We start from the raw sequence: 57,671 nt of genomic DNA, 5'->3' as shown, positions 1-57,671 counted from the left end.
TCAGCAGCTGAGTTAAATGTCTTTGAAAAAGAAGTTACTCCAAATTCTCCAAATAATTTAAGAGAAATAGAAAAACTAGAGGATGCTGTTAAAATAGCTTGGGATAAACCAGAAGATGATTATGGAATAACAGGATATGTCTTATTTAAAGATGGAAAAGTTTTAGATGAAGTAGGTAAGGATGTTTTAGAGTATGAGTTAGATAGCTTGGATAAAAACAAAGTTTATAATATTCAAGTAACATCTAAAAATAGACAAGGAAAACTTTCAGAAAAGGTTAGTTTAGAGGTTTTAATAGAAGAAAAGATAATTGGTGATTTAAATAAGGATGGAGTAGTAGATGTAGGTGATTTAGCTGTAGCATCTAAGTACTACAATCAAGAAAAATCAGAGTATGATATGAATGGTGATAATATAATTGATGATTATGAGATAAATACTATTATTAAAATTATATTTGAAAAATAAGTATAATTAAAGGAATTCCTAAATATTATATTATATATTTAAATGTGTAATATAAATTTAATTAAGTTTAAGGAGTACGGTTCTTATGAAAAATATAATAAGTTATATAAAATTAGGAGTTGTGTCTTTAGGAACTTTATTCACTTGGATATTTGGAGCATGGGATGTTCCACTAATCACTTTAGTAGTATTTATTTTTTTAGATTATCTAACAGGTGTAATTAAAGGGTGTATAAATAAAGAGCTATGTTCAAATATAGGATTAAAAGGAATAGCTAAGAAGGGATCAATACTAATAGTTCTTTTAGTTGCTGTTATGTTAGATAGACTTTTAAGTAATGAAGTTTGGATGTTTAGAACACTGATATGTTATTTTTATATATCAAACGAGGGGATAAGTATATTAGAAAATTGTGCAGCATTAGGAGTGCCTATACCTGAAGTCTTGAGAAATGCTTTGAAACAGTTAAATGATAAGAATGACATTAAATAAACTATTTTTTAAAGGGCTGTATCAAAATGATACAGCCTATTTTATTTTTTAGTTGGAATAATACCTATGCTTTGTAGTCCACTTTTTAGAACTATCTTACGTAAAAATTTGTTGTACATAAAAGGACATTTAAATAGCTTTGAAAATATTTTAAGTCTAATTTTAAAAGTTTTAAATCTATATTTTTTATTAGGATTCTTGCTATGTGAATTTAATATTTCACTTAAGTATTGAGCACTAGTTATAGCAGAGCTTATACCTTCTAAGGAACTTGGACTAATGAATCCAGCAGACTCACCTATTAAAAAGGCATTATCTTTTCCACAACAAAAATCAGAATACTTAGATGGTCTTAAAACTAGACATGCTTCAGTTTTAAGAGGTTGTCCAAATTTAAATCCAAGGTTTTCTAACTTACTTTTTTGTTTTTCAAACCTTTCTCTTGAATTATCTAAAGGATAAGCACCACCAAAAATAAATTGATTATCCTTAGAAATAGACCAGGAACAACAATCAGTATTTTCTTCATCAAATATGCAAGAGTAAAATGGATTTTCATGCTCTTCAGAAAACCATTGTTGAATAGACATATAGGTTCTTATTTTTTTATTTGGGTAAATAGTACGACGTACTAAGGAGTTAGCACCATCAGCTCCAACTAGATATTTAGCTGTTATTACCTTTTCAAATCCATTTTCAAAGAATGTTACTTTATAACCTTCCTCAATCTTTTCAATTTTAGAACAAGCTGAATTACTGTGAATTTCAACATTGTTAGGAATTAATGATTCTAGCCATAAATCAAACTTATGACGGTCAAGATTTAAATAGAATCTCTGATAATGACGAGTCAAGCTGCTATCTAAATCTATAGTTTTAACAGCAAAAATTTGTGGATCAACTAGAATATCCTTAGGCAAAGTCATATCAAACTTTGCAAATACTTCTTGAGCATCAGAGGAAAGTAATCCTCCACAAGGTTTTTGAAATCCTTTCTCAAGAGAGTCTTTTTTATCTATAGCAATAATTTTAAATTCTTTAGAGAGTAATCTTGCTAAGGTAGAACCGGCGGGGCCAAGGCCTATAATAGCAACATCATACATGATATCCATAAAATTTTCCTTCCTTTTTAATCATATATATAATTTAATATTTAAAAAGTATTTTAATTAAGAAAAATACTATTTCAAATAACTTACTTCTTAAATTTACGCCTAGTATACCATCGATTTTGAGAATAATCAACAATTATTTATTGATATTCAATATGTAAAGATTGCTAAAGATTAAAAATATTTATATATTTTATGTTGGCTTTAAAGAAAAGATGTAATGTTAGAGTAATATTTTTAAAAATAAAAAGGGCATGTATCAAAACTTTAAATAATAAAACTTATAAATTAGTTTTGATACAACCCTTTATTTTTTTATTTTCCTGTTAATTTATTTTCAAATTCCTTTAATGAATCATTGCCGTTAACATAAATTCTATCCATGTTAAAATTATGATCTTTTCTATCAGCAAAGTTGCCATTTAAATTAAAGCCTAACTTATATCCAGCCTTTTCAGCTGCTATTCTTGTGCTAGGATTATGTCTACCAAAAGGATAAGCAACGAAATTTACTGGCTTTTCAATAATTTTTTCTAGACTAGTTTTAGAGTTTTTTAAGGTTTCAACTTGTTCAGTTTCATTTAATTTTGATAAATCGTCATGTTTGGATGTGTGACTTTCTATTTGAATTCCATTGTTAGACATTTCTTTTATTTGCTCAGTTGTCATGAAATCAGATCCGCCAACATAGTTTGAGATTACAAACATTGTTGCTGGAAATTTAAATTCTTTTAATATAGGATAAGCGTATTCATAATTTCCTTTATATCCATCATCAAAAGTTATAACAACTGGTTTCTCTGGAATCTCTTTATTATTTCTTAAATAATCATAAAGCTCGTCTAAAGTTATTGGAGTATAGTTATTATCCTTTAAATATTGAAGCTGTTCCTTAAACTTTTCTGGACTTATTAAAAGACCATTGTTATTTGGATTATTTGCAGTTACATCATGATAACACAATATAGGAATATTCATATCCTGCGAAGTAGTTTTTATTCCTTCAAATCTATTTTCAACTTTTGATTCAGTATTTGATTCGATATTTTTAGTGTTATTTACTGTACTCTTAGAATCTTCTTTAGAATCATTTTCTTTTTTAGTTTTAGCTTCAACTTTAACTGAATTTTCTTTTAAATTGTTTTTTGAAAAATTTGTTTTATAAACAACAAATGCAGACACTATAATAACTGCTAAAATTAAAGTAACTATAAATCCTTTGTTCTTAAAATTTTTCATGGTATTTTCTCCTAATCAATTAAATTCTAGACCGTATTTAAATACAAGTTTTATTTTATTCTTAAAATTTTAGCTTAAGTTAATTTATTAAATTTTTCTTTTGTAGTTTTTAAATAAGTCTAACATATTAGATAAAATTTTACAATTTATGATATAAATTGTACTTGAATTATCTTTTTTAGTATTCTCATAATAAATGAAAATAATTAAATTTAAATAACAAATTTATTTTTATATAGTGAAAATAGAGATACAAATTTTATAATAAAGGTGTATCTAAGAAGCAAAATAGATTAAATTTAGATTTTTCAATATACCTAAGGTTGTAGTATTTGACTTGGAAATTTAGTATATTTTTTTGATTATTATAAATTTTTTTTGCCAAATTAATATAGAGAAATTTTATACTAATATTCATTAGGAAAAGAAATATAAAGTACAAGCTATGTTTATTATTTACTAGGAGGCAAATATTATTTAAAAATCAGTTGGTTGATAGAAAAATAAGGTTAAAAAAGTATGTTGACATAAGTTCTTAAGGGGGATATAGTACTTTATAACATAAAGCGCTTTAAGGGAAAATATTTATGGGGAGGTGAGTTATTATTAGAGATTACAGTTAATGTTTAAATCTTTAATAATAGAAAGATGAGTGAAATAATTTCAGGAAGATTCAAAGATAAAGTTATCATTGTTACAGGTGCAGCAGGCGGAATAGGAAAGGCCGTGGCCTTAAGAGCTGCCAAAGAAGGTGCTAAATTAGTTTTAGCAGATAGAAAAGAAGATATGAGTAAAGAAACTTTAGACGAAATAAGAGAAATAACTCCGAATGTTGAATTCATAATATGTGATTTAAGAGAAGGTGAAAATTGTAAGAAGATTGTTGATACAGCTATAAATAGATTTGGAGGCATTGATATACTAGTAAATAATGCAGGAATAACAGGAACGCCTGCACCAGTACATGAGATGACTGAAGAGATGTTTAGAAATGTTATAGATTGTAATATAATTACAGCATTCCATTGTTCTCATTATGGTATTCAAGAGATGATAAAGCAAAATAAAGGTGGGGCTGTTATTAATGTTTCCTCTGTTGCGGGATTAACAGGCTTTCCAGGACATTCAGCTTACGTAACATCTAAACATGGATTAAATGGACTTACTAGAAATATGGCATTAGATTATGCTAAATACGGTATAAGAGTAAATGCAGTTAACCCAGGAACTACAGATACACCAATGTATCATGAGGCTTTAGATTTCTTAAAAAGAAAAAGAGAGGCTGCGGCTAAAGCTGGAGTTAAAGTTGAGGGGGGAATAGTATCAGGAAAAGTTAATTCTCCTCAAAACAGAGTTGCAAAAGCAGAGGAGGTTGCTGATGTAATATTATTTTTAGCTTCACCAGAAGCAAGCAATGTCACTGGAATATTTATGCCAGTTGATGGTGGTTTTACAGCATTTTAATTTAAAAATAATCGCAAATATTTAGGTTTTACAAATAAAAGGGCTATATAAAGATAACTCAGAAAATTATGCTTCAATAGTTAATAAGATTTACTAAGAAGTTAAAAGATTATTATTGAGTTACCATATAGTCCTTTTTATTTTATTATTTATTAGGATTTATTTTTAACGTACTATGCTTCATTGGAAGATAGTGTTTGTTAAATATAATTGGGAATTTTGAGTCTGAATATATAGCCTCATCAATAAGATAAAATTGTGTTTCATTTGGAATAGGATGATTTTTAGTTACAAAGTTACCCGCTGTAGTAAATTTAATAGTGCTTTTTATTTTTGAACACTCTTTGTAACTTTCTTCTTCAACAAATTGCAAAATACTATTTTTATCTGATAAATCTATATTAAATTTTGATATAGCTTCTATGGCTATTATTGTGTAAGTATAAGCTAAGGTTGAATTATCATTTAAATACCATCTATCAACACAAACAGTTGCCACAGATTTATCTCCCAATATTTTCTTATAATAATCTGATGGGGGTTCTATTTTAAAATCTAATTCAACATCATTTGTTTCTAAATCTAAACACTTATAAACAGGATGTCCTATTTTTTCTAAACCCGTCGTATCAGTTTTACTTTCTTTAAGTATGTAATTTCCTTTGCCTCTAATGTTTCTTATTAATCCATCATCTTGAAGTAGGGCTAAAGCTTGTCTAAGTGTGCTTCTACTAACACCTAGGCTTTTAGCAAGTTCTGGTTCAGAAGGAAGTCTACTATTTTCAGGAAAAGTTCCTTCATTAATCATTTTAAAAAGTTTATCATATACCGTAACATATAATAATTCTTTAGGTTTATTTACAGTTAATATCTCCATTTATAATCACCTTCCTAAAAAATAGACAAGTTACAAACAAGTTGTACTAGGATAAAGTGTTATTTATTTAAATTATAAAAGATTTTGCCTTAATAACCAATAAATAATTAAAAAAACTTCTGTAAACGTTTGATAATTTTTAAGATGTGTAGTATTATATAAATATAAAATAGACAACTAATTAGACAAGTTTAAAATTGTTATAAGAAACAAGTAATTAGGAGGAAATATAAATGATTTATTCACAAGGTTCAGAAAAACAATTTCATATAGATGTGGCACCAGGAGAAGTTGGAAGATATGTAATCATGCCAGGAGATCCAAAAAGATGTGCTAAAATAGCAAAATACTTAGACAATGCACAATTAGTAGCAGATAAAAGAGAATATGTTACATATACAGGATATTTAGATGGGGTTAAAGTAAGTGTTACTTCAACAGGTATTGGAGGTCCATCAGCTGCAATCGCATTAGAAGAATTAGTTAAATGTGGAGCAGATACTTTCATTAGAGTAGGAACTTGTGGTGGAATAGATTTAAATGTTAAAGGTGGAGACCTTATAATAGCAACAGGATCTATAAGAGCAGAAGGTACTTCAAGAGAGTATGCTCCAATTGAATTCCCAGCAGTAGCAAACTTAGATGTAATAAATGCATTAGTTAAAGGAGCTAAAGAATTAAAGGTTCCATATCATACTGGAGTAGTTCAATCAAAAGATTCATTTTATGGACAGCATTCACCAGAAACTAAACCTGTAAGCTATGACTTATTAAATAAATGGGAAGCATGGAAAAGATGTGGATGCTTAGGTTCAGAAATGGAAGGAGCAGCATTATTTATAGTAGGAAGTTACTTAAGAGTAAGAGTAGGAGCTGTTTTTCTAACTATAGCTAACCAAGAAAGACAAAAAGAAGGTCTTGATAATCCTCAAGTACATGATACAGAGCTTGCAATCAAAGCTGGAATAGAAGGAATAAGAAACTTAATTAAAGAAGACCAAATGAGAGAAAACGCATAGAATTTTTAAAGAATTATAAGTTTTAAATATTTAATTTTTATGTGATAACTCTTAGCTTCAGTTTTATGAGGCTAGAGTCTTAGAGTTTCTAATTATTAGAATAAAATATAGGTAGTATAAATATAAAATCTTAAAAATCATTATAGGTAACAGAAAGACAAATAGGGGGTCTAAAGATGAGCAAGTATAAAAGAATTTTTACAATAGTAATAGATTCATTAGGAATAGGTGCAATGGATGATTCAAAACAATATGGAGATGTAAATGTAGATACATTAGGTCATATTGCCGAATCAGTAGACACATTTAAAATACCTAATCTTCAAAAAATGGGTATAGGAAACTTACATCCAATAAAACATGTAGCTCCAGTGGCAAATCCATTAGGATACCAAGCTAAAATGGCTGAAGCAAGTGTTGGTAAAGATACAATGACAGGGCACTGGGAAATGATGGGATTGCATATAACTAAGCCATTTAAAACTTTCACAGATACTGGATTCCCTAAGGAATTATTAGATGAATTAAGCGAAAAAACTGGTCATAAAATAGTTGGAAATAAGAGTGCTAGTGGAACTGAAATCCTAGATGAATTAGGAGAACATCAAATAGCAACTGGAGATATGATAGTTTATACATCAGCAGATTCAGTTTTACAAATCTGTGGTCAAGAAGAAACTTTCGGATTAGAAGAATTATATAGATGTTGTGAAATAGCAAGAGAATTAACTCTTAAAGATGAATGGAAAGTTGGAAGAATTATAGCAAGACCTTACTTAGGAACTAAAAAAGGTGAATTTAAGCGTACTAGTAACAGACATGACTATGCTCTTAAACCATACGGAAGAACAGTTCTTAATGAACTAAAGGATAATAACTTTGATGTTATATCAGTTGGTAAAATAAAAGATATATTCGATGGAGAAGGAATAACTGAAGGAAATAAATCTAAGAGTTCAGTTCATGGAATGGAACAAACATTAGAAATAATGGATAGAGATTTCACAGGATTCTGCTTCGTTAACCTAGTTGACTTTGATGCTTTATGGGGACATAGAAGAAATCCTCAAGGTTATGCAGAAGAATTAGAAAAATTCGATGTTAACTTAGGAAAAGTATTAGAAAACTTAAAAGAAGATGATTTATTAATCATAACTGCTGACCATGGTAACGACCCAACATATACAGGAACAGACCATACTCGTGAGTATGTACCATTCTTAGCATATTCACCATCAATGAAAAATCATGGACAATTAGAAACTCCAAAAACATTTGCTACTATTGGAGCAACAATTGCTGATAACTTTGGATTAAAAATGCCAGAAGGAACAATCGGTGAATCAGTTTTAGATAAATTAGTTTAATACTCTTTATAAAAATTTAGACTGTATCAAATTATTTAATAAATAACTTGATACAGTCTTATTTTTGTGTTTTTAACCTTTTGTTGCAAAATTGTAAGATTAATGAAATGTATTTCGATTGTTTGTATTAGATGATTTTTATAAAATTAAGATGTGATATAAAGTTAAAACAAGCTTTGATTCAAAATAATTTTATAATAATCAGAACTTTTATTGATTAAATTTAAAAAGTTCATTATTAGAGAAATAAGGAATGAATCAATTTACAAGGTGGTGATCACTTAAATTAAATTTTAATATTTTTGATTATAGAGAATTTCATGGAGGTTTTTTATATATGAAAAAAGCAATAGTTCTTCTTATAGCTGGATTTATATTAGGGTCTATTTTTATAGGATGTGATTGGAATAAGGATAAATTAGAATCAAATAGCAATGTTGTCTCTAACGTTGAAATCCTAGGAAATAAAAAATATGATGATAAGAACAACGTAAAAGTTGTTGATCAGGATAATTTTAAAATATATATAGTCGGAACATTTAGTGATTTTTCGCATAAAAGAGGACTTTTACTTAAAGTTGATAATGGAATTGATAGAGGAATAACAGTAAAACTTAAAAATGTAACTACCGATGGGAAAGATCAAGAGGCTGTATATTCAAAGGAGAAAATAGGACCACATGGCGATGAGATTGGAACTATAGTTTTTAAGGATGATATAAATTTTAAAACATCCAGTGGTGATATAGTAATTTTAGATTATAAAAGTGGAAAAGAATTGGGAGAATATAATTATAATATAAGAATAATAAAAGATGAGTAATATTGAGTTTAAAGAATTTAATTTTGCTAAAGATATATAGTAAGTATTGCTTTAAAAGGCTTTGGTAAGTTTTGAAACTTGACTTAATGCAAGGAATTCAAAAATCACCAAAGCCTTAATATTTTTAGGGTAGGAATCAAATTATTTAATTTTACATAAATTTAAATAGATATACTAGTCCAATTACGGCTAGTATTATTAAACCTATAGCGAAATAACGTTCAATTTTAGTAAATTCTTTTTCATTAGGACTAGTTTCTTTTCTAGCTTTCATAAATACAGGAATTCCTAAAGCATATATAACTAGAGCAATAAGCATATATTTTATTCCAGCAGCATATATAAGCCAAACTCCGAAAAGTGATCCTAAAATTCCTGTGATCATAGCATATTTTCTTTTTGCAAATATATCAGTTGGGTAATTATGTTTATATGTTATCTTAAATAGGTATAAGGTACATATAAGGTAACAAGGAAGTGCCATAACACTTGTTATACTAAGCATCATGTTCCATGCATTTCCTGCAAAGTGAACAAAGATTAATATAATTTGCATAACTATTGTTGAAGCTAATAAAGAAAATGATGGAGATTCATTTTTATTTTCCTTAGCAAATATTTTAGGGAATGTTCCGCCTTTAGCTGCTGCAAAAGGAAGCTCAGAAAGCATTACTGTCCATATAAGCCAAGAACTTAATATGGCTATAATTACACCAAGGTTCATAATTATGCTACCCCATTTTCCCATTACGCCCATTAAAACTGCGGCTGTTGATGGGGGAGCCATTTTAGAAACTTCTCCTTGAGGAAATACACCTAATGGTAATAAAGAAAGTAGTGTATATAATAAAAGACAGCCAATAAATCCTAAAAGTGTAGCTTTACTAACATCTTTTTGTGATTTAGCTCTGCCAGAAACAACAACAGCACCTTCAATACCAGTAAATACCCATAGTGTTACAAGCATTGTACTTTTAACTTGAGGTAATAGACCTCCTAGGGCAGTATCATGAACTTTTGCTACTGTTTTTAATCCCCAAAAGTCAGTAAAGAAAGTAGAAAATTTAAAGCAAAATAATAAAACTAGCAAGAAGATTGCTAGAGGTAATAATTTACCTACTGTACCAATTAAATTTAAAGCACTAGCTTGTTTAACTCCAGCTAATACTATAAAGAATATAATCCAAAGAACTATAGAACCGCATGCAATTGAAAGCCAGTTATTACCGCCTTTGAAATAAGGAGGGAAAAAGTAGTTTAGTGAATCCATTAAAAGTACAGCATATCCAACATTGGCAAATGAGTTACATATCCAATATCCCCATGCCATTAAGAAGCCTGTGAATTTACCAAATCCAAGTTCCCCATAAGTATAGATACCGGTTGTAGCATCAGGTCTTGCAGCAGCAAGAATCCTAAATGTATTAGCTATGAACCACATACCTATACCTGTTATTATCCAAGCTATTAATATTGCACCAGCAGAGGCAGATTGAGCCATGTTTTGGGGAAGGTTGTAAACACCTCCACCTAACATAGCACTTATTACTACCCCAGCAAGAGCAATTACGCCTAATTTTTTACTATCATTATTATTACTCTTACTTTTACTCATAATAACTCCTCCTATAATAAATTTATTAAGAAATTATTATGGATTATTTTTTACTCGGGTTAACTAGAGAATCGAAATTCATATCATCTAACCATTCAGAAAGAGAAATTCTATTTAAGCTTGAGAATCCTTCTGAAGGAACAGCATCTCTTGCTAATGTTACATAAGGAGCACAAGTTAAAGCATTTCCAATTTCGCCTGGTTTCATTATTACATAAGCAAAACCTACATAAGTTCTTTCAAAAAGAACATGAGAGTCTCTACCACATTCAACTACAGACCAAGTTACAGCTTTTCTATGTTCTTCTAAGAATTTCTTTAAGTCATCTGGGTTATCATTTTTTGTCCAAAGACCAGCATCTTCTATAAATAAGTCCGCACAATGATCTCTATCATTTGATAATGATATGGCTATAAATGACCATACACCATAAGCTTCTCCTTCTTTTAAAGGTCTATCTTCTTTTGGTCTATAGGCAGTAGTACTCTTATTTGCACATATAACGTGAGCACCTGGAGCAGTTGTAAAACGTCTATCTTTTTCTGTACCAAAAAGTTCTATACCAGATTCTAATAATGGTTTAGCATCATAAACTTTTAATGGTGTTCCATCAAATTGTTCTATTTCATATAATGGGGTTATTTCATCATTAATTATTGAGTCATGTGTTGCTAAATCATGTCCCCAAACTTGACCTGCAACCCCACAGAAAGATGATGCTGTAAGCATGTTTATTTGTCCAACATAGGCATCATTTATTTCAGCTCTATCATAAGAAACAATACCGTCTAATAATATATCATTAGTTTTCTTAACAGTACCAACTGAAACTTTAAGAACTGATACATACCCATTACCATAAGCACCTGGAGCTCCGTATCCATCGCAATAACGATCATATGGGCTTATAGCTGTTTTATCAATTTTAGGTGCTCTAACCTTTATAACTTTCTTTTCTCCCATTGCAAGTGTTCTGTTTCTCTTTTCTTCAAGGTTTTTATTCATTTTTAAATCACTCCTAAATAATATAAATTTAATTATTAATTTTTAAGAATTAAAATATATTACTTGGCCAAATAATTTATTTAAATATCTTTATGTAAAATTATATCATTTTAAACATTTACAGCAAATTTGAGATTTGAAAGATTAGGAAAATTTTCTTATTAAATTTTGTTTATTGCACATTGAATGATACAGAAAGGTAAATTATTAACAAATAATGAACTAAATGTATACAATGTTAATAAAAATTAGTGGAAAAAACTTGTTATTTTATGAATTTTTTTATTCACATTATGAATTTATAGATTCATAGTTATCATCAAGATTTTTAAATAATATGTTTTTATATTGGTATAGAGCAAGTTTTATATTTATTTTAGTTAATTATATTTAAAGACTTAAGTAGTTATTTATGATAGAATAAGAGTATTTTATATAATTATAAGTATATATATGAGAATACTTTTAGAATTTTAAAAATAATAAATGGTTAAATTAGATAAAAATGAATTATGTAAATATAAAAAAATATTATTTGAAATTAATCAAGAGGGTAGGTGTGATATTATGGAGATTTTACTAAGTATGTTAGGAATAACAGCCATAGCCGGATTTTTTTATTATGAGAACAATGGAATAAGCACAACAAATTATGAAGTTAATTGTGGAATTGGCAAAGATATAAGAGTGGTTCACTTGTCAGATCTTCATGGCAAGGAGTATGGAAAAAATAATAAAAATCTTAAAAAGTTAATATTAAGAGAGAACCCAGATCTAGTTGTTGCAACTGGAGATATGATAGATTCAAATCTTAAAAATATGGAAGGAATAATAAACTTTTTAAGCGATTTAAATAAGAGTACGAAAGTGATTTTTATCTCAGGAAATAATGAGCAAAGGTGTAAAAAAGCTAAATTTATATTTGAAAAATTAAAATCAAAGGGAGTTATAGTTTTAAAAAATGAAATTATAACTTTAGATTTAAATGGAATTAAAGTTAATATATTAGGTATGTTTGAAGTGCCAAATGGGCAGTTACATTCTCCATTTAAAAAGATCAATGGAAGCTATATATATTGGTGTGCTGATAAGCTTTTTAAAAGATTAGAAAGTTTAGAAGGATTAAAGATTGTTTTAAGTCATTATCCAGAAAAGTTTGAAGATGAATATTCAAAATATAATTTTGATGTAATGTTTTCTGGTCATGCACATGGAGGTCAATTTAGAATTCCTATAGTTAAAAGAGGATTAATTGCACCAGGGCAAGGTTTTTTTCCTAAATATACTGAGGGAATTCATGGAAATAAAAATAAACTTATTATTAGTAGAGGCCTTGGAAATAGTGCTAGAATAACAAGATTATTCAATAGACCTGAAATTGTAAAAGTAAAAATAAAATAATAGTTAATAGCTACCTTAATTACAATATAAGAAAATAAAGTGCATATCTGAAAAGTTAATGTCAATGTAAAGAATAAAAATAGAAAGGCTGTATTCTAATTTTATTCAACCTTTCTATTAATTCTTATTGAAATCTAGTTATTACCTGAATATATTTATAATTAAGTTTTTATACAACTTATATTATTTAAAATCAACATAATTTTTCGATAAAGTAATTAAGAAAATTAGTATTATCAGTTAGTTCTGGATGAAAAGACGTTACTAGCATATTTCTTTCTCTTGCAGCCACTATTTTATTATCTACTGTGCATAGAATTTCTACATCATTTCCATACTCAGAAATATATGGAGCTCTTATGAAAATTAATTCTATAGGTTCATCTAATCCCTTAACTTTTTCAAAAGTTTCAAAACTATCAATTTGTCTTCCAAAGGCATTTCTTTTAACACTTATATCCATTAATGCTAGGTGGGGAATCTCTTCTCCTTCGATTTCTTTTGCGAGAAGAATCATTCCAGCACAGGTTCCCCATACAGGTAACCCCTCTTTAATTCTTTCTTTTAATGGTTCCATTAGCCCTGTTATTCTTAAGAGTTTTCCAATGGTTGTGCTTTCACCACCAGGAAGTATTAAGGCATCTAATTTATTAAGCTGGTAAGCCTCTTTGACTTCTATGGCTTCATGGCCTATAGATTCTATTGATTTAATATGCTCTATAAATCCTCCTTGTAAAGATAATACACCTATTTTCATATTACCAGCCTCTTTCTTCATATTTTATCTCTAGTTCATCACAAGCTGTTCCTTTCATAGCATCACCTAATCCCTCTGAAATTTCAGCTAGTTTTATTGGATCATTATAAAAAGTAGTTGCTAAAACTATTGCTCTAGCTCTTTTTTCTGGATTTTCAGACTTAAATATTCCAGAGCCGACAAAGACACCTTCACTTCCTAATTTCATCATAAGGGCTGTATCGGCAGGGGTTGCTATTCCTCCAGCTGCAAAATTTACCACAGGCAATTTACCATATTCATGAACATATTGTATTAATTCATAAGGAGCATTGAACTTTTTAGCCATATTCATAAGTTCTTCTGATGAAGCCATTTTTACTTGGTTTATTTCATTCATAATTTGTCTCATATGAGTTACTGCTTGTACAATATCACCGGTTCCAGCTTCGCCTTTAGTCCTAATCATAGAAGCTCCTTCACCGATTCTTCTTAGAGCTTCTCCAAGGTTTCTAGCACCACATACAAATGGAACTTTGAATCTCTTTTTATCAATATGATATTTATTATCTGCTGGAGTTAGGACTTCACTTTCATCTATAAAATCAACAGATAAAGCCTCTAGTATTTCTGCTTCAACAAAATGTCCGATTCTAACTTTGGCCATAACAGGAATAGAAACAGCCTCCTGAATTTCTTTAATCATTTTAGGATCAGACATTCTAGCAACTCCACCTTCTTTTCTTATATCAGATGGAACTCTTTCAAGAGCCATAACGGCACAGGCACCAGCTTTCTCGGCAATTATAGCTTCTTCTTTGTTGGTTACATCCATAATTACGCCACCTTTTAACATTTGGGCTAAGTTTTTATTAATTTCCTCTCTACTCATTCTCAAAGACCTCCTAGTTTAAAATTGTGGTAATAAAATTTTTTGTTTTAATCAACAATGAATTTAGGATATTATAAATATAAATAATATAATTGACTATAAAATTTATAACCATTATCTGTTAGATAAAATATTAAGCGTAAGAAATTTAAATGGCAAATATACCGATACAATAAGGGGTGTTTATAAATAATTATTGAAAAGTGAGTGGGTAGAATGATTTATGAGTTAAGTATTGAAGAAAGACATAAAGTTTCAAAGATGTTTGGTAAAATGGAAGATACAATGATTCAGTCTTATATTGAAGGATACATGGGAAGAGCTTGGGTAGATAATGTTGAAAATCCAACAGTTGCACAAATTTTAGTGGGAGTTTTTATTTTCTTTGCAGGAGATTATAATAAAGAGGAAGCTTATGAATTAATAAAAAATATACCAAATGAAGCATTAATTATAGTAGAGGATTATAGATGGAGGAATCTCATAGAAAATATTCATAAGTGATATGTGTGTAAAGTAAAGAGGTTTGCTTTTGAAAGAAATTTAAAAAATTTAAAGTTGGAAGAGTTAAGAAAGAATATAGAAAAACTTCCAGAGGGTTATGAAATTAGAAAAATAGATGAAGAAATTGCATATAGTCAATCTTTACAAGAGTTAACTGTTGATTTTACAAGTCAATTTGATTCTATTAAGGATTATTTACAAAAGGGCATAGGATATTGTATTATTCACAATGAAAAGATTGTTTCGGGAGCATCATCTTATAATGTTTACAACAATGGAATTGAAATAGAAATTGATACTTTACCAGGTTATAGAAGAAGAGGATTAGCCAAAAGTGTGGCATCAGCATTAATTTTATATTGTATAGAAAATAATATCTATCCTAACTGGGATGCTGCAAATCTTGAATCTGTAGCTTTAGCAGAGAAACTAGGATATGTAATGAAAAAGGTATATGATGCTTATTATGTAGAGTATATTATTTAGTATTAAGATAAAATTAGTTTTAAAATAAGAATTTGATATTTTAATTATATAAAAGGAGAAATGACAAATGAATAAGAATATGGAAATGATGAAAAAACTTATAGAAGAAAAGAAAAATAAAGGTAAAAATACAAAATCTAATATGAAAGCTCAAAAAACTATTGGTTTTGTTCAAGCTGGAAGAAAGAAAAATAATGGTGGAGGATTATTTGATAAATAATCTGTTAATTTAAGAGGTATTAATCTTAATTTATAAATAATTATAAGACTAAATTTAAAAGTAAAGATTTTAAGAATTAAATGTATAGATAGAATTTATATTTAGAGAGGAGAGTTTTTATGAAGAAAATTGGTTTTATTGGTGTAGGTATAATGGGAAAATCAATGGTTCGTAATCTTATGAAAAATGGATTTGAGGTTTCTATTTTTGCTAGAAATAAAGGGAAAGTTTTAGATGTTATTTCAGAAGGAGCAGAATTTCATTCAACTATATCAGAATGTGTTAAAAATTGTGATGCTACAATAACTATAGTAGGATTTCCAAAGGATGTTGAGGAAGTTTATTTTGGAAAGAATGGAATACTTGAAAATGTTAAAAAGGGAAGTTATGTTATTGATATGACTACATCTAGTCCAGAGCTTGCGGTTAGAATATATGAAGAGGCAAAGTCAAAAGGCATAAAAGCTTTAGATGCTCCTGTCACAGGAGGAGATATTGGAGCTAAAAATGGAACTTTAACTATTTTAGTTGGCGGAGATGAAGAGGATTATAAGGTTTGTATGCCTATCTTTAATGCAATGGGAACTAATATTCATTATGAGGGGAAAGCAGGTTTTGGACAACATACTAAATTAGCAAATCAAATAATGATAGCAGGAGCTATATCAGGAGTTTGTGAGGCTATGGCTTATGCTGAGGAAAAAGGGTTAGATGTTAAAAAGATGTTAGATTCAGTGTCTACGGGTGCCGCAGGAAGTAAGCAATTAGAATTAGTTTCTCCTAAAATCTTAGACAATGATTTTGCACCAGGATTTTTCATAAAGCACTTTATAAAAGATATGAAATTGGCTAGAGATGAGGCTTTAGCTAATGGATTAGAATTAGAGGTTTTAAGTAAAGCATTAGAAAATTATGAAGCCTTAGAAAAAGAAGGATTTGGGGACTTAGGAACTCAAGCCTTAATAAAACATTATAAAAAATAATATTTAAAAGTCTGTATTAAAACTTTAAGTTAGAAAATTTTTAGTTGTTTTAATACAGACTTTTTATTTTATATAAATATAAGAAGTCTATTTTACTATTTAATAACTAAATTTTTTAGAATAATATGATTAATTATAAATTCCAATAAAATCTATATATTGAAATACATTTCTAATGATGCTATTATATATAGTAAAAAATTACATAAAAGTACGTTTGTGTATAAAATGGGGGATTAAATATGTGCATAAGGGATGAAATATTGAAGTTAAAAAGGGAAAAGGGAGCTATTATATTGGCTCATTATTATCAAATTCCTGAGGTTCAGGATATAGCCGATGCTGTAGGAGATTCATATTACTTAAGCAAAATAGCGAAAAATTGTGGGGAAAATACTATAGTTTTTTGTGGAGTAAAGTTTATGGCTGAAAGTGCAAAAATTCTTTCTCCAGAGAAAAAAGTTATATTACCGGTTATGGAAGCTGGATGTACAATGGCAGACATGGCAAGCGTTGAAGGAGTTTCTGAACTTAAGAAGAAACATCCAAAGGCAAAAGTAGTTTGTTATATAAATTCTTCTGCAGAGGTTAAGGCTGTATCAGATGTTTGTTGTACTTCATCTAATGCTTTAAATATTATAAAAAATATAAAAGAAGATGAAATTATATTTTTACCTGATAAAAATTTAGGATCATATATTCAAGAACAAATACCAGAGAAGAAAATTATATTATGGGATGGTTTTTGTATAATTCATGAGAGGATAAAGAAAGAGGAAATCTCAAAATTTAGAAAAGAACATGAAGAAATTATAATTGTTGTCCATCCAGAATGTAATAAAGAAATAAGAGAGGAAGCAGACTTTATAGGAAGTACTGGTGAAATAATAAATTTTGTTAATAACTCACAAGGTAAAAAATTTCTTATAGTAACAGAAGAAGGCGTAATTCATCAGCTTAAGAAGCATAATCCAGAAAAAGAGTTTTACACTCCTTATGGAAGCATGATTTGTCCAAGCATGAAAATAACTACTTTAGAACAACTTTATGAAAGTCTTTTGAATATGAAAAATGTAGTTGAAATAGATGAAGATTTAAGAATAAAAGCATATAATTCCTTAGAAAATATGCATAAGCTTGGAGAGTAAGCTATGGAGATTTTAACTGATGTTTTAATAGTAGGAACAGGGGTTGCTGGTTTATATGCAGCCCTTAACTTAAGAGAAGATTTAAATATAGTTATGGTTTCTAAGGGGAGAGCTAATGAATGCAACTCTTCTCTAGCTCAAGGAGGAATTGCTGTGGCTAGAGGAGAAGAAGATTTTAACCTATTTATTGAAGATACTTTAAGAGCAGGAAGATATGAAAATAAAATGAGTTCTCTTAAGATTTTAGTTGAGGAATCAATGGAGAATGTAGAAGAATTAATTAAATTAGGTGTTGATTTTGAAGTAGATGAAAATGGATTATGTTTTACTAAAGAGGGTGCTCATGCAATAAACAGAATTGTTTACCACAAGGATATAACAGGAAAACGAGTTGAAGAAGTTCTTTTAGAAAATATACGTAGAAAAAGCAATGTTAAAATAATAGAAAACTGTGAAATGGTTGATATATTTGAAAGTAATAATAAGTGCAATGGAGCAATTTTTATTAAAGAAGGTAAAGGAATAAATATATATGCTAAAGTAGTTATTTTAGCTACTGGAGGAATTGGAGGATTGTTTAAGAATTCAACAAATGAAAGAATTTTAACTGGAGATAGTCTTGGAATAGCTTTAAGAAAAGACATAGCTGTTAAGGATATAGGATATATTCAATTTCATCCAACTGCCTTTTTAAGTGGAAAGCGAAATCGGAAGAAGTTTCTTATATCTGAATCTGTTAGAGGAGAAGGAGGCAAATTAATTAATTGTCATGGAGAAAGATTTGTAGATGAACTATTACCTAGGGATGTAGTAACTAAGCGTATATATGAAGAGATGAGAAAAACAAACTCTAGAAATGTATTTTTAGATGTTTCTTTTATGAAAAAAAGTTTTTTAAAACATAGATTTCCTAATATATATAATGAATGTTTAAAAGAAGGAATTGATATTAGTAAAGAACCAATACCTGTAGCCCCAGCTCAACACTATTTTATGGGAGGAATTGAGGTGGATTTATATGGTAAGACATCTATGAAAAATTTATATGCCTTTGGAGAGGTAAGCTGTACTGGGGTTCATGGAGCAAATAGACTTGCTAGTAATTCTTTGTTAGAAGCCTTAGTATTTTCAAGAAGAGGTTCTTTTGAGATTAATAAAAATATAGATTATTGTATGATTAGCAAAGCAAAGCGGATTTATAGCAATTTAGAATATTATAGAAAATTAAATAGAAAAGTTTTACTTGATGAGATTGAAAATTTGAGAGGAGATATTATTGATGAATTGGTTACTTATGGAGGAGAATGTAAGAAAAGCTCTTAATGAAGATTTACAGTATGGAGATGTAACAACAGAAGCCCTAGTATTAAATAATAAAGTGGCCAAGGTCGATGTAATAGCTAAGGAAGATGGGGTAATAGCTGGTACGGAAGTTTTTAAGATGGTCTTTAAAATTTTAGGTGGTGTGGAAGTTAAATTTTCAGTAAAAGATGGAGATGAAATTAAAAAAGGAGAATGTTTTGGGGAAGTTTCTGGCGATGCTAAAAATATTCTTATGGGAGAAAGAGTAGCTTTAAATTACATGCAAAGGATGTGCGGAATAGCAACACTTACAAGAGAATTCACTAAGAAATTAGAGGGAACAAATGTAAGACTTTTAGATACAAGAAAAACAACTCCTAATATGAGATTATTTGAAAAATATGCTGTTAAGGTTGGGGGAGGAACTAACCATAGATTTGGATTAAATGATGGAGTTATGATAAAAGATAATCACATAGAAGCTGCAGGTGGAATAAAAAATGCAATTTTTCTAGCAAGAAAAAATTCTCCCTTTGTTAGAAAAATAGAAGTTGAAGTTGAAAATATTGAACAATTATATGAAGCTTTGGAAGCAAAAGCAGACATAATCATGTTAGATAATATGGATATAGAAACTCTTAAAAAAGCTGTAATTTTAATAGATGGAAATGCTGAGGTTGAAGCTTCTGGTAATGTAACTTTAGATACTATATCAGAAATAGCTAAGACAGGAGTTGATTTTATTTCTACAGGAGCAGTCACACATTCTTTTAAGGTATTAGATATAAGTATGAAAAATTTTAGGTATGTAGATTAATAAGAACACATTCTAGTTAAATGCTAGAATGTGTTTTTTTATTATTTGAATAATTCAAGCTTTACATAAATATATATATATCAAATAAATGAAGGTTAATTTATATTTTAGGAGGAAATTTAAGTGAAAAGTAAGACTAAAAAGGTAATTGGGATATCACTTGTAATAACTATTTTGCTTGGAGTATGTTTATTGGGGATTTCAAGAAATGAAAAGAGATTGGTAAATATAGAGTATTATTTTTATAATCCTTGTAAATCATGTACTGATGGCGAAGAATTTAAAGGGAATTTAGAGATGATGATTAATGAGAAAAAGATAGTTAATCCTGAAAGTTATAAAATTTCTGCAAAAAATATTGCAGAGGATGATGTAAATGATGAGTTCAAAAAAATAACTAAAAATATAAAAATGCCAGATGGATTAGAAGCTAGTGTACCATTACTAAAAGTAAACGATATATTTATTTTTGGAACTGAAGCTATAGAGAAGGAGGGAATGGAAGTTATAGAAAAAGAGAGTAAAAAATAGTTTCATAAGTAAATTAAAGTTAATTATATAAAATATTAGTGGGGGGGAGAATTTAGTGAAGTTCAAAAAAATGGCCATGATTATAAGTGGGTTAATGGTAACTCAAAGTTTAGCAGGAACATTAGTTTTTGCTAAAGATAACAACGAGAATACTATTATAACTGAACAAAAAAGAAGTAAAGAATGGTTAAGAAAAGATAATGATGATATTTATGACAATGGGGTGGGATTAACTCCTCAAATGGGGTGGTCTAGCTGGAATTTTTTTAAGGAAAAAATAAATGAACAGGATATATTAGCTATGGCTGATGCTATGGAAAAGTCAGGGTTAGTAGGTTTAGGGTATGAATATTTAAACTTAGATGATTGTTGGCAATCTTCAATGAGAGATGAAAATGGAAAGTTACAGGCTGATTTAACTAATTTTCCAAGTGGTATGAAAGAATTAGTTAATAAAGTTAATGAAAAGGGAATGAAATTAGGACTCTATACATCAAATGGTACATTTACATGTGAGGATTTACCAGCAAGTTTAGGTAATGAAAAAATTGATGCTGAAACTTTTGCAGAATGGGGAATTGAATATTTTAAATATGATTTCTGCCACAACATACCATTACCAACTGAGGCACCAGAAATTGACAGATTATACATTGGAAAGAAAGGAGAAAGGGATTCTATAATAATAGAAGCTGAAGATGCTAACTTATATGGAAATGCAAGAATTATAAATGCAAGTAATTCTTATGGTGGGAAATATGTTACAGGTTTAAATGCTAATGGGGGGTATATTGAGTTTGAAAATATAAATGTAGAAGAAGATGGAGAATATGTTTTAACTATAGGGCTTAAAAAGAGTGGTAATTTTGAAAAATATGCACAGGTTTTAGTTAATGATGAAAATATGTATGAAGCAATGGTACCACCAACTTCAGCTTGGAATCCAACAGGGAGACATCAACTTATAGTAGATTTAAAGGCTGGAAGCAATAAAGTTAAAATTTCTAATCCCATAGCAACAGGTAAGGATAGTGCGATAGCTTTATATGATAGAATGGGACAAGAACTTAAAAAAGCAACAAAGGTCCAATCAGAGAAAACTGGAGAGGATGAAAAACCTATATTTTTCTCAATATGTGAATGGGGAAATAATAATCCATGGGAATGGGGAAAAGGTATAGGAAACTCTTGGAGAACTACTCCTGATATATCTGCAAATTGGGGAAGAATAATGGATATATATAATAAAAATATTCAGCTTTATGATTATGCAGGTCCAGGACATTTTAATGATCCTGATATGTTAGAAGTAGGAAATGGAAATTTAACTTATGAAGAAAATAAATCGCACTTTACATTATGGTGTATGATGGCTGCTCCTTTAATATTAGGAAATGATATTAGAACATTTATTAATGAGGATGGAACTGTAGATACAGACAATCAAACTTATCAAATAATAACTAATAAAGACTTAATAGATATAGATCAAGATGTAAGAGGTATTCAAGGAAGAAAATATAAAACTGATGGGAATGTTGATATTATAGTTAAACCTTTAGAAAATAATGAGTTAGCAATTTGCTTTTTTAATAAATCAAATTCAGAGGTTTCATCAAGTGTTTCTATAAATGAATTAACAAATCAAGATTATATAGATTTACCTAAGTCAAGCGCATATAAGATTTATGATTTATGGGATAAAACAACTGAAAGAATTACTGATCAGATAAATGTTACAATTCCGGCACATGGTGTTGAAGTATTTAGAGTATCAGAAGCTGCTATAGGTGAAGTTGATAAGGAACAAAGTATAATTTTGAATTTCCAAAATATATTACCTACTGATGATCAAGTTATAATTTCAACTGAAATTCAAAACACTGGTAAGGAAACTATGAAAAATATTAAAGCTTTTTTAGAAGTTCCAGAGGGATTTACTGTGGAAGAGATTGAAGTAAAAAATGAAAGCTTAGCAACTGGAGAAACTTTTGTTAGTAAATGGAGAGTTTCGACACCTAAAGAAAAAGGTGATTTTGTAATTAAATCAAATGCCTTATTTGAATATGATTCAGAGGAGACTAAATTTGAAATAGAGACGACTAAGAGTTTTAAAACAATGAATAAGCCAGCAGATGGTGAAAAGCTAGGTGATATTGATTGGATTACTTCAACTGTAGGTTGGGGAGGAGAAGCTAAGCGTAATAAAAATATTAAAAATGGCCCAATAGTTATTAATGAAAAAACTTATACTTCAGGATTAGGTACTCATGCTAATGGTGAAACACAAATATTCTTAGGAGGAGATTCTTATAATTTTACATCAATTATAGGTATTGATGATGAAACTGAAGGGGGATCAGATCAATGGGGACGCCCATCAGCGACTTTTGAGATTTGGGCTGATAATGAAAAAATATATGATAGTGGAAGAATGGGATATAAAGATGAGAAGACTGTAAACCTAGATATACATGGAACTCAAATATTAACATTGAAGGTCACAGATTATGGTGATGGAAATGCTTATGATGAATGTAATTGGGCAAATGGAGTATTTTCCATTATAGATGAACAGGAAGTTGATAAATCAGTTCTTAAGAAGAAAATAGAAGAGGCAAGAGAGATTTTAAATGCTGCTATAGAAGGAATTGAAAATGGACAGTATCATTTAGGTGCTAAAGGAATTCTAGAAGAAGAAATAAAGAATGCAGAAGTGGTATCAGAGAATAAACTTTCTACTAAAGATGATGTGGAGCTTGCTTTAATTAATTTAGAAAAATCCATTGATAAATTTAATTCTTTAATAATAACAGTAGAAACTGATGATCTAAATAAGAATGGAAAAATAGATTCAGGTGATTTAGCAATTGTATCTAAAAATTATGGAAAAAGTTTAGGTGATGAATCTTTTAATGAATCTGCTGATGTAAATAAGGATGGTAAGGTCGATTTATTAGATTTAGATTTTGTTACAAAACGTATTTTGAAGTAGCTTATAAAATAAAAAAAGGATACATGAAGTTTTTATTTCATGTATCCTTTTTATCTATTATTAATACTTTAGCTTGCTTTTATTTCTTCATCATCGTACATATTTTCAAATTCCATAGATTTAGGACTTTCTTTTAACACAGCATTTAATATTAAGGCTGCTATTGTTCCAGTTGATATTCCAGAAGAGAAAATCATTCTTATTGCTTCAGGAAGATTTTGAATTACATCAGGTCTAAATGTAACACCAAGACCAAGACCCATAGAAATTGCTATTATTAAAAGATTACGTTCTGTAAGATCTATATTACTTAAGGTTCTTATACCAGCAGCGGCCACAGTTCCGAACATCATTATTCCAACGCCACCTAAAACTGGGTTTGGTATTCCTGTTATTATAGCAGCTACCTTAGGTAAAAAGCCAAGTATAACTAATAGTATTCCTGCCATAACAGCCACATGACGGCTAGCTACTTTTGTAAGAGAAATAATACCTATATTTTGGCTAAAAGAAGTATTAGGACAAGAACCTACTAATCCACCTAAGGCACTTCCTACACCATCAGATAATACTCCAGCAGCCACTCTTTTATCATCAATATCAATGTTAGATGTTTCTCCAATAGCTTTTAAACAACCAACAGTTCCGATTGTAGCAACAAAGTAAGCAGGGATAAATGCCATTACAGCTTTAGCATCAAAAGTTACTCCGAATTCAAGTATCTTAGGGAATGATAACCAACTAGCTTCTTTCACAGGAGTAAAATCAACTAATCCAAGAGGAATACAAATTATATATCCAACAACTATACCTATAAGTATTGAGGCACTACTAATCATTCCTTTTCCATAATTATTAAGTAAAAGAGTTATTACCAATACAAACATTGCTACAGCTAAGTTTTCTAAGCTAGCATAATTAGATGAACCAGCACCGCCAGCAGCCCAATCTATTGATACAGGAAGTAGAGTTAATCCTATTAATGCAACTACAGTTCCAGTAACAAGAGGAGGAAAGAATTTCATTAAAGGTTTTATAAAGAAGCTTAAAATAACTTCAAATAAAGATCCAAGTATTGTAGCCCCAATGATCCCCGGTAAGCCAAGAACTGAACCTACTGAAATTGCTGGTGATACAAAGGTGAAATCAGTCCCCATAATACATGCAACTCTTGCACCAACCTTTCCAACTCCCTTAGCTTGTATAACTGTAGCAAGTCCAGAAGCTAAAATTGAAGCACTTATTAATGCCGTTGTAGTCTTATTATCGAAGCCAAGAGAGGTAGCTATAACTAAAGGAACAACGATAATTCCTCCAAAGGCAGCGAATATATGTTGAAGTCCAAATAAAACTTTTTTAGGTAAATCTAAATCATCATCTACTCCATAAATTAAGTTAACTTCCGTATTTTTCACTTTTTGCTTTTCCATCTTTTCATCTCCTTATAATTTTCATTAGAATAATTAAATCTAAGATTTTTAATATATTTCTTAAATAAAAATTCTCTATAAGTCTAGAAAGAATACAAGATATTAGTTCAAACTTGAAAACAATCTTAAAAGAACTATTTATTTAAAAGGATATATTTTTAAATCTTAAAACTCATATAAAGAAAGTTTTCTTAGAACTTTTAGGAAGTTATACTTAATAAAAAAAGCAACACCTTTTTAGAGGTGTTGCTTTTATACACTAGTATTTCTAGATATATCGTACAACTCCTCGTAGTCTGCTGTTTTACGGTTAGCAGGTAGAAACTTTCGGACCATATTACCGATTATATACGAGTTAAAATTATTATATATTATATCACGAAAAATTTAAATATCAAGTGTTTGTATTGTTCGTTGTCTAAAATTTATTTATTTTTATAAAAAATTTAATGATATGATTCTTCATAATTATTTAACATAATTCTAATAAAATTAAAAGGAGTATGAAAAAAACGAAAAATATATAGTTATAATAAAAATATATTCGAAAATGGTATATTTTAAAAGTTATATAGATGAATTAATGTATAGACAACCTTGCAATAAATAGTGCATATACTATGATAATTGAGGTTAAATAATGAATAATGAAGGATTAAAAATAATTCTTGCATTTTATTTATTTGTAGTGTAGAATTAATAAAAAGTTAAATTTGTGTTTTACGGAGGATGAAGGGATGGAATTGTTAAATCAAATAATTTCAAATGTTAATAATGTATTATGGAGTTATATCTTAATTGCGTTACTTATAGTTTTAGGAATTTATTTTTCTATTAAAACAAGATTCGTACAATTTAGGTATTTTAAAGAAATGATAAGACTATTAGGAGATGGTATAACAGCATCTTCTAAAAAAGATAAGAAAAAAGGAAGTATATCTTCTTTTCAGGCTTTTTGTATTAGTACAGCATCAAGAGTTGGTACAGGAAATATCGCTGGTATTGCAATTGCCATTTCTTTAGGAGGTCCAGGAGCTATTTTCTGGATGTGGTTAATAGCATTAATAGGAGCGGCTTCAAGCTTTGTTGAATCAACATTAGCACAGGTATATAAACAAAAAAATCCAGATGGTACATTCAGAGGAGGTCCTGCTTATTACATGCAAAAAGGACTTAATAAAAAATGGATGGGTGTAGCATTCTCAATACTTATATCAATATGTTTTGGATTAATATTCAATTCAGTTCAAGCAAATACAATAACTATAGCATTTAATAATGCTTTTGGAACAGATAGATTATTAGTAGGGGTAATAATAACTATTATAACTTGCTTCGTAATATTTGGAGGAGTTACAAGAGTTGCTAAGGTTTCAGAAGTTATAGTTCCTGTAATGGCATTAGCTTATATAGGGGTAGCTGTATTTATCTTAATAACTAATATAACAGAGTTACCTTCAGTTTTAAAATTAATATTTGAAAATGCTTTCGGATTTAGAGAAGTAGTAGGTGGTACTTTAGGTGGTGCCGTACTTATGGGAATAAAGAGAGGGCTTTTCTCAAATGAAGCTGGTATGGGTAGTGCACCTAACGCAGCAGCGACTGCAGATGTAAGTCACCCAGTTAAGCAAGGTCTTATTCAAACATTAGGTGTATTCACCGATACATTATTAATATGTAGCTGTACAGCATTTATGATACTTTTATCAGATGTTAATTATATGGACAAGTCTATAACAGGAATATCTCTTGCACAAAATGCATTAACAACTGAATTAGGATCATGGGCAGGAATATTCTTAGCAATATGTATATTATTATTTGCTTTCAGTTCAATAGTTGGTAACTACTATTATGGAGAGTCAAATATAGAATTTTTAAATAGTAAAAAATATTTCTTAGTTATATATAGAGTATTAGTTATTGGTATGGTTTTATTTGGATCAGTAGCAGAAATACAAATAGTTTGGAACTTAGCTGATTTATTTATGGGACTTATGGCAATATTAAACTTAATAGCAATAACATTACTTAGCAAAAAAGCTTTCTTAGTTTTAAAAGACTATACAAAGCAAAAGAAAGCAGGAATAAAAGAGCCTGTATTTAAAGCATCATCTATTCCAGGATTAGAAAATGTTTCAGAGTGGAAATAGAGTTATAGAATATTATTTAAATTAAGATATATTAAAGACAAATATTATAATTATCAGAAAAATAAGTACGTCAAATTTTAATTGACGTACTTATTTTTTTATACAATTATATGAATTTTTTAGGTGAAAAACTCTTGGACAAATGTCCTTGAAAACATTTACCTAATATTTAATAATAAGCTTGTAGGAAATAAATGAGGAGGAGAATCAATGATTAATCTATCAAAAGAAATTAAAGAAGCTTATGAATATATAAATTCTAAAAGTAAATATTCTCCTAAGATAGGTATAGTTTTAGGAACTGGCTTAGGAGATTTAGCAAATGAAATAGAGGACGCTGAATATTATAGATATATGGATATACCTAACTTTCCTGTACCTACTATTGATGGACATGAAGGTATTTTAATAATTGGAAAGTTACATGGTAAAGAGGTTGTAGCCATGAAAGGAAGATGCCATTATTATGAGGGGCATTCAATGCAAAGGATAACATTGCCTATTAGGGTAATGAAGCTTTTAGGAGTTGAAACACTTATAGTTACTAATTGTTCTGGACAGGCTAAAGAAAGTATTGAGGCAGGAGATTTACTAGTAATAAGAAATCATATAAACTTTGCTGGAGATAATCCATTAAGAGGAGAAAATTTATCTGAATTTGGTGAGAGATTTCCTGATTTAGGCTATCCATATGATAGAGTGTTAAGAGAAAAAGTTAAAAATATTGCAAAAGATTTAAATATAAACTTAAAAGAAGGGGTATATGCAATGTTCTCTGGACCAAGCTATGAAACTGCTGTGGAGACATTAATGGCAGCTTCTTTAGGGGCCGATGTTGTAGGAATGTCAACAGTTCCAGAGGTTATAGTAGCTAATCATTGTGGAATGAAAGTCTTAGGATTTTCAGGAGTACCTTGCTTAGCGGCAGCATACTCAGATGAAGAAATAACTCACGAAGAGGTCTTAGAGAATTTTAAAAGTATTGCTGAAAAATGTACAAGTATTGTGAATCAATTTTTAAAGGAATATTAGAATCAAAAAGTGGATTTGTTCTTTAAATATTTAGAAAGAAATTAATATAAAATCTTAAAGGGAAATTAGAAAACTAAGGAGGATATTATTATGGAATTAATGAAAAAATTTACTTCATATACTTGTAGCCCATTATTTGTTGTAATATCATGTGCTATATGTTTATTAGTAGGATTTTCAATAAACTCAAGCGCAATAGAAATGTTTGCATCGGTAATGGGAATAATAAATGTATGGTTATTATCTAGAGAAAAGGTATCAAACTTTATATTTGGAATAATTACAGTATTAGCTTATTTATACATATACTACAACACAGGATTATATGCTTTAGCAATATTAGCTTGTTTCCAAGTTGGTTTTAACATATTTGGTTGGTATTATTGGGTTAAAAATGCAGATCAAGAGGATAACGTAGTAACATCAGGATTAACCAATAAAGGACAAATAATATGGACTATTGTTATATTAGCAGCATGGGCAGTTTGGGGATATATAGAAATAAATATATTACATGCTCAAAACGCAGTACTAGATAGTTTAACAGCTGTACTTGGCTTAGTAGCTCAGTATTGGTTAAGTAAGAAGTTATATGAAAACTGGATTTTATGGATATTAAGCAACATATTGTTTATAATTATATATATATTAAATGGATACTATGTAATGTTAATTTTAGTTGCTATTCAATTAATCTTATCAATATCAGGATTATTGGAATGGTACGCTAGTTATAAGGAACAAGGTGAAAATAAATTAACACTATAATAGATAAAACTATTTTTATGGGTGTGATTATAAGTGAAAGGTTGCGAATTAATAGAGTTTATAAATAACTGTCCAAAAGAGATTAAAAAAGAATTAAAACATAGAAGTTTTAAATATGGAGAAAAGTTATTAATTCAAAATGAAGGTTGCGATTTTGTATATGTCTTATTAGAAGGAAAAATAAAGACATATCATTCAGATTTTACAGGTGCTATATACTTAGAAGACATTGATAGTGAAGCAACCATATTTGGTGAATTAGAAGCTTTAATTGATAAGGAAGTTGTCACAACAGTAGAAGCTTTATCAGAATGTAAAACATTAGAGATAAGTAAAGAAGCTTTTGTTAAATGGATGGAATTAGACAATAAGTTTTCAGTGTTTATAAGTAAGCTTATAGCAGAAAGAAATTATGATTGTTGTAAAAGAGAGCGAGTTAATGCTTTCTACACTTTAAGATATAGGGTTATGTACATCATATTAAACACACTTTATAAAAATAATTTGGTTATTACCAAAGATTTATTAGTTGAAGGGGTAGGATCAAATATTAGAAGTATAAATAGAATAATAAATCAGTTGGTAGAAGAAGGAATTCTTGATTATAATTCAGGAAAAATAAAAGTTAAATCAATAGAAAAGCTTAAAGAAGAAGTAGATTATTACAAGCCTTAAGAAGCTTACAAAATAAATTTTAAACTACAAAATTAAAAAAATAAGGTGCATTTAAGTTCTTAAGAATTAAGAGTTAAAGCACCTTATTTTGTTATTCTATAGATATTTAAACTATAGTAATATTTATAAATAAAAACTTGTTTAGACTAAACTTTAAGCTATTTATTAACTACCTGATTCATTATAAGTTCTATAAGTTCTATAGATTCTTTTAGTGGTCCTCTTGATGAATTGGTATATCCATTCTTAGAAGTACCGTATTGAAAGTAGTTAGATATATCTAAGTTTTCAGAACTAACTAAAAGAAAGAATAGTTTAGTATATTTCATAGGCATAAAGCCATCACCAGTTAAATTCATTTCTTGTTCATCATCATATAAAAATTCTAAGGAAAGTTTTTTTGTCTTAAGAGAATCTACATAGTTTTCGGAAACAATATCCTTAACAGTAGAGATTTCATCTTTATCAATTCTTCTGTTGGTTAAATCAACTATTTCTTTGAATATTTTATCATCTTTTGAAACCTCAATAGGAGCACCATCATAGTAAACAACGATTTTATTAGGTGGTTTTATGATTTCCTCATTAGATATATTACATCCTTGAAATAAAAAATTAATGGGTAGTAGCATTAATAATAAAATTGTACTAACTTTTTTCATACTAATCTCCTTAATAATTTAAATAATATAATCTAATAAAATATAAAAATAAGGTATAGTAGAAATTTATTTTGCTATAGCTTATTTAGTATTATTTTTTATTAGTGATGTTGTTCATAAGAAGTTCTACTAGTTCTTTAGATTCATTTAGGGAGCCTCTAGAGGAATCAGTATATCCTTGTATATTACTATATTGAAAAGTACCTATTATAGAACTAGAATCATAATTTGAATTATCACTAATTACTAAAGGAAAGAAGAGTTTGGTATATTTTATAGGGGTGAAGCCATCACCAGTTAAATTCATTTCTTGTTCTTCTTCATATAAAAATTCTAAGGAAAGCTTTTCTTTCTTTAGAGAATCCACATAGTTCTCGGAAACAACATCCTGAGCAGTAGAAATTTTATCTTTATCTATTCTTTTGTTAGTCAATTCAACTATTTCTTTGAATATTTTATCATCCTTTGAAATTTCAATAGGAGAGCCATCATAGTAAACAAAAATTTTGTTAGGTGATTTTATAATTTCATCTTTAGGTGAGCTACCACATCCTAAAAAAAGAGTGCTTATTGGCAGAATAAAGATTAGTATAATAAGTGCACTAAATTTTTTCATACAATCCTCCATAATTAATTGTTTGTAAATATAATTATACTCATTAATAATATCCAAATAGTTACAAAAAAAGAAATTTAAAGGATTAAAATATATATAATGATAATAAAATATGATAGAATGAAAACGGATACTTAAGAGGAGGAGAGAAATTATGGATGATTACTATAATAATTATGATGATGGAAGCGATAATGGAGAGAAAAGCTTAGCAAAAAGAATAGCCAATCAAATAATATCTTTTATAGTGTTGCTTACAATTTTTTCAATAGGTTTTAGTTTTTTACAACCGATGGTTTATCATAGCAAAACTGAATTAAGAGCAGTACAAAAGGAAAGAGAAGCTTTAGAACAAGGTCAAATAGATGCTAAAGAGACAATAAAAAAACAAAAAGAAGAATTGATTTCTCAGCAAAAAGATTTAGAAAAGAAAAATGCTGATCTTAAGAATGAATTAGATAAATTAAATTGATTAGAGGTATAAATGATGAGTAGGATTATTGATTTTATAAAGACTCATAAAGTAGTTATTGTATTAGCGGTGATTTTAGGTATTACGCCTAACCTTATGGTTCATGATTACTCAAAGGAATACAATGAAGAGGTTGCAAAAATAAAGACTATAAAAAATGATACAGAAAAATTATATGATGACAAAGAACTGAAAAGTCTTAAAGGTAATGTAAAAAATCTTAAAGATGAGAATGCTAAATTAGAAAAAGAAATACAAGCTAAGCAAAAATAATTTTATTTGTAGTAGCTAGACCTTTTAGAATTTAGTTCTGACACAAATTTTTTTGAATATTTATTAATTTATCTTGTTTTGATAAAATACTTATTATAATAAATATTTCATGAGGGAGTTTAACATGAGCGAAAAGAAATTATTTACCATAAAAACCTCTATGGATAAAAAAGATTACCATAGGTTTTTGTACATAGCTACTTTTTTAAGAAAGAAATTTACAATACCAGTTATTATAATAATTACTGCTTTAATGGCAGGATTTGTTTCTTATAATAATGGAGCTTTTGAAATAAAGAGCTTTTTAATTTATTGGTTAATATTATTAGCTATAACTCTATTTGCAATAATTGTGAAAATTGAATTTCAAAATAGAGAAAGAGTCAAGGCTGATAAAGCTGGAGTTTTAAAGGCAATAGAAACTTTAGATTTCTTTGATGATGTTGTAGTGGTTAAGAGTACAGCTTTTAAAGGAAAAAGTAAAGTTAAGTATTACAAATTTTATGAGGTAATAGAGACTAAGGATTATTTTTTAATATATTTCAATAGAAGACAGGTTTCCATAATAAGAAAGATTGATTTAGAAGGTTCTTTAATAGATGAATTAAGAACTTTATTAATAGAAAAAATAGGACCTAAATACAGAAAACTTTTTAAGTAAGATATTAGAATATACAGTTTATAGAAGAGATTAAATAAAAAACTTAATTTAATCTCTTCTATTTTTTATTTTTAGGTTCTGTTTTAAACTTCAGCTATAATAAGCTTATCTTCTTCAAAGGTTTTTTGAAGATTTTTATCTAAGAATGAGTCAGTAACAATATAATCTATAGCATCAATAGGAGCTATATTAATAGTTACATCTTTTCCAAATTTACTACTGTCGGCAACTATGAAAACTTCCTTGGAACGTTCAAGAATATGTTTTCTAGTAACAGCTTCTTGCATATCAAAGTCAGAAATTCCATTTTTAGCAGTGATTCCACCAGCTCCTAAAAAACTTTTTTGTATATTTAATTCAGAAAAGTTAAAAAGGTAATTATAAGATACAATAGAACGTTCACTATGTCTTACTGATCCACCAATTATTATGATTTCAAAATCTGTATTTATTAATTCATTAGCTACTAATAATGAATTAGTTATTATTAATAGATTTTTCTTATCTGAAAGATTTTTAGCTATATGATGAGGGGTTGATCCACTATCTATAAAAATACAATCACCATCATTTATAAATTCACTACATTTTTTACCTATAGCATCCTTTTGAGAAAGTTTAGTATTCATTCTAGATTCCATAGATGGTTCACTAAAGTTTAAATCCTTAAGTTTAGCTCCACCATAAACTTTTTGAATTTTACCTGCCTTTTCTAATATGGATAAATCTCTTCTTACAGTTTCAATTGATACTTGAAATTCTTTTGAAAACTCTATAATAGTTACAACATCTTTTTGGGATAAAAGTTCTAAAAATTTGTTTTGTCTTTCGCTAGGTAACATTTTAATCCTCCCATAAAAATAGATATAAAGAAATTTTATCATATTATTACTATTAAGTTAAAGAATTTAGGATAATTTACAAAGTTAAAATAAAGAGTTGATAAACATATAGTAAAGAGTTTATAATAACTTTGTAATATTTTACTTAGTTTTAACATGTTCATAATATGGTTTAACTTAAGAGAAGTTATACTTAAGTTAAAGAAATTAAGTAGTGATTTATTAGGGGGAATAAAAGTGTTAGAACTAAGAAATATAAAAAAAGCTTTTGATGGTAAATCAGTATTGGATGGAGTTAGTTTTGAAATACAAAAGGGAGAAATAGTATCAATGCTAGGTCCAAGTGGAAGTGGGAAAACTACTTTGCTAAATATAATTTTGGGATTTACAGATGTTGATAATGGAGAAATAATTTTTGAAGGAAATGATATAAGTAATGTATCAATGAAAAAGAGAGGGTTTAATATAGTTTTTCAAGATTATGCTCTTTTCCCAAACCTTAATGCTTATGAAAATATAATTTATGGGTTGAAAAACAAGAAAAATACAATATCAACAGAAGAATTAGATGAATTAATTGATTTATTGGGATTAAAACCTCATCTAAATAAAAAAATACAATATTTATCTGGGGGACAGAAACAAAGAGTTGCTTTAGCACGTACCTTAGCTACAAGACCGAAAATATTACTTTTAGACGAGCCTTTAAGTGCTTTAGATGGAGTAATAAAAGAAACTATAAAAGATAAAATAAAAACTATAACTAAAAAATATAATCTTACAACAATTATAGTAACACATGATCCAGAGGAAGCACTAACAATGTCAGACAAGATTTTAGTTATAGATAAAGGAGAGATATCTCAATTTGGAACTCCAAAAGAAATTATAAATAAGCCTGAAAATAACTTTATACAAGAGTTTATATTAAGACAATTAATAATAAAAAAAGAAAATATTTATAATTTATTTGGAGAATGTTATGCATAGAAAAAAGATAGAAATAAAATCACTATATTTAATAATTTTAGTTTTTTTCATGGTTTTTCTTATTTCTCCTTTATTTATACTTTTTATAAATTCATTTAAAGAAGGAGATGGATTTGGGTTATCAAATTATATGTTGATATTTAGCAGTAAAGAAGTTTTTATAGCTCTAATAAATAGTTTGAAAATTTCTTTAATAACAGCAACAATAACAACAACTTTAGCTTTCTTATTAGCATATGGAGTAAATTGTACGAACTTTTCAGAAAGAATAAAAAAGTTATTAAATATATCAATATCAATACCTATGCTTTTACCAACAATAACATATGGGTTTGCCATTATGTATTCCTTTGGAAAAGAAGGATTAATAACAAGATTTGTAGGGAGAGAGATCTTCGAAATTTATGGTTTTAATGGGCTATTAATTGGGTATTTGATCTATACATTGCCGTCAGCATTTTTGCTTATAAATAATTCATTTCAATATATTGATAAAAAATTTATTTTAGTTTCAAAACTTATGGGAGATGGGAATATAAAGAGCTTTTTTAGCACTATTGTTAGACCATTAATTGGGACACTATCAGGAAGTTTCTTATTGTCTTTTGTACTTAGTTTCACTGATTTTGGTATACCAGCATCTTTAGGTGGTACATATAGTGTAATTTCAACAAAGCTTTATGAGGTTATGTTAGGATCTATGCCTAACTTTGAATTAGGAGCTGCCATTGCAATATTTATGTTAATACCATCAGCTATGGGTATATTACTTCTTGGGTACTTGGAAAAATTTGATTTCCATTATGACAAGATATCAAAAGTTGAACTTACTAAAAATAAATTTAGAGATTCAATTTTTTCTATATTTTCAATTTTAATAATGATTGTAATTATATCTATTTTCATAGTTATATTTATAGTTCCATTTGTTAATGATTTTCCTTATGACATGAGCTTTACTACAAAGTTTTTTAAAGAAGCTTTTGAATCTAATCAAATAATAGATATATTCAAAAATTCTTGTTTAGTAGCATTTATGACAGCATTAATTGGAACGTTTATTGCATATGTAGCTGCTCTTATAAATGTTAGAACAAATATGAGTAATAAAGAAAAAAAATCAATAGATGTTTTTTCTATGATAACTAATACTGTTCCAGGAATGGTTTTAGGATTAGCTTACTTATTTTTATTTAATAAAAGTAATTTAAAAGGTACTTTTACAATAATAGTACTCTGCAATATTGTACATTTTTTTACTACTCCATATATGATGGCAAAAAGTTCCCTTTCAAAGATGAATCCATCATGGGAAACCACAGCAGAATTATTAGGAGATAGTTGGGGGAAAACGATTTTTAGAGTAGTAATTCCTAATTCAATATTAACAATAATAGATATGATAAGTTATTACTTTATAAATTCAATGGTTACTATAAGTGCAATTATATTTTTAATTACAGCTAGAACTACAGTGATAACAAGTAAAATTAAGGAATTTCAACATTATGGAGATTTCAATAATATATTTATTTTATCCATTCTAGTTTTTATTACAAATATTATAGTTAGAGTTTTTTCAGAGAGCATAAAAAGAAATTTAGCTGATGATAAGAAAAAAGTTGAAAATAAGAGACTTAAATTTTTAAACAAAAGATTTAAAATTGCTACTTCTTTAGGTGTTATTTTAGTTTTAATCATTGGTTTTATTTCTTGTAGAAATAAAGTAGAGGATAAAATAATCATTTATACCAATGCAGATGATGAAGCAATCCAATTTATAAAAGAGAGTTTAGATAGTGAAGGATATGAAGATATGTATATTGTTCAACCTATAGGTACATCAGAATTAGGTGGTAAGTTATTAGCTGAAGGAAAAAACATGGAGGCTGATATAGTAACCATGAGCTCATATTTTTTAGAAAGTGCACAAGTTAAGCATAACATGTTTGAGACCTTAGATTTCAAGTTAGATACATTAGAAGAATATCCAGATTTTTATCTGCCTATTTTATCTAATACAGGAACCATGTTTATAAATACTAATTTTATAAATTATAAGGGATTAGAGTTTCCAAAATCATTAAAGGATCTTACAAAAGAAGAGTATAAGGGATTGATATCAATACCAAACATAATGAATTCTTCAACAGGATGGCTTTTAGTACAAGGTGTAATAGGAGCTTATGGAGAAGAGGAAGGAAAAGAGATTATGAGAGGAATTATTAATAACTCAGAATCTCATATAGAGTCATCAGGTTCAGCCCCTCTTAAAAAAGTTAGCGTTGGAGAAGTTGCAATAGGATTTGGGTTAAGGCATCAGGCTATTTTATATAAGAAACAAGGAAAAGCAATAGACTATGTAGATCCACTAGAAGGGAATTATTCTCTTACAGAGGCAGTAGCTGTTCTTAAAAAAGATAATAAAGATAGGCAATAACTATCTATGAGAATGACAGAAATAATATTAAGTAAGGCAAGAAAAAAGTTAATAAATAATTATCCTGTTCCTTTATATAAAGGAGAAATAGTTCAGGATTTTAATAAACCTAGTTATCAAAAAAAGTTTGAAAAGAATTTAACTGCAGAACTATTAAATGAACATCAAGAATTTTTTAATGAAGCAAAGTAATTTTAAATATAGGATCTGTTTTCGGTACGTGCTGATTTTTAGATAGAACCGTAAGATTATCTTAATGAGCAGTTAGTATTGCATTATATGCGTAAGAATAATAGCGTTAAGAAGCTTTTTCTGTTTGAGCATAGCGAGTTTAAAAGCTTTAGCTATTATTCTGAAGCGGATGATAGCAATACTTTGCGAAATTAAGTTAGGTCTGAAGGGCTAGCTAAAAATCAACACTAGTTTAAAAAAGAGCCAAAGTATAAATTATAAAGTGAGAGGGAGAGAAAAATGAATTATAAACTTTTAACACCAGGACCTTTAACAACAACTAAAACAGTAAAGGAAGAAATGCTTTTTGATCGTTGTACATGGGATGATGATTACAAAGGAATAACTCAAAAAATAAGAAAAGATATTTTGGAAATAGGAAATGTTTCAGGTGATGAGTACACTGTTGTTTTAATGCAAGGTAGTGGAAGTTTTGGAGTTGAGTCAGTTCTAACAAGTGCAATAAAAGATGAAGATAAAGCTTTAATTATTACTAATGGAGCTTATGGAGAAAGAATTGTTAGTATGGTTAATTGCTTAAAAATTAATAATTTAGTTTATAGCTGTGATTACGATAAGTTACCTGATAAGTATGAAATAGAGAATATTCTAAAGGAAAACCCTGAATTAACACATGTTATTATGGTTCATTGTGAAACCACAACAGGAATATTAAATCCCCTTGAGGATATAGCAAAGTTATGTAAAAAATATAATAAAAGTTTTATAGTTGATTCTATGAGTAGTTTTGGAGGAATTCCAATAGATATCAATGAATTAAAAATAGATTATTTGATTAGTAGTGCTAATAAATGCATACAAGGGGTACCGGGCTTTAGTTTTATAATAGCTAATACTGAAAAACTTTCAAAGTGTGAAGGAATATCAAGAAGTGTTTCTTTAGATTTATATAGCCAATGGAAAGAGATGGACAAGGATGGTAAGTGGAGATTTACATCTCCAACTCATGTAGTTGCAGCTTTTTCTAAGGCTTTAGATGAGTTAAGAGAAGAAGGTGGAGTTCAAGCAAGATATGATAGATATAAGAAAAACAATGAACTTCTTAGAGCTAGATTAAAAGAAATAGGAATCGAAGCATATATAGATGAAAACTTACAATCCCCTATAATAACTACATTCTTTTTAGATAGAGATAAGTTTGAGTTCGGAGAGTTTTATAAATATATAAAAGAAAGAGGGTTTGTAATTTATCCAGGAAAACTTACCTATGCAGATACATTTAGAGTGGGAAATATTGGAGAAATTTATATAGAGGATATAGAAAAACTTTGTAGCATAATTAAAAATTATATGGAGGGAAAATAAAGATGAAAAGAGTAGAGGGAGTAATATTTGACTGGGCTGGAACAACTGTGGATTTTGGATGCTTTGCACCCATAAATGTATTCATAGATATATTCAAGGATGCAGGAATAGATGTAACTATGGAAGAGGCTAGAAAGCCAATGGGGATGCTAAAGAGAGATCATATAAGAACTATGCTTGAGATGGATAGAATTAGGGGGTTATGGAGAGAAAACTATGGTAGAGAATTTACTGAAGATGATGTTGAGAAACTTCATAGTAAATTTGAAAAAACTCTTTTAGAATCTCTTTCAAAATATACTGAACCTATACCAGAAATTTTAGATGCAATTAAATATTTAAGAGAAAATAACATAAAAGTTGGATCAACAACAGGATATACTAATTCAATGATGGATATAGTAACTAAGGGAGCAAAAGAAAATGGTTATGAACCAGATTTTTGGATTACTGCAGATTCAACAAATTCATGTGGGAGACCATATCCTTATATGATTTTTAGAAATTTAGAAGAATTAAAAATTTCCTCTGTTTTAAGTGCAATTAAAATTGGAGATACTGAATCAGATATAAAAGAAGGAAAAAGTGCAGGAGTATGGACTGTTGGAGTTGTTGTTGGTAGTTCTACAATGGGTTTAAGTTATGAAGAATTTAATTCTCTTTCAGTCGAAAAAAAAGAAGAGGCAATACAAGAGACAGAAAAAAAATTCTTAGAATGGGAAGCTGATTTTACTATAAGAACTATGGGAGAAATCGGAGAACTAATAGAAAAAATTAATACATTAATATCTGAAGAGAAAAGTCCGAAAAAATATTAGTTTTTATAAGAAAAAATAGCATATTTAACTGGCTATAAATATACACTAGTTATTATAAATAAAAAACTATATTAATCAAAAGGGATTAATATGGTTTTTTATTAAACCTTTTAAGAACTTTAAGAGATTAGTTTTTGTTTTAAAATAAGAAAAATTATTCATTATAATTTATTTTTTATTAATTAAAAATAGAAATGAATAAAAAATAAATAAAAAATACACTTGTAGTTGACAGATGGAAAAATAAAAGGTAATATACATATAAATTCAAAAGCAAATTCTATGAAGAGAAAAAGTAAGAAATATTTATTGTTCCACAGAGAGTTGACAATTTGCTGAAAGTCAATGTTCAAGGTATATCTGAAAATCATCTCGGAGAAGTAAAACTGAAGCTATATTTTAGTAAGTTTTATCGGATTTTCACCGTTAAAGGAAAAGCGTATTATTTAGTACGTATTTTACGAGTGCTATAAGTTTAATCTATTTTATTTAGGTTATATTTATAGAATTAGGGTGGTAACGCGATTAAACCTCGTCCCTTTTTATAAGGGGACGAGGTATTTTTATTTTTAAAGGGGGCTTTTTTATGGACATAGAAGGTGAAATTATAATTTTTTACAGTGATTAAAAAGTAAGACTATATTTTATATTAATTTTTAGAGTGAGTAAAATATTAATTTAGATTTGATTTAAATTAATATTTATTTAAAACATAATTATTATTTAAAATACGGTCAATAAAAAAAGAAATGGGGCAGGTATTTATGAAAAAATTATCAAGAAAAGATTTGTTATTAGTAAGTTTAATGTTATTTTCATTATTTTTTGGAGCTGGAAATTTAATTTTTCCGCCATTTTTAGGACAAGCTGCTGGGGGAGCCACTTGGATTACTATTTTAGGTTTCTTCGTTACGGCAGTAGGATTTCCTGTTTTGGGAGTAGTTGCTGTGGCTAAATCAGGAGGTTTACATGCCTTAGCTAGTAGAGTAAATCCGCTTTTTGCAACGTTTTTTACTGTACTTATATATATTTCAATAGGACCAGGGTTAGGGATACCTAGAGCAGGAAGTTTGCCTTTTGAAATGGCGGTAGCACCTTTTTTACCAAAAGGACTTATATCTAATAATTTAGCTTTATTTATATATACTTTTGTATTTTTTGCTGTGGCATATTGGTTATCTTTATCACCAGCAAAGTTAGTAGATCGAATGGGAAAAGTTTTAACACCAAGCTTACTTATATTAATATCATTGATTTTTATAGCCAGTATTTTTAAGCCTTTAGGAGCCTATGGAGAGGTAACTGGGGTTTATAAAGAATCACCATTTATAAGTGGATTTTTAGATGGATATATGACTATGGATACAATTGCCGCTCTAAATTTTGGAATTGTTATAGCTCTTGTAATCAAATCAAAAGGGGTAAAAGAAGAAAAATACGTTGTTAAAACATCTGTAAAAGCAGGAATAATAGCAGGAGGATTATTGATTTTAATATATTCAATGCTTGCTCATTTAGGAGCTACAAGTGGAGGAAGATTTGGACTAACAGAGAATGGGGCTCAAACTCTTGGGAACATTATGACATATATATTTGGAAAACCAGGTGCGATTTTATTAGCAGTAATATTTACACTGGCTTGCTTAACAACTTGTGTAGGGCTTATAACTTCTTGTAGTCAGTATTTTCAAACTTTAACTAAAAAAATAAATTATGTTTCTTGGGTTAGGATATTAACAGTAACAAGTATGATTTTAGCTAACATGGGGCTTAATAAGATATTAGCAGTATCAGTACCAGTATTAAATGCAATATATCCTATGGCAATCATGCTTATTCTTTTATCGATGTTAGATAAATTTATAAAGGAAAATTCAATTGTCTATGGTACAACTATAGCATTTACCACAGTAGTTAGCGTTTTTCATGCATTAAGTGGAGCAGGTATAAATATAGAGTTTATAAATAGACTTTTTGAAAAATTACCATTTTACTCAAAGGGATTAGGATGGGTTTTACCAGCCTTCTTTGGATTGGTAATAGGCTTAGTATTAAAGTCTTTTGTAGAAAAGATTAGAGAAAAAGATACAGAAAAAATCTTAGAGGTAAATTAAATTTTTTATATTAAAGTAGTAGAGGACTTTTCACTCCAACTTTATAAAAATTTTTCTTTGACATATGAAAAAATACTATTATCGAATATTAATATTTTAACTTATATAGAGAGAAAATAATAAATAGTTAGTAAAAAGTATAAAATATCATAAATTGTAAAAATAGTAATTAAAACTATTTAAAAGAAAATTATTGATGATATAATGAATTAAATAAATTTTCAAACAATAAGTAATAGTAAAAAAATAACTTTGAACGGAGTGAAGTGAGTGAATAAAAAGAACAAAAGAATTTATCAGGTTGCCTATAGAATTACTGCCATAATTCTTTTTGGGGCTTTAGCTGGAATTGGGGTTAATTTTTTCTTGACACCTGCACATATTTATTCATCAGGGGTTACAGGAATATCTCAGCTATTATCATCAATTGGTGGGGATTTCTTTAATATTCATATTGATATTTCAACATGGGTTCTAATTTTAAATCTACCACTTGCTTATTTATCCTTTAGAAAACTTGGTAGGAAATTTACTTTATATAGTTTTCTTTCAATAATTTCATTATCATTTTTTATAGGTTTTATTCCAACAAGAGCACTTACTGATAATCAATTATTAAATTCTATATTTGGTGGAGTGTTTATGGGAGCTGGAGTAGGAATGTGCTTTAGAGCAGGATTCTCTACTGGTGGTACAGATATAATAGTTTTAGTTGTACAAAAAATGACTGGTAAATCAGTTGGACAACTAGGATTCTTAGTAAATGGAATAATACTTTTAGTTGCAGGATTAGTTTATGGATGGGAATTAGCTCTTTATAGCTTAGTTTCAATCTATGTTACTACTAAAGTTATAGACTTATTTTATATACAGCAATTTAAACTTACAGTAACTATATATACTAAGAAAGAAAAAGAAGTAGTTGATAGCTTAATTAAGAGTCAAATGAGAGGAGTTACAATTGGAAGAAATCTTTATGGTGGATATACTAATGAGCCATTAAGTTCAGTTACTACAGTAATTTCAAAACATGAATTACTAATTGTTAAGAAAAATGTTATGGATATAGATCCAGAAGCTTTTGTAAATATACAACCAACAGTTGAGGTTGTAGGAAAATTCTACGATAATTCTCTTATATAGTTTAATAAGTGAAGGATTATTTTAGTTAATTTAACTAAAGTTATAATCTTTCACTTCTTTTTTTGATTTTATAAATAAAAAACTTATGATATCATCATTAAAGGAAAGTATTTAGTATAGAAGGTGAGCTTATGATAAATGTTGATTTCTCTAAATTGACTGGACAAGTTATAACTAGGGGAGATTTAGAATATGAAAAAAGTATAGAATCATGGAATAGAGCTATAAAAAAGTATCCTTTAGGAATAGTATTTTGTAATAATATTGAGGATGTAAAAAATGCCTTAGCTTGGGCTAAAGAGAATGATATTTCTTTTAGAATAAGAGTTGGACGTCATAATTATGAAGGTTATTCTACAGGAAATGACGTATTAGTAATAGACTTAAGTAAAATGAATAATATAATTATTGATGAAAATAACATGATGGTCACTATAGAAGGTGGCGTTAAGAATGAAGAAATATATGAAGCATTAGGAGTTTTAGGATATCCATTTCCAGGAGGTGGATGTCCAACAGTTGGAGTTGTAGGATTCGCACTAGGTGGAGGTTGGGGATATTCAAGTAGATTATTTGGACTTGGATGTGACAATCTTTTAGAAGTAAAGTTTATAAATAGTAGAGGGAAAATTATTATTGCTAATGAAAAAGATAATCCAGATTTATTTTGGGCTGCTAAAGGTGGGGGAGGTGGCAACTTTGGTGTAGTTGTTTCGATGACCTTTAAAATTCCTCAAAAAATAGAGATGGCAACTTTAATAGATATAGATTATCCTAATGTAGAAAAAGAAGAAATGGTTTATGTAATAAAGACATTACAGGAAACATTTAAAAATTTAGATAGAAGAATGAATTTAAAAACAGCTATCTATAATTCAAAAGATAAAGGCATAGGAGTTAAAATTACAGGATTATTTTATGGAAATAAAGATGAAGCAAATGAAATATTACTTCCATTTAAATTACCAACAAAAGTTAATTTTAATTTGAGCTACATGAGGGTATTAGAAGCTAATAGAAAAATAGAATATAGTCATCCTCCATATGAAAAGTATAAATCAACAGGAAGATTTATATTTAGAGATTATGAAACTTTTGAAATTGAAAATCTTATAGACATAGTTTCCAATAGAGCAGAGGGAGCATATTATGCTGCTATATCTTTTTATGGATTAGGTGGAGCAGTATCAGATGTAGAAAAAGATTCATCAGCATTTTATTATAGAGATGCAAGATTTATTATGGGCATACAATCTGTTTGGGAAGATGATGTTTTTGCAGAAGAGAATATAAAATGGATAAAAAATAATTTTGAATATATAGAGAGTATAACTAAAGGATCATTTATAAATTTTCCTTTTGAAGGTCTTAAAGATTATGAAAGAGAATATTATGGTGAAAATAAGGACAAGCTAAGAGAGATTAGAAAGATATATGATGAAAATAGCCTTTTTTCTTTTGAACAGGGAATAAAATAGAGTTATATAAATCAAAAAGCATAGAAAGCTTAAAAGTTTTCTATGCTTTTTACATATATGCATTAATTTTAATATATTGATTAACAGTTAATTATATATTTTTCATATAATCTATATATACATTTATTTTAAAAAGAAATAATAATTAGGAGTTGTTGATAATTTTTCTAAATGTATTATTATATATTTAAGAAAATTATAAGTGTAGTTAAGCGAAAAATATTAATAAACAAAAGGAGAAATAAAATGGCTCATAAATCATCAATTATTTTAAATAAAGAAAAATATGACTCCTACTTTGATAATACAGTTAAAAATACAATTTTTCATCATTTAAAATGTTTATTATTAGGAATAGTGACTTTAGGATTAGCTTACCCATGGATTCTTTGCATGAAGTATGAAGAAAAATGTGAGTATACAGTTATTTGTGGGAAAAGACTAAAATTTATAGGTGATCCTAAGGAATTAATAGGACATTGGTTACTTTGGTGGATATTAATAATAATAACTTTAGGATTTTATAGTTTAGTAGTATCAGTTAGATTTGAACAATGGACAACTGCAAATACAATTTTTGAAGATATTGAAATAAAATAAAAGTATTTGATATTTAAAAGTATAGGAATTTATTGAAAATTTCTATACTTTTTTATAATATAATCAATTTATTTTTATTATTACATATATAAGTATAAGATTATTATTATTATCTAAAACAAATATTTAACTTATTAACAAGAAGGGTATATAATAAATATGTAAAGAGAGAGAATTAACAAAAGAAAGAAGTGGTTAGTATGAGTATAAAATTAATATGCATTGATATGGATGGAACTCTACTTATGGATCAGCAAAAGGTTGCTGAGGAAGATAAAAAAGCAATAAAAGAAGCTGTAGAAAAAGGAATAACTGTAGCCATAACAACAGGAAGAGTTTATGATTGTGCAAGAATGTACTCAGACACAATAGGATTAAAAACTCCAATTATAGCTTGTAATGGAGCATATATTGGTGGTGCTAATAATGAAGAGATATATAATAATCCTCTTAAGCTTGAAGATTTAGAGGACTTTAATAGAATAACAAAGAAAAATAATCTATTTACATATGTTAATACGAACTGGGGAATTATTTCAACAAAAGAATTACCAGACAACCATGTGTATAAAGTTTTAAATAAAACATTACCAGAAGAAGAAAGAGTAAGATTAGAAGTTGTTAAAGATTTAGATGAAGCATTTAAGAAATATGATGGAGAAATATTAAAAGGCGTATGCGTAGAAAAAGAATTTAAAGATAAATTAAAAGAAGCAAAAGAAGAATTAATTGCTTGTACAACAGATTTAGAAGTTGTATCTTCATGGGATGATAATTTTGAAATTATGAAAAAAGGAAGTTCAAAGGGAGAGGCTGTTAAGATGCTTGCTAAGCATTTAGGAGTTTCTCAAGAGGAAGTAATGTGTATAGGTGATAGTGAGAATGACCTATCAATGCTAACTTGGGCAGGAACTGGAGTGGCAATGGGAAATGCTATAGATTCAGTTAAAGAGGTTGCTAACTATGTAACATCAGATAATAAACATGCAGGTGTTGCAGAGGCTATAAGAAAGTTTGCACTTTAAAATTATTAGACAAGCTTAATAGCCTTTTATTAAAGTGAAATTTTGGTTAAAAGGAGATACAGTATGAAAGATATTATAGTAATAGGAGCTGGAGTAGTTGGATGCTCAATAGCTAGAGAATTATCAAAGTATGATTTAGATGTTTTAGTTGTAGATAAAAATAGTGATGTATCAGAGGGAATATCAAAAGGAAATAGTGGTATAGTACATGCTGGATATAATGAAAAAGTTGGTACTTTAAAGGCAAAATTAAATATAGAAGGAAATAAAATGTTTGATGATTTATCAAGAAATTTAGAATTTCCTTTTAAAAGAAATGGTGCACTTATTTTAGCATTTTCAGATGAAGATATGAAAGCTTTAGAAGGATTAAAGGAAAATGGCGAAAAACTTGGAGTTGAAGGACTTGAAATACTTAATAAGGAAGAAGCTTTAGAAGTTGAATCTAATTTAAATAAAAGTATAGTTGGAGCTTTAAGTGTAAAGACATCTGGTATAGTAAGTCCATATGAAATGACAATTGCTTTAGGTGAAAATGCTGCTGAAAATGGAGTAGAGTTTAAATTAAACTCAAGGGTAACTAATATAGAAAAAGTATCAGAAGGATATAAAATAACTTTAAATAACCAAGATGTATTAAATGGAAAAGTTATAATAAATGCATCAGGATTAGAGGGAGCATTCCTAAACAATCTTGTAAGTATGAAGAAAAGAGAAATAGAGCCAGTAAAGGGTGAATATTGTTTATTTGATAAAGTAGCGGGAGCTATGATAAATAAAACTTTATTCCAAGTTCCAAATAAATTAAGTAAAGGAATTTTAGTGACTCCAACAGCAGAGGGAAATCTTTTAGTTGGACCTAATGCAGAGAGCGGGGAAAAATTAGGAACATCTAGAGAAGGTATTGATGAAATTTTAGAGAAGAGTAAAAAATCAGTTGAAGAGTTACCTGTAGCTAGAATTTTAAATACATTCTCAGGAATAAGACCTAAAACTAAAGATGGAGATTTCATAATAGAAGAAGCAGAAGGTGCTGAAAACTTTATTAATGTTATCGGAATTGATTCACCAGGATTAACTGCAGCTCCAGCTATAGGGGTATATGTAGTTAATATGCTTAGAGAAAAATTAGATTTAGTAGAAAAGAAAAATTTTAAAGGAACTAGAGAAAAAATAGCTAGATTCGCAGAACTTTCTTTAGAAGAAAAAAATAAATTAATAAAAGAGAAACCAGCATATGGACATATGATTTGTAAATGTGAATTTGTTACTGAAGGTGAGATAGTAGAAGCTATTCATAGACCTATACCAGCTACTACTGTTGATGCCATTAAGAGAAGAACTAGAGCTTCAATGGGAGGATGTCAAGGTGTTGGTTGTACACTTCCTATAAGTAAAATCTTAAGCAGAGAATTAGGCGTGGATATAAGTGACATAAACAAAAATAGTGAAGGTTCACCAGTTATTGGTTTTAAGGAGGATTAATGCTATGAGAGAATATGATTTAATTATAATTGGGGGAGGAGCATCAGGTCTTCTTTCAGCTATTAATGGTAAAAAAAATGGAATAGAAAATATTCTTTTAATAGAAAAAGATCCAAGCTTAGGTGGAGCTTTAAATTCAGCTGATTATAACATAAGTGAAAATGGTAATTTAACAGGAATAGAATATAAAGAAAGTTTATTAAAAGAATTTAATGAATTAGATGTTGATGTTAAATTAAATACTATGGTTTTAAAAATAGAAGATTCTAATGAGGTTCTTTGCACAAGTAGTGAATGTGGAGTAGAAAAGATAAAAGGTAAAAACATAGTAATCGCTAATGGTGGTAAAGAAAAAAGTAGAAATGCAGTTCAAATACCAGGAGACCGTATAGCTGGTGTTTTAACTGTAGGAATGGCTAAAAAAGCTTTTGGAATTAAAAATATGGTTCCAGGTAAAGATATCTTTATAGTAGGAGATAATACTTTTTATATGATTCAAGAGGATTTAAAGAAACATAACATTAAAATTGCTGGAATCATAACTGATAAATCTAAAGATGAAGTTTTTGATTTAAGTGAGAACTTATATTCTGGTTATGAAATAACTTCAATTCATGGAGAAGGAAGAGTAAATTCTGTAACTATAAAAAATGGCAATGAAAAGAAAGTTATAAAATGTGATACAGTAATGTTTGCTTATCCAATGATTTCAGATGGCTTAGTTGCACTAAGAAGTGGATTAAAATTAAATCCAAGCACAACAGGTCCAGAGGTAGATGAAAATTTAGAAACTTCTAAGAAAAGTATTTATGCTTGTGGAAATGCAATTTATGTGCATAAATCAATAGAAGAAATTGAAGATGAGTGTAAAAAACTTATTAGTTATGTAAAATAAATTTGATTAAATTTTATATTACTATTTATATCATTAAATCTTAGAATAGTAATATAAATAATATATAATATATTATTTAATAAATCCATTAAGAAATAATATTTGGCAATATTACATAAGGATTTATAAAATTTTAACTCTACTAAAAAATTAATTTAACTTTTTAGTGGAGTTATTTTAGTATATTATGGTAGAATAAGTTAACAGATTATAGATATATTGGAATAATATATATGGTATACGTTAAGAAAAGGGGAGAGTATATGGTTTATTTTGCTTATGGAAGTAATCTAAGTTTAGAACAAATTAAAAGAAGATGCCCTGAAGCTATTCCTATGGTTAGGGTATATCTTGAGGATTATAAATTAGTTTATAATAAATATGCAGATATAATTCCATGCCAAGGGGAAAGGGTATATGGAGCTATTTATGAGCTTTCAATAAATGATTTAAAAAATTTAGATGAATTTGAAGGGTATCCATATCTTTATGAAAAGATAAACTTAAAGGTTCAAGATAGTAATGGTGTTTTTTATGAGGCATTTGCTTATGTGATGGTTGAAAAAGGAAATAAATTACCGGAAGATGATTACTTAGATATAATAAATAAGGGATACCAGGATTGGAATATTGTTTTATAAATCTAAAAATAAGGATTATGGTGAAATTTTTCATCATAATCCTATTATTTTTAATTTTTCTAGGTTATGTTTTAAGTAAATATTGATTTTTAGATTTAGTTAAAAATCAACACTAATTTGAAACAAATCGCTTTTTTAATACTAAGATTAAAGGAGAATACTTAGTTTTTTCTCTTAATAAGGCTCTAAAATTAATATTTTAGAAGAAAAAAGCTTTTAGGACATGGTTCAATATTATGATATAGTATTATAAACGTTAATTTTTAAAAATCTAAAATGTAAAATATAAATAATAAATATAATTTAGAGGTATTGGTATGGAAAAAAACATAAAAAGACTAGATGAGATTTTATTATTTAATAAAAATTTTGTGGAAGATAAAGAATATGAGAAATATAAGGCTACAAAAAAACCAGAAAAAAAATTAGTAATCCTATCCTGTATGGATACAAGACTTACAGAGCTTTTACCAAAAGCTATGAATATTAAAAATGGAGATGCTAAAATAATAAAAAATGCAGGAGCTACAATAATGCATCCTTTTGGAAGTATTGTTAGAAGTATACTTGTTGCCATTTATGAGTTTGGTGCAGAGGATGTTTTAGTTGTAGGTCATCATGGATGTGGAATGAGTAATTTAAATCCTGTAGATATGATTGAGAAAATGGAAAGTAGAGGAATATCAGAAGAGACTATTTTAACTATAAAACATTGTGGCATAGATGTAGAAAAATGGCTTCATGGATTTGGGTGTGTAGAAGACTCTGTAAAGGAGAGTGTAACAGCCCTAAAAAATCATCCTTTAATGCCTACTGATGTTAATATACATGGACTTATTATTGATCCGCATACAGGAGAACTTCAAGTTGTAGTTAATGGATATGAAGAAAGCACTTTATAAATAATAAAATTAGTTTTATGCATAATTTTTAAGATTTTTTCTTAGAAATTATGCATTTTTATTTATAAAAATCAAAATTGGTTTAAAAGAGAGACTTAATATTAAAAGATTCAATAATTAAAAAATTCAATAATTCAAAAATAATAATGCTTATACACTATTATGAGTATTGATAAGTAAAATATTAAAATTCATAGGATTTTAAAGATATTAAACTAATCATAAAAATAATGGATAAAAGCAAAATATTAATTATATGTTAATTTTTTCTAAACATGATATAATTGTATTATTACATAAATATGGAGGTGAGTATATGTTCAATATCAGCAATTCTATGAATATATATAAAATAGTATGGATATTTACTATAGGATCTATTTTAGGTTATTGTGTTGAAATGATTTGGTGTTATGTAAAACATGGATATTTCGAAAGCAGAAAAGGCTTAATTTATGGTCCAATTAGTCCAGTATATGGAATAGGGGGGATAGTTCTTACATTAATACTATATAGATTTATTAATTATAATGGAATAATAATATTTTTCATAAGTGCAATTATAGGAGGAATTTTTGAGTACTTATGCTCATGGGTACAAGAAAAGACTTTAGGAAGTGTTTCATGGGATTACAACAGTAAAAACCTCAGTATCCATGGAAGAACGAGTGTTGAATATTCAGTATTTTGGGGAATACTAGGAGTGTTTTTCTTAAGAGATATTTATCCACTATTTGATAAATTTATGGGTTGTTTTTCAGATGGAGCAATAAAAATAATTACAATTATATTCTTAGTATTATTAATACCGGACATCATTATTTCAGCTTTAGCTGTAAGAAGAGAAGTTGCAAGAATGAAAGGTGTACAAGCAAAAAATGCTTTAGAGAGATTTTTAGATAGAAAGTATCCAGATGAATTTTTGAAAAAGATTTATCCAAATATGATATTTAAATTTAAATAATTAAAAGTATTAGTACTATGGGGTGAGGAATATGAGTATTTCAAGAGAATTTAAAGAGGCATTAAGTAAACATAGAGAGTTGGAATTAGAGGATTTTGAAGAATATAATGATATGTTTACATTTTTATTAGGTAGTTTTAGTTTTTCTCGTAAAAAGCTAAAGAAAGAATTACTTAAATATTTAAAAAAATACAATTTTCAATGTGAAGATACTAATATGAATATTAATGGCGATCCAGTTATAAAAATATATGGTCAATTTTTTAGACTTTCCCTTAGAAATTGTGATGAAGGATCTACATTATTACCAATACAAGTGGCATTATTAACTTTAGTTGAGGATAAATATTAAATTAAATGAGGTTAGTATAATAAGATGTTTTGAAATTATTTAATAATAAATAACATAGGGATTATGAACAATAAAAATTTATTTGAAGAAGAGAAGTTGTATTAAAAAATTTTATTTTAAATTTTTGATACAACTTTTTTACTTGGCTATGTTTAAAATAGTGTTGATTTTTAGATAAAATAGTAAGGTATTCATAATGAGCAAATTAGTATTGAATAATTAATAAAGTGACTTTTCGCTTTACTCTAAGGTGTAAGTTCAAGATATAAAATTAAAAATTTTAACTTTCACTTAAAAATGAATTTAAAGTGACATATTATTAAATTACAGATTATACTATTTATTTGAATTTTTAAGTAGTAGTTTAGAATAGATTGCTATTGAAGTATAATTAAATATATGAAGAAAAATGTAAAGAGAAAGTAGAAATAAGCTATAGGTACAGAGGCAAAATAAATAGATACATTTTTAAAGATAATATTTTTTATAGGAGAAAAGCATGTTTTTTATAGGTATATTTGGAGTCGAAAATAAACAAAAAGAAATAAAAGATTTAGATCAGATAGAATGTTCCAACTGTGGAGTTAAAACTAAAGGAAAGTTAATAAAAATATATGAATATTTTCATATATTTTTTATCCAACTTTTTAGATGGAATGAAAGATATTATATTATATGTAAAAGATGTAATTCAATATATGAGATTTCAAAAGAAAAAGGAAAATCTATTGAAAAAGGAGAAGATGTAGCCTTAGAAAAGGAAGATATGAGGGGTGTTCAAGAAGGGAAAAGGTATGGTAAAAATGCTCTAGAAAGAAGATGTCCTAATTGTGGGCAGGTTTTAAAAGAAGATTATGAGTATTGTCCATACTGTGGCAAAAAATTATAATAATCTAAATATAATTTTTAGATTATTATAATTTTAACTTTGAAGATACAAGTAAGCAGATATCTTTAGAGCCAGTAATAAAGTTATAAAGACAGTATTTTAAAATTGCACTTAGAAACTATGTTTTAGGAACAATCATATTTCCAGTACAAATAGCTGCATTAACATTAATAGAGAAAAAATAAAAGTTTTAAATAGAGATACATTAAAATAAATCACAGATATCAGTGATTTATTTTGATGTATCTTTTTATTTTAAAAGAGATAATATTATCAATAAGTTATAAAAAATAATTGATATTGACATTAATTTCAAAAAATGATATATATAAATTATATGGTTAGCACTCGTTATGTTAGAGTGCTAACAAAAGAGATTTTTGTTTTGGAAGGAGTAATTCAAAATGGAGAAAAGAGAATTTAAAGCAGAATCAAAAAGGTTATTAGACATTGTAATTAACTCAATTTATACAAACAGAGAAATCTTTTTAAGAGAATTAATTTCAAATGCCAGTGATGCAATAGATAAGGTTTATTATAAGACTTTAGGAGATAGTTCCTTAACTTTTAATAAAGACGATTATTATATAAAGATAATACCAAACAAAGAAAATAGAACTCTTACAATATCAGATAAAGGTATTGGTATGACAGAAAAAGAACTTGATGAAAATTTAGGTGTAATAGCTAAAAGTGGTTCTTTACAATTTAAAAAAGAAAATGCCCTTGAAGAAGGTTTTGATATTATAGGACAATTCGGAGTTGGATTTTATTCAGGTTTCTTAGTTGCGGATAAAATAACTGTAATAACTAAAGCTTTTGGATCAGATAAAGCATATAAATGGGAATCAGATGGGGTAGATGGATACACTATTTCAGAAACTGAAAAAGATTCTTTTGGAACAGATGTAATTTTACACTTAAAACCAAATAATGAAGATGAAAATTATGATGAATTTTTAGAAGAATATAAATTAAAAAGTTTAATTAAAAAATATTCAGATTTTATAAGATATCCAATTAAACTTAATGTTACTAAATCAAGAATTAAAGAGGGAACAGAAAATGAACATGAGGAATACGTGGAAGAAGAAACAGTAAATAGCATGGTTCCTTTATGGAGAAGAAATAAAAATGAACTTACAGATGAAGATTATAATAATTTCTATGTGGAAAAAAGATTTGGATTTGACAAGCCTTTAAGACACATGCATATAAGTGTTGATGGGATGATAAGTTATAATGCAATTCTTTATATTCCAGAGAACATACCATATGATTATTACACAAAAGAATATGAAAAAGGTTTAGAACTATATTCAAATGGTGTTTTAATAATGGAAAAATGTTCAGAACTTTTACCAGACTATTTTGGTTTCGTAAAAGGTATAGTAGATTCTCAAGACTTATCACTTAATATTTCAAGAGAAATGCTTCAACATGATAGACAATTAAGTCGTATTGCTAAGAACATAAAAACTAAAATTAAAAATGAATTAGAATCTATGCTTAAAAATGATAGAGAAAGTTATGAAAAATTCTATAAATCTTTTGGTAGACAATTAAAATATGGTGTTTACGATGATTTTGGAATGAACAAAGATGAATTAAAAGATTTATTAATGTTCTATTCATCTAAGGAAAAGAAAATGGTAACTTTAGCTGAGTATGTAGAAAGAATGGCTGAAGATCAAAAATATATTTATTATGCTGTTGGTGAATCAAATGAAAGAATAGAAAAAATGCCACAAACTGAAATGGTATTAGACAAAGGATACGAAATTCTTTACTTCACTGAAGATGTAGATGAATTTGCAATAAAAATGCTTATGAACTATAAAGAAAAAGAATTTAAATCAGTATCAAGTGGTGATTTAGGAATAGAATCAGAAGAAGAAAATAAAAAAGAGAATGAAGAAAATAAAGGTATCTTTGAATCTATGAAAGAAGCTTTAGGAAACAAAATAAGTGCAGTTAAGGCTTCAAGCAGACTTAAAAATTATCCAGTATGCCTATCAGCAGAGGGCGAAGTTTCAATAGAAATGGAAAAAATCTTAAGTGCTATGCCTAATAATCAAGGGGTAAAAGCTCAAAAGATTTTAGAAGTTAATACAAACCACGAAGTATTTAACTCATTAAAAGATGCCCTTGAAAATGATAAAGATAAATTCAATTTATATACAAAATTACTTTACAACCAAGCTTTACTTGTTGAAGGACTAAGTATTGAAGATCCAGTTGACTTTACAAATGATATATGTAAGTTAATGAAATAATTTAATTATAAAAGGGGATGTATCAAAACTCGTATATAAAACTTATAAATATATTCCGAGAATTACTGAATTTCACTAAGAATTTATAGCAATTACTCCGAATAATTTGCTAAAGCTCAGAACTCCCGCTGGTCAAACAGCTTCGCTTCTTAACACAAATTATTCTACGTAATAGCTTAAATTCTAAAGTTCATTCAGATATTCTCTTCATATTATTTATAAGTTTTATTGATGAGTTATTTTGATACATCCCCTTTTTATTTTAGATTAAATTTTATACTTAAAGAAGTTAAGGAACAATACTAAAAATCGGTGATTAATAAAAGAAAATATTTAAGAATAAATGCAAAAAGTAGTTGCTTAATTAAAGTAACTACTTTTTTATGAAATAAATCGTAGAACATTTATATCAATTCTAATGTTTACTAAAATTTATATATACTTTAAATAATAAAATGATAATAAATTAGGAGTTTTATAAATATAATAATAATAAAATTAATTTAAATATATTATTTATTTAAAAAACACTTGAATTTATTGATAAGTTGTAATATTATATATTAAAAGATAAATGGAAAATAAAGAGATAAAAGAGGGGGCATTAAAATGGATGAAAAAAGAGAGCAGTGGGGATCAAAGGTTGGCTTTATTTTAGCAGCTATAGGTTCAGCCGTAGGATTAGGTAACATTTGGAGATTTCCTTATGTGGCTTATTCAAATGGGGGAGGAGCATTCCTGATACCTTACTTCTTTGCAATATTTACAGCAGGAATTCCACTTTTAATTTTAGAATATTCTCTTGGACATAAATACAGGGGGTCAACACCACTTGCAGTAGCAAGAGCATCCAAAAAGTGGGAGTGGATAGGTTGGTGGCCAACTATAAGTTCAGCAATTATAGTAGCTTATTATTCAATGATTTTAAGTTGGGCAGCGAATTATTTTGCATTAAGTTTCACTAAAGGTTGGGGCAGTGATTCAAATGCATTTTTCCATAATGATTTTCTTAATTTAAGTTCATCACCTTTTGATTTAGGTGGAATTGTTTGGTATGTGTTAGGTGGAATAGCATTAATTTGGGTTATAAATTGGTTTGTTTGTTATAAGGGAATTAAAAAAGGAATTGAAAAGGCCAATAAGATTTTATTACCTACGTTAGTTATAATCATGATAATAATAGCGGTAAAATCAATAACTTTAGAAGGCGCAGCAGAGGGATTAAATACATTATTTACACCAGATTGGTCTATGGTTATGAAACCATCTGTTTGGATAGCAGCTTATGGACAAGTATTTTATTCACTTAGTTTAGCCATAGGAATAATGATGACTTATTCAAGTTACTTGCCTAGAAAGACAGATATAAATAATAGTGCTTTTGTAACAGCCTTTGCTAACTGCAGTTTTGAATTCTTATCAGCTATAGCAGTCTTTGCAATATTAGGATTTATGGCAACATCTCAAGGAGTACCAGTTTCTGAAGTTGTATCAAGTGGAGTTGGACTTGCTTTTGTAGCCTTCCCACAAATATTTAGCGAAATGGGTGCTGTAGGCTCATTACTTGGACCATTATTCTTTTTATGTTTAATATTCGCAGGAATAACATCTTCTGTTTCTTTAACTGAGGCGGTTTCAGCACCATTTAGAGAGAAATTTGGATGGAGTAGAAAAAAAGTTGTAACTGGAATGTGTATAATAGGATTTTTTATAAGCTCAATATTCGCAACTGGAGCTGGATTATATATGTTAGATATAGTTGATGCCTTTATAAATAACTATGGAATAGTAATTGTTGGATTATTAGAGGTTATATTAATTGGCTGGATTGTTACACCAGAGAAAATTAGGGAACATGCTAATGGAATATCACATTTTAAAGTAGGAAAATGGTGGGATATAACTATTAAGTTTGTAACTCCAGCACTTTTAATATATATGACAGTTCAAAATATTATAACTGAAATAAAAACTCCATATGGTGGATATGAACTATCGGCATTGTTGGTTTACGGATGGAGCATAATAGCCTTTGGAATAATATGTGCTTTAATAATTTCTAAAAAGCCTTGGAAAGATAAGAAAATTGAAGATTATGTTGATGAAGAGGAAGAGGTTGTTTCAAATTGTTAATTAAAAGCTATAGCTAAAGAGAAGCGGTAAGTTAAATAAGACTTTTATAAAATTAAAAATTTATAATTGAAATTAAGATGAATTTCAATAGAGGAGGGAATAAAATGAATTCAACATCAATAGTATTTTTTTTAATAGGAGCAACTGTTTTATGGGGAGGTTTTGCACTAACTCTTAGTATGTTATTAAAAAATGAAAGAAAATCAGTTCAAAATTAAATAGGTAGCATTTTAAAATTCCCATATATAAATAGTACATAAGTCTAAATTTAGACTTATGTACTATTTTTTTATTTTAATTATATAAAATTTTAAAATACTATATGGTCTGGATCAGGACCAACTCTTTCATCAGTATTTAAAGTTGCTATTTTAGCCATATCTTCATCACTTATTTCAAAATCAAATATTTTTGAATTTTCTTCAATTCTATGAGGGGTAATTGATTTTGGAATTGTTACTACACCCATTTGAATATCCCATCTTAGAACTATTTGAGAAATAGATTTATTATATTTTTCAGCTAGATCTTTTAAAATAGGTAATTCAAATACTTTTCCACGCATAAGAGGACCCCATGCTTCTAATTGTATGCCATTTTCTTTACAGAATTTTAGAAGTTCTGGTTGAGCTAGTTGTGGATGAAATTCAACTTGATTTACCATCGGCATTATTTCAGCAGTTTCTTTTAATTCTTCTATGTGATGTTCTTTAAAGTTAGAAACTCCAATAGCTCTTATTTTACCATCCTTATAAAGCTTCTCTAATGCTTTCCAAGTTTCTTTATTTAATGCTTTTGGCCAGTGGATTAGATAAAGGTCTAAATAATCAACCCCTAACTTAGTTATTGTTTCATTAAAAGCTTTAAGAGTATTTTCATATCCTTGATCAGTATTCCAAACTTTACTTGTAATAAAAATTTCTTCTCTTGGAATTCCACTTTCTTTTATTGCGATTCCAACACTATCTTCATTTTCATAGCGAGAAGCACAGTCTATGTGTCTGTAGCCTAAATTAAGTGCTGTTTTTACAGAATTTATAGTAGTTTGGCCGTTTTCTACTTCAAAAGTACCAAAGCCAAGTATTGGCATTTTAACACCATTTTTTAATTCAACATATTTATTCATCATAAATTCTCTCCTCTTTACTTATTAAAAGTTTAAATTAAAATTTTTTAGTATATAAAATTTATATAACTATATTAATCTTATAAATTTAAGTATAAAAATATATTAATATATTAATTAAATTTTATCAATAAATGAGAGATTCATATATTTTTTTATTTTTCACCTCATTAAAAATTAAAAAAAGTTTTTATTAAGCATAAAGATAACTTTAATTAGGGCTTTTCTATTTAGGTACTTTGTGGATTGTAAAAGAGTTTTATGGTATATTCTAGATAAACAAGTTGGGAAGGAGTGATTTTGTGAAAGTTACTATTAAAGACGTGGCTAGAGAAGCTAACGTAGCCCCTTCTACTGTTTCAAGAGTTTTATCTGATAGTCCTAAAATTAGTGAGGAAACTAAGGTAAAGGTCAACAAAGCCATAGAAAAATTAAATTATAAACCCAATGCCATAGCAAGAAGTCTTGTTAACAACAAAACTAAGATATTAGGAGTAGTTCTTCCTAATGAAGCAGATGATTTATTTAAGAATCCTTTTTTCGTGGAAGCTATGAGAGGAATGAGTATGTCAGCAGACGAGAATGGATATCATATAATGTATGCATTTAGTAAAAATGATGATGATGAATTAAAAATAATAAAAGAATTTGCAACTAATAATTTATTAGAAGGATTATGTTTATTATCAGTTAGAGAAGATGACAGAACTATAAAATATTTAAAAGATATAAATTTTCCATTTGTAGTTATTGGAAGA

54 protein-coding genes, 1 pseudogene, 1 riboswitch and 1 other annotated feature (2 of these 57 running past the window's edge) are annotated in these 57,671 nt (G+C 28.0%); of the genes and pseudogenes, 43 read left to right on the top strand and 12 right to left on the bottom strand.

What is annotated here, in order from left to right; all coding sequences use genetic code 11:
* Both OIF33_RS12350 and OIF33_RS12345 read left to right on the top strand, forming a co-directional pair.
* Nucleotides 1-468 carry the 3' end of a cadherin-like beta sandwich domain-containing protein gene (locus tag OIF33_RS12350; protein WP_322504564.1) on the top strand. 4,449 nt of this gene lie to the left of the window's left edge, so the window shows 468 of its 4,917 coding nt (coding positions 4,450-4,917); its start codon lies beyond the left edge, outside the window; its stop codon occupies nt 466-468.
* An 85-nt stretch (nt 469-553) separates the two neighbouring features.
* On the top strand, nt 554-961 hold the full coding sequence (locus tag OIF33_RS12345; RefSeq protein WP_322504563.1) for a phage holin family protein: 408 nt from the start codon (nt 554-556) through the stop codon (nt 959-961).
* Between the two features lie 41 nt (nt 962-1,002).
* On the opposite strand, the gene OIF33_RS12340 is transcribed toward OIF33_RS12345, so the two are convergent.
* Complete coding sequence (locus OIF33_RS12340; RefSeq protein ID WP_322504562.1) at nt 1,003-2,073, bottom strand: FAD-binding protein; 1,071 nt, start codon at nt 2,071-2,073, stop codon at nt 1,003-1,005.
* A gap of 315 nt (nt 2,074-2,388) precedes the next feature.
* Nucleotides 2,389-3,312 carry a polysaccharide deacetylase family protein gene (locus tag OIF33_RS12335; RefSeq protein WP_322504561.1) on the bottom strand — a complete coding sequence of 308 codons (924 nt, stop codon included), beginning with the start codon at nt 3,310-3,312 and terminating at the stop codon, nt 2,389-2,391.
* A gap of 648 nt (nt 3,313-3,960) precedes the next feature.
* Between OIF33_RS12335 and OIF33_RS12330 the strand changes: the two genes are divergently transcribed.
* A complete protein-coding gene (locus tag OIF33_RS12330) occupies nt 3,961-4,779 on the top strand; it encodes an SDR family oxidoreductase (RefSeq protein WP_322504560.1) in 819 nt (272 codons plus the stop codon).
* A 145-nt stretch (nt 4,780-4,924) separates the two neighbouring features.
* Here the strand turns inward: OIF33_RS12330 and OIF33_RS12325 are convergent, their stop codons facing one another.
* On the bottom strand, nt 4,925-5,656 hold the full coding sequence (locus OIF33_RS12325) for a GntR family transcriptional regulator (RefSeq protein WP_322504559.1): 732 nt from the start codon (nt 5,654-5,656) through the stop codon (nt 4,925-4,927).
* Nucleotides 5,657-5,889: 233 nt separating this feature from the next.
* Here OIF33_RS12325 and udp point away from each other — a divergent pair, with 233 nt between their 5' ends.
* The 3 genes from udp to OIF33_RS12310 all read left to right on the top strand — a co-directional run bounded on the left by udp (nt 5,890) and on the right by OIF33_RS12310 (nt 8,865).
* Nucleotides 5,890-6,675, top strand: coding sequence for a uridine phosphorylase (udp, locus tag OIF33_RS12320; protein ID WP_322504558.1), 786 nt, complete (start codon nt 5,890-5,892; stop codon nt 6,673-6,675).
* A 176-nt stretch (nt 6,676-6,851) separates the two neighbouring features.
* Entirely contained in the window at nt 6,852-8,042 is a 1,191-nt protein-coding gene (locus OIF33_RS12315) for a phosphopentomutase (protein ID WP_322504557.1), read from the top strand.
* 337 nt (nt 8,043-8,379) lie between these two features.
* Complete coding sequence (locus OIF33_RS12310; RefSeq protein WP_322504556.1) at nt 8,380-8,865, top strand: hypothetical protein; 486 nt, start codon at nt 8,380-8,382, stop codon at nt 8,863-8,865.
* A gap of 151 nt (nt 8,866-9,016) precedes the next feature.
* Here OIF33_RS12310 and OIF33_RS12305 read toward each other — a convergent pair whose 3' ends face one another.
* Together OIF33_RS12305 and hdcA are read right to left on the bottom strand one after the other, a co-directional pair.
* On the bottom strand, nt 9,017-10,480 hold the full coding sequence (locus tag OIF33_RS12305) for a basic amino acid/polyamine antiporter (RefSeq protein ID WP_322504555.1): 1,464 nt from the start codon (nt 10,478-10,480) through the stop codon (nt 9,017-9,019).
* A 43-nt stretch (nt 10,481-10,523) separates the two neighbouring features.
* The gene (hdcA, locus tag OIF33_RS12300; RefSeq protein WP_322504554.1) at nt 10,524-11,486 is read right to left on the bottom strand and encodes a histidine decarboxylase, pyruvoyl type; all 963 of its coding nucleotides are present in this window, start codon (nt 11,484-11,486) and stop codon (nt 10,524-10,526) included.
* Nucleotides 11,487-12,053: 567 nt separating this feature from the next.
* Between hdcA and OIF33_RS12295 the strand changes: the two genes are divergently transcribed.
* Nucleotides 12,054-12,887: a metallophosphoesterase gene (locus OIF33_RS12295; RefSeq protein ID WP_322504553.1), complete on the top strand. Its 834-nt coding sequence runs from the start codon at nt 12,054-12,056 to the stop codon at nt 12,885-12,887.
* 193 nt (nt 12,888-13,080) lie between these two features.
* Here OIF33_RS12295 and pdxT read toward each other — a convergent pair whose 3' ends face one another.
* Nucleotides 13,081-13,644 carry a pyridoxal 5'-phosphate synthase glutaminase subunit PdxT gene (gene pdxT / locus OIF33_RS12290; RefSeq protein WP_322504552.1) on the bottom strand — a complete coding sequence of 188 codons (564 nt, stop codon included), beginning with the start codon at nt 13,642-13,644 and terminating at the stop codon, nt 13,081-13,083.
* A gap of 1 nt (nt 13,645) precedes the next feature.
* On the bottom strand, nt 13,646-14,521 hold the full coding sequence (gene pdxS, locus OIF33_RS12285) for a pyridoxal 5'-phosphate synthase lyase subunit PdxS (RefSeq protein ID WP_322504551.1): 876 nt from the start codon (nt 14,519-14,521) through the stop codon (nt 13,646-13,648).
* 210 nt (nt 14,522-14,731) lie between these two features.
* Here pdxS and OIF33_RS12280 point away from each other — a divergent pair.
* The 8 genes and pseudogenes from OIF33_RS12280 to OIF33_RS12245 all read left to right on the top strand — a co-directional run bounded on the left by OIF33_RS12280 (nt 14,732) and on the right by OIF33_RS12245 (nt 23,501).
* Nucleotides 14,732-15,505, top strand: a pseudogene (locus tag OIF33_RS12280) (GNAT family N-acetyltransferase).
* 67 nt (nt 15,506-15,572) lie between these two features.
* A complete protein-coding gene (locus tag OIF33_RS12275) occupies nt 15,573-15,725 on the top strand; it encodes a hypothetical protein (protein ID WP_322504550.1) in 153 nt (50 codons plus the stop codon).
* Nucleotides 15,726-15,844: 119 nt separating this feature from the next.
* Complete coding sequence (locus OIF33_RS12270; RefSeq protein ID WP_322504549.1) at nt 15,845-16,708, top strand: NAD(P)-dependent oxidoreductase; 864 nt, start codon at nt 15,845-15,847, stop codon at nt 16,706-16,708.
* A gap of 242 nt (nt 16,709-16,950) precedes the next feature.
* The gene (nadA, locus tag OIF33_RS12265) at nt 16,951-17,856 is read left to right on the top strand and encodes a quinolinate synthase NadA (protein WP_322504548.1); all 906 of its coding nucleotides are present in this window, start codon (nt 16,951-16,953) and stop codon (nt 17,854-17,856) included.
* A gap of 3 nt (nt 17,857-17,859) precedes the next feature.
* Nucleotides 17,860-19,179 carry an L-aspartate oxidase gene (locus OIF33_RS12260; protein ID WP_322504547.1) on the top strand — a complete coding sequence of 440 codons (1,320 nt, stop codon included), beginning with the start codon at nt 17,860-17,862 and terminating at the stop codon, nt 19,177-19,179.
* Nucleotides 19,136-19,975 carry a carboxylating nicotinate-nucleotide diphosphorylase gene (gene nadC, locus OIF33_RS12255; RefSeq protein WP_322504546.1) on the top strand — a complete coding sequence of 280 codons (840 nt, stop codon included), beginning with the start codon at nt 19,136-19,138 and terminating at the stop codon, nt 19,973-19,975. The genes OIF33_RS12260 and nadC overlap by 44 nt, the downstream gene beginning before the upstream one ends.
* Before the next feature lie 123 nt (nt 19,976-20,098).
* The gene (locus OIF33_RS12250; RefSeq protein ID WP_322504545.1) at nt 20,099-20,506 is read left to right on the top strand and encodes a hypothetical protein; all 408 of its coding nucleotides are present in this window, start codon (nt 20,099-20,101) and stop codon (nt 20,504-20,506) included.
* Between the two features lie 55 nt (nt 20,507-20,561).
* A complete protein-coding gene (locus tag OIF33_RS12245) occupies nt 20,562-23,501 on the top strand; it encodes an NPCBM/NEW2 domain-containing protein (RefSeq protein ID WP_322504544.1) in 2,940 nt (979 codons plus the stop codon).
* 68 nt (nt 23,502-23,569) lie between these two features.
* On the opposite strand, the gene OIF33_RS12240 is transcribed toward OIF33_RS12245, so the two are convergent.
* Nucleotides 23,570-24,931: a nucleobase:cation symporter-2 family protein gene (locus OIF33_RS12240; protein WP_322504543.1), complete on the bottom strand. Its 1,362-nt coding sequence runs from the start codon at nt 24,929-24,931 to the stop codon at nt 23,570-23,572.
* A 272-nt stretch (nt 24,932-25,203) separates the two neighbouring features.
* Nucleotides 25,204-25,305: riboswitch (purine riboswitch) on the bottom strand.
* Between the two features lie 363 nt (nt 25,306-25,668).
* Here OIF33_RS12240 and OIF33_RS12235 point away from each other — a divergent pair.
* The 4 genes from OIF33_RS12235 to OIF33_RS12220 all read left to right on the top strand — a co-directional run bounded on the left by OIF33_RS12235 (nt 25,669) and on the right by OIF33_RS12220 (nt 29,559).
* A complete protein-coding gene (locus OIF33_RS12235; protein WP_322504542.1) occupies nt 25,669-27,084 on the top strand; it encodes an alanine/glycine:cation symporter family protein in 1,416 nt (471 codons plus the stop codon).
* Between the two features lie 213 nt (nt 27,085-27,297).
* Nucleotides 27,298-28,116, top strand: a complete 819-nt coding sequence (locus tag OIF33_RS12230) for a purine-nucleoside phosphorylase (RefSeq protein ID WP_322504700.1) — start codon at nt 27,298-27,300, stop codon at nt 28,114-28,116.
* A 90-nt stretch (nt 28,117-28,206) separates the two neighbouring features.
* The gene (pnuC, locus tag OIF33_RS12225) at nt 28,207-28,884 is read left to right on the top strand and encodes a nicotinamide riboside transporter PnuC (RefSeq protein WP_322504541.1); all 678 of its coding nucleotides are present in this window, start codon (nt 28,207-28,209) and stop codon (nt 28,882-28,884) included.
* Nucleotides 28,885-28,917: 33 nt separating this feature from the next.
* Nucleotides 28,918-29,559, top strand: a complete 642-nt coding sequence (locus OIF33_RS12220; RefSeq protein ID WP_322504540.1) for a Crp/Fnr family transcriptional regulator — start codon at nt 28,918-28,920, stop codon at nt 29,557-29,559.
* Nucleotides 29,560-29,717: 158 nt separating this feature from the next.
* Here OIF33_RS12220 and OIF33_RS12215 read toward each other — a convergent pair whose 3' ends face one another.
* Both OIF33_RS12215 and OIF33_RS12210 read right to left on the bottom strand, forming a co-directional pair.
* Entirely contained in the window at nt 29,718-30,221 is a 504-nt protein-coding gene (locus OIF33_RS12215) for a hypothetical protein (RefSeq protein WP_322504539.1), read from the bottom strand.
* 91 nt (nt 30,222-30,312) lie between these two features.
* Complete coding sequence (locus OIF33_RS12210) at nt 30,313-30,837, bottom strand: hypothetical protein (protein WP_322504538.1); 525 nt, start codon at nt 30,835-30,837, stop codon at nt 30,313-30,315.
* Nucleotides 30,838-30,991: 154 nt separating this feature from the next.
* Here OIF33_RS12210 and OIF33_RS12205 point away from each other — a divergent pair, with 154 nt between their 5' ends.
* The 3 genes from OIF33_RS12205 to OIF33_RS12195 all read left to right on the top strand — a co-directional run bounded on the left by OIF33_RS12205 (nt 30,992) and on the right by OIF33_RS12195 (nt 32,243).
* A complete protein-coding gene (locus OIF33_RS12205; protein WP_322504537.1) occupies nt 30,992-31,309 on the top strand; it encodes a hypothetical protein in 318 nt (105 codons plus the stop codon).
* Between the two features lie 12 nt (nt 31,310-31,321).
* Entirely contained in the window at nt 31,322-31,582 is a 261-nt protein-coding gene (locus OIF33_RS12200) for a hypothetical protein (protein WP_322504536.1), read from the top strand.
* Nucleotides 31,583-31,706: 124 nt separating this feature from the next.
* Entirely contained in the window at nt 31,707-32,243 is a 537-nt protein-coding gene (locus tag OIF33_RS12195; RefSeq protein ID WP_322504535.1) for a YcxB family protein, read from the top strand.
* Nucleotides 32,244-32,326: 83 nt separating this feature from the next.
* Here OIF33_RS12195 and OIF33_RS12190 read toward each other — a convergent pair whose 3' ends face one another.
* Nucleotides 32,327-33,085 carry a DeoR/GlpR family DNA-binding transcription regulator gene (locus OIF33_RS12190; RefSeq protein ID WP_322504534.1) on the bottom strand — a complete coding sequence of 253 codons (759 nt, stop codon included), beginning with the start codon at nt 33,083-33,085 and terminating at the stop codon, nt 32,327-32,329.
* Nucleotides 33,086-33,322: 237 nt separating this feature from the next.
* Between OIF33_RS12190 and OIF33_RS12185 the strand changes: the two genes are divergently transcribed.
* From OIF33_RS12185 to OIF33_RS12090, 20 genes are all read left to right on the top strand, one after another.
* Complete coding sequence (locus OIF33_RS12185; RefSeq protein WP_322504533.1) at nt 33,323-34,075, top strand: ABC transporter ATP-binding protein; 753 nt, start codon at nt 33,323-33,325, stop codon at nt 34,073-34,075.
* Complete coding sequence (locus tag OIF33_RS12180; RefSeq protein ID WP_322504532.1) at nt 34,068-36,515, top strand: extracellular solute-binding protein; 2,448 nt, start codon at nt 34,068-34,070, stop codon at nt 36,513-36,515. Before OIF33_RS12185 ends, OIF33_RS12180 begins: the two co-directional genes overlap by 8 nt.
* Before the next feature lie 6 nt (nt 36,516-36,521).
* A complete protein-coding gene (locus tag OIF33_RS12175) occupies nt 36,522-36,707 on the top strand; it encodes a hypothetical protein (protein WP_322504531.1) in 186 nt (61 codons plus the stop codon).
* Nucleotides 36,708-36,986: 279 nt separating this feature from the next.
* Nucleotides 36,987-38,072, top strand: a complete 1,086-nt coding sequence (gene phnW, locus OIF33_RS12170) for a 2-aminoethylphosphonate--pyruvate transaminase (RefSeq protein ID WP_322504530.1) — start codon at nt 36,987-36,989, stop codon at nt 38,070-38,072.
* 2 nt (nt 38,073-38,074) lie between these two features.
* The gene (gene phnX / locus OIF33_RS12165; RefSeq protein ID WP_322504529.1) at nt 38,075-38,890 is read left to right on the top strand and encodes a phosphonoacetaldehyde hydrolase; all 816 of its coding nucleotides are present in this window, start codon (nt 38,075-38,077) and stop codon (nt 38,888-38,890) included.
* Between the two features lie 273 nt (nt 38,891-39,163).
* Nucleotides 39,164-39,433: a binding site (T-box leader), on the top strand.
* Between the two features lie 221 nt (nt 39,434-39,654).
* On the top strand, nt 39,655-41,004 hold the full coding sequence (gene brnQ, locus OIF33_RS12160) for a branched-chain amino acid transport system II carrier protein (RefSeq protein ID WP_322504528.1): 1,350 nt from the start codon (nt 39,655-39,657) through the stop codon (nt 41,002-41,004).
* A gap of 270 nt (nt 41,005-41,274) precedes the next feature.
* Entirely contained in the window at nt 41,275-42,147 is an 873-nt protein-coding gene (locus OIF33_RS12155; RefSeq protein ID WP_322504527.1) for a YitT family protein, read from the top strand.
* Nucleotides 42,148-42,278: 131 nt separating this feature from the next.
* Nucleotides 42,279-43,625, top strand: coding sequence for an FAD-binding oxidoreductase (locus tag OIF33_RS12150; RefSeq protein WP_322504526.1), 1,347 nt, complete (start codon nt 42,279-42,281; stop codon nt 43,623-43,625).
* Nucleotides 43,626-43,871: 246 nt separating this feature from the next.
* Nucleotides 43,872-44,225 carry a hypothetical protein gene (locus tag OIF33_RS12145; protein WP_322504525.1) on the top strand — a complete coding sequence of 118 codons (354 nt, stop codon included), beginning with the start codon at nt 43,872-43,874 and terminating at the stop codon, nt 44,223-44,225.
* A gap of 200 nt (nt 44,226-44,425) precedes the next feature.
* Complete coding sequence (locus OIF33_RS12140; RefSeq protein ID WP_322504524.1) at nt 44,426-45,250, top strand: Cof-type HAD-IIB family hydrolase; 825 nt, start codon at nt 44,426-44,428, stop codon at nt 45,248-45,250.
* A gap of 63 nt (nt 45,251-45,313) precedes the next feature.
* The gene (locus tag OIF33_RS12135; RefSeq protein ID WP_322504523.1) at nt 45,314-46,735 is read left to right on the top strand and encodes an NAD(P)/FAD-dependent oxidoreductase; all 1,422 of its coding nucleotides are present in this window, start codon (nt 45,314-45,316) and stop codon (nt 46,733-46,735) included.
* A gap of 4 nt (nt 46,736-46,739) precedes the next feature.
* Nucleotides 46,740-47,630 carry an NAD(P)/FAD-dependent oxidoreductase gene (locus tag OIF33_RS12130; RefSeq protein ID WP_322504522.1) on the top strand — a complete coding sequence of 297 codons (891 nt, stop codon included), beginning with the start codon at nt 46,740-46,742 and terminating at the stop codon, nt 47,628-47,630.
* Nucleotides 47,631-47,893: 263 nt separating this feature from the next.
* Nucleotides 47,894-48,271: a gamma-glutamylcyclotransferase family protein gene (locus tag OIF33_RS12125; RefSeq protein WP_322504521.1), complete on the top strand. Its 378-nt coding sequence runs from the start codon at nt 47,894-47,896 to the stop codon at nt 48,269-48,271.
* Between the two features lie 317 nt (nt 48,272-48,588).
* Nucleotides 48,589-49,173, top strand: coding sequence for a carbonic anhydrase (locus OIF33_RS12120; protein WP_322504520.1), 585 nt, complete (start codon nt 48,589-48,591; stop codon nt 49,171-49,173).
* Between the two features lie 316 nt (nt 49,174-49,489).
* Nucleotides 49,490-50,137 (top strand): putative ABC transporter permease, encoded by a 648-nt coding sequence (locus OIF33_RS12115; RefSeq protein ID WP_322504519.1) that lies wholly within the window; start codon nt 49,490-49,492, stop codon nt 50,135-50,137.
* A gap of 31 nt (nt 50,138-50,168) precedes the next feature.
* Nucleotides 50,169-50,489: a hypothetical protein gene (locus tag OIF33_RS12110; protein WP_322504518.1), complete on the top strand. Its 321-nt coding sequence runs from the start codon at nt 50,169-50,171 to the stop codon at nt 50,487-50,489.
* A gap of 499 nt (nt 50,490-50,988) precedes the next feature.
* A complete protein-coding gene (locus OIF33_RS12105; RefSeq protein WP_322504517.1) occupies nt 50,989-51,378 on the top strand; it encodes a zinc ribbon domain-containing protein in 390 nt (129 codons plus the stop codon).
* A gap of 404 nt (nt 51,379-51,782) precedes the next feature.
* Complete coding sequence (gene htpG, locus OIF33_RS12100; RefSeq protein ID WP_322504516.1) at nt 51,783-53,654, top strand: molecular chaperone HtpG; 1,872 nt, start codon at nt 51,783-51,785, stop codon at nt 53,652-53,654.
* A 609-nt stretch (nt 53,655-54,263) separates the two neighbouring features.
* On the top strand, nt 54,264-55,787 hold the full coding sequence (locus OIF33_RS12095) for a sodium-dependent transporter (protein WP_322504515.1): 1,524 nt from the start codon (nt 54,264-54,266) through the stop codon (nt 55,785-55,787).
* Nucleotides 55,788-55,891: 104 nt separating this feature from the next.
* Complete coding sequence (locus OIF33_RS12090; protein WP_322504514.1) at nt 55,892-56,005, top strand: MetS family NSS transporter small subunit; 114 nt, start codon at nt 55,892-55,894, stop codon at nt 56,003-56,005.
* Nucleotides 56,006-56,097: 92 nt separating this feature from the next.
* On the opposite strand, the gene OIF33_RS12085 is transcribed toward OIF33_RS12090, so the two are convergent.
* On the bottom strand, nt 56,098-56,916 hold the full coding sequence (locus tag OIF33_RS12085) for an aldo/keto reductase (RefSeq protein WP_416173359.1): 819 nt from the start codon (nt 56,914-56,916) through the stop codon (nt 56,098-56,100).
* 299 nt (nt 56,917-57,215) lie between these two features.
* Between OIF33_RS12085 and OIF33_RS12080 the strand changes: the two genes are divergently transcribed.
* Nucleotides 57,216-57,671, top strand: the beginning of a protein-coding gene (locus OIF33_RS12080; protein ID WP_322504513.1) for a LacI family DNA-binding transcriptional regulator. Its footprint extends 537 nt past the window's final position; only the first 456 of its 993 coding nucleotides appear in the window; the start codon lies at nt 57,216-57,218; the stop codon falls past the right edge of the window.

It is taken from the genome of Clostridium sp. LIBA-8841 (assembly GCF_034439435.1).
In the GTDB taxonomy this organism is placed as follows: Bacteria; Bacillota; Clostridia; order Clostridiales; family Clostridiaceae; genus Sarcina.
The sequence above is the reverse complement of the archived record's forward strand: the minus strand, read 5'-3'. Positions and strand labels throughout refer to the sequence as shown.

Bases quoted from the DNA above. Each gene is read 5' to 3' on its own strand.
- OIF33_RS12195 (WP_322504535.1), top strand. From the start codon at position 31,707: ATGAGCGAAAAGAAATTATTTACCATAAAAACCTCTATGGATAAAAAA.
- phnW (WP_322504530.1), top strand. From the start codon at position 36,987: ATGAATTATAAACTTTTAACACCAGGACCTTTAACAACAACTAAAACA.
- OIF33_RS12175 (WP_322504531.1), top strand. From the start codon at position 36,522: ATGAGAATGACAGAAATAATATTAAGTAAGGCAAGAAAAAAGTTAATA.
- OIF33_RS12200 (WP_322504536.1), top strand. From the start codon at position 31,322: ATGATGAGTAGGATTATTGATTTTATAAAGACTCATAAAGTAGTTATT.
- OIF33_RS12205 (WP_322504537.1), top strand. From the start codon at position 30,992: ATGGATGATTACTATAATAATTATGATGATGGAAGCGATAATGGAGAG.
- OIF33_RS12090 (WP_322504514.1), top strand. From the start codon at position 55,892: ATGAATTCAACATCAATAGTATTTTTTTTAATAGGAGCAACTGTTTTA.
- OIF33_RS12270 (WP_322504549.1), top strand. From the start codon at position 15,845: ATGAAGAAAATTGGTTTTATTGGTGTAGGTATAATGGGAAAATCAATG.
- nadC (WP_322504546.1), top strand. From the start codon at position 19,136: ATGAATTGGTTACTTATGGAGGAGAATGTAAGAAAAGCTCTTAATGAA.
- pdxT (WP_322504552.1), bottom strand. From the start codon at position 13,644: ATGAAAATAGGTGTATTATCTTTACAAGGAGGATTTATAGAGCATATT.
- OIF33_RS12180 (WP_322504532.1), top strand. From the start codon at position 34,068: ATGCATAGAAAAAAGATAGAAATAAAATCACTATATTTAATAATTTTA.
- hdcA (WP_322504554.1), bottom strand. From the start codon at position 11,486: ATGAATAAAAACCTTGAAGAAAAGAGAAACAGAACACTTGCAATGGGA.
- OIF33_RS12330 (WP_322504560.1), top strand. From the start codon at position 3,961: ATGAGTGAAATAATTTCAGGAAGATTCAAAGATAAAGTTATCATTGTT.
- OIF33_RS12135 (WP_322504523.1), top strand. From the start codon at position 45,314: ATGAAAGATATTATAGTAATAGGAGCTGGAGTAGTTGGATGCTCAATA.
- OIF33_RS12310 (WP_322504556.1), top strand. From the start codon at position 8,380: ATGAAAAAAGCAATAGTTCTTCTTATAGCTGGATTTATATTAGGGTCT.
- nadA (WP_322504548.1), top strand. From the start codon at position 16,951: ATGTGCATAAGGGATGAAATATTGAAGTTAAAAAGGGAAAAGGGAGCT.
- udp (WP_322504558.1), top strand. From the start codon at position 5,890: ATGATTTATTCACAAGGTTCAGAAAAACAATTTCATATAGATGTGGCA.
- brnQ (WP_322504528.1), top strand. From the start codon at position 39,655: ATGAAAAAATTATCAAGAAAAGATTTGTTATTAGTAAGTTTAATGTTA.
- OIF33_RS12105 (WP_322504517.1), top strand. From the start codon at position 50,989: ATGTTTTTTATAGGTATATTTGGAGTCGAAAATAAACAAAAAGAAATA.
- OIF33_RS12325 (WP_322504559.1), bottom strand. From the start codon at position 5,656: ATGGAGATATTAACTGTAAATAAACCTAAAGAATTATTATATGTTACG.
- OIF33_RS12295 (WP_322504553.1), top strand. From the start codon at position 12,054: ATGGAGATTTTACTAAGTATGTTAGGAATAACAGCCATAGCCGGATTT.
- OIF33_RS12190 (WP_322504534.1), bottom strand. From the start codon at position 33,085: ATGTTACCTAGCGAAAGACAAAACAAATTTTTAGAACTTTTATCCCAA.
- OIF33_RS12150 (WP_322504526.1), top strand. From the start codon at position 42,279: ATGATAAATGTTGATTTCTCTAAATTGACTGGACAAGTTATAACTAGG.
- OIF33_RS12305 (WP_322504555.1), bottom strand. From the start codon at position 10,480: ATGAGTAAAAGTAAGAGTAATAATAATGATAGTAAAAAATTAGGCGTA.
- OIF33_RS12140 (WP_322504524.1), top strand. From the start codon at position 44,426: ATGAGTATAAAATTAATATGCATTGATATGGATGGAACTCTACTTATG.
- OIF33_RS12210 (WP_322504538.1), bottom strand. From the start codon at position 30,837: ATGAAAAAATTTAGTGCACTTATTATACTAATCTTTATTCTGCCAATA.
- OIF33_RS12115 (WP_322504519.1), top strand. From the start codon at position 49,490: ATGTTCAATATCAGCAATTCTATGAATATATATAAAATAGTATGGATA.
- OIF33_RS12085 (WP_416173359.1), bottom strand. From the start codon at position 56,916: ATGATGAATAAATATGTTGAATTAAAAAATGGTGTTAAAATGCCAATA.
- OIF33_RS12240 (WP_322504543.1), bottom strand. From the start codon at position 24,931: ATGGAAAAGCAAAAAGTGAAAAATACGGAAGTTAACTTAATTTATGGA.
- OIF33_RS12340 (WP_322504562.1), bottom strand. From the start codon at position 2,073: ATGGATATCATGTATGATGTTGCTATTATAGGCCTTGGCCCCGCCGGT.
- OIF33_RS12345 (WP_322504563.1), top strand. From the start codon at position 554: ATGAAAAATATAATAAGTTATATAAAATTAGGAGTTGTGTCTTTAGGA.
- OIF33_RS12095 (WP_322504515.1), top strand. From the start codon at position 54,264: ATGGATGAAAAAAGAGAGCAGTGGGGATCAAAGGTTGGCTTTATTTTA.
- OIF33_RS12120 (WP_322504520.1), top strand. From the start codon at position 48,589: ATGGAAAAAAACATAAAAAGACTAGATGAGATTTTATTATTTAATAAA.
- OIF33_RS12215 (WP_322504539.1), bottom strand. From the start codon at position 30,221: ATGAAAAAAGTTAGTACAATTTTATTATTAATGCTACTACCCATTAAT.
- OIF33_RS12125 (WP_322504521.1), top strand. From the start codon at position 47,894: ATGGTTTATTTTGCTTATGGAAGTAATCTAAGTTTAGAACAAATTAAA.
- pnuC (WP_322504541.1), top strand. From the start codon at position 28,207: ATGGAATTAATGAAAAAATTTACTTCATATACTTGTAGCCCATTATTT.
- OIF33_RS12335 (WP_322504561.1), bottom strand. From the start codon at position 3,312: ATGAAAAATTTTAAGAACAAAGGATTTATAGTTACTTTAATTTTAGCA.
- OIF33_RS12145 (WP_322504525.1), top strand. From the start codon at position 43,872: ATGGCTCATAAATCATCAATTATTTTAAATAAAGAAAAATATGACTCC.
- OIF33_RS12260 (WP_322504547.1), top strand. From the start codon at position 17,860: ATGGAGATTTTAACTGATGTTTTAATAGTAGGAACAGGGGTTGCTGGT.
- OIF33_RS12235 (WP_322504542.1), top strand. From the start codon at position 25,669: ATGGAATTGTTAAATCAAATAATTTCAAATGTTAATAATGTATTATGG.
- phnX (WP_322504529.1), top strand. From the start codon at position 38,075: ATGAAAAGAGTAGAGGGAGTAATATTTGACTGGGCTGGAACAACTGTG.
- OIF33_RS12130 (WP_322504522.1), top strand. From the start codon at position 46,740: ATGAGAGAATATGATTTAATTATAATTGGGGGAGGAGCATCAGGTCTT.
- htpG (WP_322504516.1), top strand. From the start codon at position 51,783: ATGGAGAAAAGAGAATTTAAAGCAGAATCAAAAAGGTTATTAGACATT.
- OIF33_RS12275 (WP_322504550.1), top strand. From the start codon at position 15,573: ATGAATAAGAATATGGAAATGATGAAAAAACTTATAGAAGAAAAGAAA.
- OIF33_RS12110 (WP_322504518.1), top strand. From the start codon at position 50,169: ATGAGTATTTCAAGAGAATTTAAAGAGGCATTAAGTAAACATAGAGAG.
- OIF33_RS12315 (WP_322504557.1), top strand. From the start codon at position 6,852: ATGAGCAAGTATAAAAGAATTTTTACAATAGTAATAGATTCATTAGGA.